Raw genomic sequence first — 45,434 nt, 5'->3', positions numbered from 1 at the left:
TGGGGAGATGGGGAGATGGGGAGATGGGGGGATGGGGAGATGGGGAAAAGGTTAAAGGTTAAAGGGAAAAGGAATAAATTTATCTTTCCCCTTTTCCCCTTACCCTTTTCCCCTTACCCTTTTCTCTTTCCCCTTTTCCCCTTACCCTTTCCCCTTACCCTTTCCCCTTACCCCTTTCCCCTTTCCCCTTACCCCTTTCCCCTTTTCCCTTTTCCCCTTACCCTTTTCCCTTTCCCCTTTCCCCTTTTCCGAATAATTCATCAACCTTGTGGATGACCTTTACATTTTTGAAGTTACAAATGATTCATCTGTTTGATAGAGGGAGTAAATATGTCCACTTGTGAAGATGGGGGATAACCATTAGAGGTGGACAAAAATGGCTAAGGCTAACCCAGTTGAAATTCAAAAACACTTGAAGGGTGTTGACTATCCTGCTAAAAAGCAAGATTTGATTCAACACGCTAAAAAGCAAGGAGCAGCTAAGGAGATTATCTCTTTGTTAGAGAAAGTGCCAGAAGAGAAAGAGTTTGACAGTCCCACGGCTCTTAATAAAGCTTTAGGTGATATAGATTAGGTTATTGCCCTGGCGGGGAATAATCTCCTGATTTCCCGCCACTTTTACTGATTAACCGAACTGATTCAATTTGAATCGATTTTTCTAACGCTTTGGCCATATCGTATAAAGTTAAAGCCGCAATAGAAACGGCAGTTAAAGCTTCCATCTCTACACCAGTCTCAGCTTTGGTTTTGACTGTGGCTTGAATTTCATAACCCGGTAGTTGGGGATCGGGTATGACCTCAATGGCAATTTTCTGCAATGGTAACGGATGACACAAGGGAATTAAAGCAGCTGTTTGCTTAGCTGCCATAATTCCAGCCAACCTCACAGTTCCCAAGACATCCCCTTTGGCAACGTTTCCGGCTTGAATTGCGGCAAAGGTGGTTGCCAACATCCGCACCTTGGCGGCGGCTACTGCTTGGCGCACCGTAGGTGCTTTTTCGGATACATCCACCATCTGCGCTTCTCCTCGATGGTCTAGATGGGTTAAGTTGCCAAAATTAGATGGAAAATTATCTTGCGTCATTTCGGGAAAAGGTGTTAATATAGTTTCTTGTCAAGGGCGTGTAGCTCAGTGGACTAGAGCACGTGGCTACGGACCACGGTGTCGGGGGTTCGAATCCCTCCTCGCCCGTTTTTTAAAGTTAGGAGTTAGCACAAATAAAACTCCTAACTTATAATATTTAAGTTATTTATAGCGTAGGTATCTGGGGTACGACCCAAGGCAAAACGCAAGGAATGAACTAGGTTTTTGCTGGATTTGGTGAAGAAAATCACAAGTGCCAAAGAAGTGATGGCAGCACCATAGCCAAACATATTGCGGTAGCCTACTTGTTCGGCAATGGAACCCAGAAGAGGAGCTGCGATCGCAATTCCCAAATCAAACCCAGTCACGCAGATAGCAAAAATTCGCCCGCGTTCTTGTGGTCGCGATCGGTCTGCCATCATCGTCACAATCATCGATATAACTGTACCACCACCAGCACCTTCAAAAATCGCCGCCAGCAAGAAACTACTTACACTGTGAGCCTGCCACAGGAACATCGACGCTAAAGTATAAGAAATTATACCAAAACTGATAAACAAACCACGACCCAGGCGATCGCTGGCTTTACCAGCAAATACTCTGCTACTAAAACTAGAAATTGCTGCAACTGTAAAAAATAATCCGCCGTTAAAGTTTATCTGAGTTGATTTGATAAATAGAGATACAAAGGTGTGTACTGTACCCGCAGATAAACCAACCAGCAACATAATTAAAGTCGGAACTCTTACCCGTGGGCTATTGAGAATTTGCCAAAAGTTTTGATTACTTTCCTGAGTTTCTTCCTGTGGCTGTATTGGGGGATTAGTCACTTGTACAATTGCCAACAGAGCGAAAAAACCCAACTCAGCAGCAACCAAAAACAACACTCCGTAACCAGTTGTAGCCTCTAAATAACCTCCCAACGCAGGGCCAATTGCTAAACCAATGGGAGTTGCTAGGCTCATGTAACCAATGATTTCGCCACGTTTTTCAGATGGAGCCAAATCTGCGATTAATGCACTGTAACCAGTAGTAAAAGCGGCAATACTAACGCCGTGAAAAATCCGTACAAAAATCAATAGCCCGATAGATTGGGTTGCCAAGTAACCAAAAGGTGCAATGGCAGCTACCATCGTACCAAGCAACAACACAAACTTTCGACCGCGTTCATCAGCTAATCGTCCCAGCATCGGGCGAGTTAGCAATAAACCAAGGGCGAAACTACCCGTCACAATTCCAATTTGTTGTTTAGTTCCGCCCACATGGTCAATATAAAGCGGTAGAGTTGGCAAGAGGGAAGCCAAACTCGACCAAAATAATAAACCTGCCGTAAATAAAATCAGCAGCGAAGTACGAAAAATCATACTTTCAGCCTTAATTTTTCAAAAAATAGTCTATTTCAGCATTTGAGCATCAATATTAAGCATGTTTTTCTACCCATATTGATGCTCAAGAGTGAGAGTCAAAATTCATCTCTATCCTACATCTGAAAGTTCTCTGACAATTGACAGCAGTTTTTATTTGCATGAAGTAACGTTCAAATTTCCATACTTTTGGACAATCCATTTCAGGTTTCCAAACAGCATCTTTAACTCGAAAAGTTTTTGGAATCAGCTTTTCACGTTGGAAGTCCCCAACCCTGTTTCCTCTTTGAATAATTCCACTAAAGCAACTGTACCTACGAAAAAAGTATAAATACCATATTGAAATGGTAGTTTACTTTTTGACCGGGCATAAATAGCTGCTATTATCCCTTCAAATAGATGAGCTATTAAGGCAAATCTGGCTATAGCAAAAATTGGAGTGAGACCATCGGCAATTTCATTACTATCTAATAGCCCAAAAATTCTAGCTAATTCTAATCCTATGGCAGCAGTGATTAAAACGATAGATACAATTTTTATAAACCCAGCGATCTTTTGTCCAATCTGGCTTAGACTCATGCTCAAATTCAGATAATTTATTTTTGGTTGACTCGACTTTGATTGTAACTGAAGTTAATGCTAGCCTACTGAACGCAATTAAAAATTGAAATGGCAAAAATGTATGCCATTATACAACAAAATCAAAAAAACTGTTATAGGCTTGTAAAGCCCTTTACTTTTATACTTTTGGCGTAACTTCACCGCCAAAAAAGCACCAGAGCGATAGGGAATTATCTGTGATCGAGGGCGATTGATATACATCAAACGTAAACCTTGTCAAGTTGAACAAATTCCTGTCAGCAGCATAGGTGGCTTCCTACGCCCTGGTTATTTAGTAATTTTGATAGTTGAGATTAAGCCTGTGCCAAAAGTCATTGATATGGCGGGATGAGGGAGATGACGAGGCAGGGGAGAATAATAAGTAGGCCGATGTAAATAATTATTGTTGGGATAAGGCAGTTCTTGCTGGGAGCAGGGAGCAGGGGGAGAAAGAGTTTGAGCCTTATTTACTTTTCTTTACATAGTTTGGTTTTATTTCACCGACTTACTTAACTTCCCAGTCAACAGTCAATACTCTAATGACTACCATCACATGCAGGTGTTAGCGGGGACGTAGTAGCCAATACCATCCAGAACCTTTGCGGGTTAGCCAAGAGTCATGCAACTGAGTGCGATCGCTATTAAGATATGGATGAGAGACTGGGACATCAGAAAAATCTGAGTCATCTGGAATATGAATTTGGAGATTGTGGCAACTTGCTTCTAATTCAATAGTGACGGTGTAATTGCGATCGCCATAATTAGATTGTAGAAGCTGCTCTCTAATTATCTGCCGCTTCCTCTCTATTTCGTGCCTATCTGTGGGAGAACAGCGCACTCTTACCAATAAATTTTCATTGGGATTATCTAAAAGATACGGAAGAATTTGAGAATCACGTATTGTGGGAGAAGATTTCACTGGTGGTGTAGTTTCTGCCGTTGCTACAAATTGTATCGACAAAAACATTGCTGTAGTCACAGCAATAATTCTCCCTCTTTTAGGAATTTGAAAAATCATTGCAACAGATGTATTATCAAATATTTGATTCACTAACTTTTTCACAGTCCAAAACCTAATACAAATTAAAAATTCCGAAGAAGTACACGAGTAGGGGCGCATAGCCATGCGCCCCAACAATTATCTGTATTTCACGAGTGGCTGTTATTAACAGTTTCCTACCCCGGAGAGTCTGTAAATCTGCAATCTCTTATTTATCATCTAGTAATTGATTGACTTGTTGTCCCCGGCGACCAGTTTTGATTTCATAGCGGCGGGTGAGGTTATCTTGATAGTTCATGTCTCTGGCAGCAGCGGAGTTAACAAAAGCATCGCAATTTCTACCTTGCACTACTGTTGACGAACTACTGGTATTTTCCTCTGTACGGTTACTATTTTGATCGCGGGCATCGCTATTATTTTTAGTACCTTGGCTTGCACCATTACCGCTAACACCAATACCTAAGAAGCTAAAACCACCGCCACCGCCATCATTATGACTGCTAGAGGAACTGGTACGAGTGCTGCTAGAATTTGCCAAGGCAAGTTTGCTGGAACTGCTGCGAGTATTGCTACCTAAGCCAACATCACTGCACAAAGCGCGGGGGTCTTTTGCAAGAGTTCTTGGGTCAACCCAAGATTGATGGTCACCTAATCCTTGAATTTCACTATTACCAACTGCATTACTAGATGAACCAGGGGCAGGAGTGCTAGGAATTACATTACCTACACCTGCGCCGGAGTTAACAGTAACAGGTTTAAAGATACTAGTAGACTGGATATCAAAAGGGCCAGCAAAAGCTGGTAGTGTACTGGTTAGAAGTGCAGTAGCTGTTAGTAAAGAACCAGTTAAGTGACGGAATTTCATGGTCATGCTCCTAAGGTTTCTGTGTTAATTGTGTATCTTGGGTTTTCAACCCTTCACTTACCTAATAGGTTGACCTTGATTTGTTTATGCACCCTTAGGGACTTCTAAATAAAAAATAATCAAATTGCTACAGCATATTTCAGGTAAATGAAGTACAGCTGTAGGGGCGCATAGCTATCGTTGGTGTCAATTTACCGTGAAACCCTTGTAAAAACGCGATTTTGAATTTACTAACTTCCCATCATGCTTCGCGTTACCCCACCCCGGCTTTGCTGGCGCAAAACCTCCCCTCCCCTTGCCAAGGGGAGGGGTTGGGGGCTTTCAAGGGTAGGTATTTAAAAAAGCCATAGATAAGCAAGTAAAATTCTTATCAGATAGGGGACAGCAGAGTTATTCTCTCTGTGTCCCTTGTCTACCCCATTCCCTATTTTTTAAAATTTTTTATGATACTTTCTATAGAAATAAATTTCCCTGAATTAGTGTTACAACGCTGGCAAACAGCCAAAGATATTGTCAACCAAAGAGTTAACACTTTGAATAATTCAGTAGAACAAATTAGCGAGTCTTTAAAAGCAAAAGCTACTACAACTACTAATACAGCAATTGATACAGTGACGACAAGTTTAGAACAAACTTGGCAAACTGCTGAACACTTGAAAAATAGTACATCCGGAGCAATTGAAACAGCGATTAATTCTTCTTTAAATCATTGGTTGATACAACATCCTGCAATTTTTCGCTTAATTCAAATACTCAGTTGGGCAGCTAGCCATCCGATTATTAGTGTTGTAATTTTGATTTTTAGTTTGGCTATACTTTGGAGTATTATCAAAGCAATTGTCCGTGTGATTGAAACAGCTAGTTGGTCAATACTACAATTTCCAGTCAAGTTACTTGAGAGTTTAATTAAAGTTAGCTTTTTCTATTTAGTTAAAGTTGGTAGTTTTGCTATTCAACAAATAAAACCTCCTAAAACAACCGATAATCAGCCAGTTTTATTATCTGAGAATTTATCAACAAATAAACAAGTAAGATTGGCAGAAATTACAAGTCGTTTAGAGGCTATTCAAAAGGAACAACACGAACTTTTACAAGAAGCAGCAGATTTGATTGGTGAAAATTCAGAATTCAAGAGTTGGCAATCTTTGAATTTGGAGTAAGACTTACTATTGCTTTAAGCTTAAAATTCATCTTAGGTTAGGGCTAACGGTCTGTCTCATTAGTTCAGATAGATTCTTAGTAAGCACTAAGATGGTTAAAAATCAAGGACTAAAGTCCTTACTACGAACAATTTTTTCCTACAAAATTAATGGGACAGACCACTAAATATAAGATTTGTGTAGCTTTGTTGGGTTCTCACACGGTAAGCCAAAACTACAAATATTCCTAACTCTTATAATTCTGAATTCTGAATTCTGACTCCTGAATTCTTTCTTAATTAAACCGCTAAAAAACGTTGAATCACATCTTGACTGAGTTCGTCGGTGGAACCAGAGGCGACTATACCGCCTTTTTGCATGGCATAGTAGTAATCAGCTTGACGGACAAAGTGTAAATGTTGCTCTACTAATAATACAGAAATGCCTGTGGTTTGGACGATGCGACGAACTGCGGCTTCGATTTCCAGGATGATGGAGGGTTGAATGCCTTCGGTGGGTTCGTCTAAGACGAGTAGTTGAGGTTCTCCCATTAAAGCACGAGCGATCGCCAATTGTTGCTGTTGTCCCCCACTCAAATCACCACCCATGCGCGAAAGCATGGTTTTTAATACCGGAAACAAGCTAAAAATTTCTTCGGGAATTTCGGCTTTTTTCACTGGTTTGCGTCTAGCTTCTAACCCCAACAACAGATTTTCTTTCACTGTTAAACGGGGAATAATTTCTCGTCCTTGGGGAACATAACCAATTCCTAATTTTGCTCTTTGGTCTGGAGATTTGGAGTTGATTAATTGTTCGGCAAAATTAATTGTACCAATACGGGGTTTGAGTAATCCCATGATGGTTTTGAGTAGGGTGGTTTTTCCTACGCCGTTACGTCCGATGAGGCAAACCATTTGCCCGGATGGTACGGTTAAATCTACGTTGCGGAGGATATGGCTTTCGCCGTAGTAAACGTTAAGGTTAGAGACTTTTAGCATCAAAGAATTTTTAGCTGTTTAGTTATATTAAGTTGAATGCTGGCGATCGCTCTGTTAAGACATTGATTAATTACGGTTCATTAGGAGTCAGCTTAATATCCTATGATACCTGATTGCGAATGCAACTTAGTAGAGTGTTCATGTCGCCGCAGTTTTTGGTATAAAAATTACACAACTGGCTCCCCTCGAATCCCGATTTTTGGATTCTGTAATGTGGTAATTTCTAAATCAGATATTTATTCTCTTGGTGTTTTAAGTGTTAGTTTGACAATATTTTATTTGCAACTTTGCTAGCGTCCCCAAGCTGGACTATTATTTGGCGGGAAGTTAGCACTTGCTGTTTTATTTTCCCAATTTTCAACATCTTCTCTATCCCAGCTGAGGATATCGTTAGCATGACCTATGCATTCAGCGAAATTTAAAATTCCATAAGAAAGAGAGACAATAATCAGTTGTGTTAATTGCTCGTAGCCTTTGTTAGGTAGATAAGCCATTCCTACCATAGCCCTAAAAAATCCTGCATACAAAACTCCAGATTTTACTGATATTAACCCTTGGTGTTGAAAGTTTTGTTTTTGAGCTTTACCTTCATTTTGCATCGCCAGTTCGCCAATTTTCTTGATAGAAGTGATAACGCTCTCAGTAGTTGTTGATGTGGCAATAGGTTCAATCATCTGTACTACCATATCAACTGCTTGCTGAAGACTCAACGAAGAGATTTGTGCTGTTTTCACTCCCTGGTTGGTAAATAGCCAAAAAGGCATAGTCATAAACTGAAAGCTATAGTCAGACCAGACTGAATCATCGAAAGATGTACTAGCTGGATTAAACCCAGAAATTTGTTGTGCTTTTCGATCTATAGTCGCCATTACAGAAGCCCAACTGCCTAAAGGGGATAATTGACCCAAGCCAGGTAGAGCGCTACCATCTGACCCAAACTGATTTCCTACGCCTCGATCCCAACTTGCATCAGCATTTATTACTAGCTTTGTACGCAAACCTGACTTAAGCGACGGTGGAGGCGTTAACCAACGAGCTAGTTCCATAGCTTTAGTCCCTGCCGCCTTTTTTTGTATGTATTCCACCATTAAACTGTCTCCATATTTGAATTAGCTTTTGATAAACTTTATTCCATCTAAGTAGGTGGGGATAATTAAATAGGACTTACGTAAAAACTCTCTGAAACTCTTATTTGGCTACGTCGCGCCAGTTGCTAACAAGTCTCTAAACCGTAAAGGCGCACTGGCTTCTCTGTGGTAGTCTGCGGTAAGTCGCTACCGCTTCGCTAATGCGTCTACGATTTTCGGTTACCTGTGCGTAATATCATGTCCGCTTGATTACTTATTAAATCCGAAAAACCCCAAAGAGCCTGCGGGGAGGGGATTAAGGGGTGGGGTGCAATGGCTGTGGGAATCATAACTAATTATGCAGACATGATATAAGTCCTGTTAAAGTAAAAAACGTTTTAGCTAAAACTTTTATCTATCAAAGATTTGAGCGTTTCCTTTCTGTACTTTACTTTTGACCGCCTACTTAGGCATACAAGAATGTAGCTTTTTCTACTCAATTAAAGCTAATGCTCTGCTCAATTTTATTTAGATTTAGATTTTTGTTGCTTTTTTTCGATTGCTTGAGCAACTATAGTGTACAAATCTCCCATAGTCTTTACTTGCTCCAGCGCGGTAAAGCCTAAATCAATAAAGAACTCTAGCTCTATTTTTCCCAAAACTTGAAATACTTTCAAAGAATCAAAACCAGGCAGCGATTTAATAAGCGTGTCATCGTTGAATTCTAAAACTTGACTATCTTTATCGTCAAAATCAAAATGGGCGTAAATTATTGACAGAAGCTTTTCTCGTTGGTTATCATTCAGTTCCCAGTTACTATTGCTGGTGTATTTGAGTTCCATATCTATTGCTAATTATTGCAGTTGATAGAGAAGCGATACTGCATCTGTTGGTATACCTTTACCGTGATACAGCACTACCCGCTATTGTGAGGTACATTTTTAGTGCTGAAAGCGTCCAAAAAGATGGAGTATACAGGGAAAAAACTGTACTTCATAACAGCAGGAACCGCCGTACCCTCCATTAAGGTAGTATTGTCACTAGATTTAGTATCGCTTGATGTTGAAATCCACTATGTATCTAAACAGAATTTAAGACAATTTATTCTGTTTAGGCTACCTTGATTTATTGAATTGACCCCATGCAGGGCTATCATTCGGTGGGAAGGGAGCGCTAGATGTCTTTTTCTCCCATTCATCAACATCCTGTCCATCCCAGGCTAAAATTGTATTGGCACTTCGCTTACATTTATCAAAATCTAGAATTCCGTAAAATCTAGAAACGCTTAGCTTTTGAGTCAATTGCTCGTAACCTTTACCGGATTTGTAAACCATTTCCACGCTTGTTCTGATGTAACTGGCATACAGAGCGCTAGATTTTATAGATATTACCCCTTGTTGCTGAGAGTTTTGTTTTTGCGTTGCGCCTTTGTTTTGCATCGCCAGTTCGCCAATTTTCCTGATTGAGGTGATGATATTATCAACTACACCAGCAGTTGCAATGGACACAACTAAATCAATAACTGCATCGACACCTTTTGTAAGATCGAGCGATGAAACCTGTGCTTCTCTGCTATCTGCTGCTGTTCCCAACCAAAAAGGTATGGTTGAGAATTTATAAGCATAGTCAGCCCATTCCTGAGAATCAAAATTAGTATCAGATGGATTGAAATTAGAAAGTTGCTGTGCTTTTCGATCGATAGTTGCTACTACAGAAGCCCAACTACCAAAAGAAGCTAATGGGCCTAAATCTGGAACCATACTACCATCGGTTCCAAAATGGTTTCCTACTCCTTGATCTTCGCTTGTATCTGCTAATTTTTCTCTCTGCGGTAGCTGATTTAAAGGAATAGGGGGTAAAGGAGCTAACCACCGCTCTAGTTCCAATGCCTCAGCCCACTCTAGCTGTTTCTGAGCATAATCTGTCATATCAATTCCTCAATTTTTATATTCAAAGATGAAGCTATTACTAATGACAGTAATTTTTTATTACTGTCATCTATACCTTTGCCAGCTCGAAAAATATCGCAATTTTTTTGCGGGTTGGGTTTAATTTTTTTAACCTAACCTACAAAAAAAATGCGAATGCCTTGTTTCATTAGCAAAATCATATTAGATTTAAACAGATTTCAAAGTCAAGTATTTTTTTTATCAGTAAATCTTATAATCGCTGGGGAATTACTTAGTCTTACACCATCGGTCTTTGCATTGTTTTTGCATGATATTCGGTTGTTTTTTTGGTTGCTTTTCGCCGCAACCACAATCAGTAGAACGAAAATTTTTCCGATCGTTCTAGCGCTCTTTAATGTCTCTGACGAAAGAAAAATGCTCTGATTTGCTGAGAGTCTTAAAACTCCTTGAAGACTATCAACAATACAGACACTGCTATGTCGGAAATATTGAGAAATAATCAAATATATTTGTGACAAAACCAAGATTTGGCAGACATTAAACTTAACATTATTCAGCAACAAAATCATGTTAAATATGAGTAAAAAACTACTAAAAAAGCCTTAAATCCTAGCTGATGACCCTTTAAGATTGCTTTATAGCGATCGCCAATGGAAATTGGTGTGCGGATTTTAGTAAAATTATTGAAGCTAACTAACTATTGGATTTTAGACAAAAAATAGTAGTTTGCGTAAATTATACGCGAACCAAAGGAATTATTAATCTTGTTTATATTTCTCCGTCTCTTCTATCAAATCTGCTGACTCAATCGTTCAATAATTCTGTGTAAGAAGTAATGTAAATAACTAGAATTTGTATAGCTACAATTAAACATCTGTCTTGCTTTGATAAAACTTTGTTCAACTTTTGCCTTGTACTTTTTACTGTAGACTGGAAAGAGCTAATGAACTTTACAAACTTTAAAGACCTTATGGATAATATCAAAATCACTGAATTACAGTCAGATAATCAAATTGAGGAATTGTCGAACGAAGAATTACAGCAAATTGTGGGTGGTTTGCCTGAGGTACCATTACTACGTCAAAGATTACTAGAACTTAATATTGACGTGGAGGCAATAGAGCAATTTGTGAGAGATTTATTTGGCTGGAATTAGTTTTTGGTTTGTACCTTTTGCTGTAGACTATATATCACAGTGGTTTATGGTCTAGAGTGCAAATCAACAAGCACGAATGCGCTAAAATTCTTAAACAACAAGAGAAAATGTTTCAAATTGAAGGCTTGGAAGAACTTTCCGAAAACGAACTACAGGAAGTTGTTGGTGGTACGTTGCAAGACGACTTGAATGATTTTCTAGCTTTGATTCCAAATGCGGACATTGAAGCTCTATTTCTAGATTATTTGGCGGCCGATGTCAGCGTTTCCCTGACTTCTCACGGGAAGTCATCAAACCAGCGAAGAGCGTAGATTTTTCCACAATGTGATTGTCAATCATTTTAGATTATTGACAATCACATTGTGGAAAAGAGGGATTGGAACACCCTAAAGCATCTTTTTCAATATGCTGTGGGAAGTCAGGAGCGATACCAGAGCATAGTATAATATCAGGTTTGATTGAATAGTTATAATTATGACTGACGCGGGGACGGAGAGACACGGAGACAAGGGAGAGTTTTGAATTATAAGTGATTATTCAAACTTGATATAAATTAATACAAATTGGTACAAATCCTCCAATGGCTTGCTCATTTATGCAGATATTAACGCCAATCTGAATATTACAAGAAAAGTAATCCCAGCAGTTTTTAGCTTAGGCATTCTATATGACTGGCGAATAACTAGTGGTCTATCGCATTAATTGTGATGAGTTTGTAGTAAGCACTTCAGTGCTTAAAAATCAAGGACTAAAGTCCTAACTACAAACTTATTTACCCCTCGTAACTAATGCGATGAACCACTAGTGGTATGTTCCATTAAATATAATGAGTGATATCAGGTTCGCATAATTAGTTATGATTCCCATAGCCATTGCACCCCACCCCTTAATCCCCTGGGAGATAAAGCGTAGGCTTGGCTCTGGTGGTCAACAAGAAAGTGGCTGGTCTAAATACCCCACTAAATTGATTGCTGAATTCTGAATTCTGAATTCTGAATTCTGAATTCTCTTTTAATCTTCCTGTTTTCCTAAATACACTTCAATGACGCGGGGGTCATTTTGTACTTCCTCAAAATTGCCTTCACACAGCACTGAACCTTGATGTAATACTGTTACTTTTCGGGCAATTTGACGCACGAATTCCATATCGTGTTCAATGACTAAAATTGAATGACTTTGTGCCAAGGCTAAAAGTAACTCGCCAATATTATAGGTTTCCTCGTCAGTTAAACCAGCAACCGGTTCATCAACCAGTAATAAATCCGGAGACTGTGCTACTAACATTCCAATTTCTAAACGTTGCTTTTCTCCATGAGAAAGTAAAGCTGCTGGAATGTCTGCTTTAACAGTTAAACCAATTGTTTCTAATAAGCCTTTAATATTGTTCTTTTCTATGGCGCTGGAACTACCAAATAAAGTAGAAAAGACATTTTTATTCTGGTTGCTAGTAATTTCTAAATTTTCACGTGGTGTTAAATTGAGGTAAACTCTTGGTGTTTGAAATTTGCGCCCAATTCCTAGTCTAGCAATTTGATGTTCTGATAAAGAACGCAGGTTTTTACCTTTGAATAAAACTCGTCCAATATTTGGTTTAACTTTCCCGGTAATGACATCTAAAAATGTTGTCTTTCCAGCACCATTGGGGCCAATTACTACTCGTAGTTCGCCCACATCCATGCTAAAGTTTAGCTGATTTATAGCTTTAAAACCATCAAAGCTAACAGTTACATTTTCAGTTTCCAATATTTTGGCGTTCATGTTGTACTTCGGCGTCTTCTTCTAAAGCAGGATATGTAGCAATTTCTTGGGGGCGTTGGAAAAGAGAAATATTCTGACTCCGCAACCATCCTACTATACCGTCAGGAAGCACGGTGACGACAATTAAAAATAGTGCGCCTTGAAAAAATAGCCAGATTTCAGCAAATTGTTCGCTTAAAAAAGTCCGGGCATAATTGACTAATAAAGTTCCCACAACTGCACCAATTAAAGTAGCGCGTCCTCCCACAGCTACCCAAATCACCATTTCAATGGAAAAAGCAATATCCATCGCCCTTGGTGAAACAGAACCACTTTGAACAGTGTAAAATGCTCCTGCTATGCCTGCGATCGCTCCGGAAACACCAAACACCAAAACCTTAAAATCTGTGGGGTCATAGCCAGAAAATCTCACCCGACTTTCATCATCGCGAATTGCGATTAATAATCTGCCAAACCGTCCGCTTGTCAACCAGCGACAAATTCCATAGGTAATAGCAAGAAACACTACCGTTAAGGTGTAAAACAGAAATTGCGTTTTGCGATCGCTGACCGTTGCACCGAATAAAGTTGTAAAATCTATCAGCCCATTTGTACCATTAAATAACTTTTGTTGCCCATTAAAAAAGTTAAAAAATACAATGGTTCCCGCTTGCGTCAAAATAGAAAAATAAACACCCTTGAGGCGATTTCTAAATACTAAATATCCCAACAATCCTGCCAATAACCCTGGAATTAATACCACAGCAGCTATTGTCAAAGGAAAAGAATAAAAAGGTTGCCAAAAAGCTGGAAGTTCTGTAACTCCATAAAGTCCCATGAAATCGGGTAACTCCCCTGGTGGAACTTGCAGCTTCAGGTACATGGCGATGGCATATCCACCCAAGCCAAAGAATATACCATGTCCCAAACTCAACAGCCCAGTATAACCCCAAATCAAATCAATACCCAAAGCCACGATGGCCAGGGATAAAAACCTGCCCAATAAATTTAGCCGAAATTCCGACAGCATCATTGGCATAATAATGATTAGGGAAAGTGCGATCGCCACCACCACCCCCACTTCAATCAACAATCCTCTCCTCTTCCTCATTCTCCGCGCCTCCGCACCTCTGCGTGAAATTTAAACATCAACAGTACGTCCCTTCTGCGGAAAAATCCCCCCTGGCTTCCACTGTAAAAACACAATAATCAACGCAAATACCATCACCTTCGCCATACTAGTCGTCGCAAAAAAGGTAAAGAAATCTGCCAAAGGCTTCACAGAACTCAACAACAAAGCCAAAGTTCCAGAACCGATTAAAAAATTAGCCGTACCAATTGCCAAAGCTGCCACAATACTACCAGCTAAATTTCCCACACCTCCAACGACAACAACCATAAAAGTGTCAATAATATAGTTTTGTCCGGTGTTCGGCCCCACAGAACCAAGTAAACTAATGGCACATCCAGCCACACCAGCTAAACCAGAACCCAAGGCAAAAGTCACCGCATCAACTTTTTGAGTCGGGATACCCAAACAAGCACTCATACTGCGGTTTTGTGTCACAGACCGAATTCTTAAACCCCAGCTAGAACGTTGCAAAAATATATAAACACCAGCCACACAAATGATTGTTAAAGCAATAATAAATAACCTGGCAAAAGGCAATTGCACCCCACCCAAAGACATCCCCGCTTGTAACCAAGTAGGTGCAGTTACATCCACATTTTGAGCGCCGAACCAAGGTTGAGTTACCGCTAGCTGATAAGTTTGGCTTAATAAATTCCCTGTTATGATTGTTATCCCCGCAGATAACAACAATAAAACTGCGATCGCCCAATTACGAACTCTTTCTAAATTCGTGCGAGAATTGAGAACCCATAACCCGCCAAAAAACAACAAACAAAATATAGCGATGGCAATTATTAAAACCCAATTTACACTGCGAACAAATTGTTGAAAAATTAAACTCACCCCCCAAGTAGCCAACAAAGTTTCTAGGGGGCGGCCATAGAGATAGCGAATTACACCTTTTTCTAAAACTAATCCCACAAAAGCTGTGAAAATGAAAGCAACAATTAAAGCCAAAAATATATAACCCTCAAACCACACTCCGCCCAATTGCTTACAGCCATTTTGCACAACAAATGTTGTATACGCACCAAACATCATCAATTCGCCGTGTGCCATATTGATGACACCCATCAATCCAAACACAATGGCTAATCCCAACGCTGCAATTAATAATACAGCACCAATACTAATGCCATTAAAAATAGCTTCTAAAAAACCTGCTAACACTTGTTTATTAATCCGTTTTGATTTTTGTATAAATGGGGCATTGGGCATTAGGAGTTGGGAATTGGGCATTGGGCATGGGAAGAGGACAAGGTAGACAAGGTAGACAAGGTAGCAATCTTTCTCCCCGAAGTTCTGATGGTCGGAAACCTCCGATCAGACTTCTCTCCTTGTCTCCCCCCTCTCCCCCATCTCCCCATCTCCCCATCTCCCCATACCCCATACCCTAAACCTTCTGATATTTCCCGCCCTTCGCTGGGTCAGTCCAATCACAAGCAAATCCCTTAGTTTCTTTGACAAATTGATTCCAAGGAACTGGTTCAACTGGCGCAGGCGTAGCATAGACAATATCAAACAAACCATCTTGTCTGACTTCGCCAATTCGCACAATTTTAGAAATGTGATGATTGGCATCCATTGTCACTTTACCTTCTGGTGCATCTAGAGTTTGACCCACTGCCGCAGCACGCACTTTTTCTAAATCAGTAGTACCAGCTTTTTCTACTGCTTGTTTCCACAAATAAACTGCGATGTATGCAGCTTCCATTGGGTCATTTGTCACCCGATTTTCACCGTACTCTTTTTTGAAAGCGGCAACAAATTTTTTGTTAGCAGGTGTGTCTACTGTTTGGAAGTAGTTCCAAGCAGCGTAGTGACCTTTGAGATACTCGACGCCAATGGCTTTGACTTCTTCTTCTGCAATACTTACAGACATGGAAGGATATTTTTCTGGTGTTAATCCAGCACCTTTTAATTGTTTGAAGAAAGCAACGTTGCTATCTCCATTTAAGGTGTTATAAATTACGCCACCGTTGGGTAAATTTTGCTTGATTTTAGTAATAATTGGTGTAACTTCTGTGTTACCCAGAGGTAAGTAATCTTCGCCGACTATTTTTCCACCTAAAGCTTCTAGTTGGGCTTTAATAATTGTGTTAGCCGTGCGAGGAAAAACATAGTCAGAACCAACTAAAAAGAATTCTTTGCCCTTATTTTTCAACAGCCAATCAACTGATGGTTCGATTTGTTGGTTTGGCGCTGCACCAGTATAAAAAATGTTTTTAGAACATTCTTGACCTTCATATTGTACCGGATACCAGAGCATGTGATTTTTGCTCTCGAATACTGGCTTGACGTTCTTGCGGCTAGCAGAAGTCCAACAACCAAAAACTACGGCTACTTTATCTTGGTCGATGAGTTTGGTTGCCTTTTCCCTGAAGGTATCCCAGTTAGAAGCACCATCTTCACTAATGGCTTCAATTTGTTTGCCTAAAACACCACCAGCAGCGTTAATTTCTTTGATTGCTAATTTTTCAGCATCAACAACGCTTTTTTCACTGATAGCCATTGTGCCGCTCAGAGAATGCAATATACCTACTTTGATGGTTTCACCACTAGTAGCCGCCGCTGGAGTAGCAGCAGGAGGAGACGCTGGGTTTTCTGTGGCACTTGGGGTATTATTGGCGCAAGCTTTCAAAAAAATACTGGTTGTAAAAGTTGCAGAGCCGTAGATTAAAAACTTGCGTCGGTTAAGTTGTCTTTTCATCTGTTTATAAATTTTCCTGTTGATGAATCAGCCAACTCATAAAAAGCTGACATATCAATTATTAAATTGTGATATTAGTGCCATAGGTTACTATAAAAAAGTGACTGAGTATACAAAATTTTGGTTTTGGTTATCAAAAATTAAATTTTTTAAGTAACTTGGTGGAAAAATTTATAATTATGTAACGAAAAGTTAACTAAAAGAATCCCAAATAATTTGTGACAGATTATATGTTAGGGTAATTGACTGTTAACCTTGACTGTCAACAAACAGTCAACAGTCAAGCAAAAACGCCCAGCCAAGGTTTGAGTAAGTTAAAGAAAACGTCATACGTAGATGTCAATAAATGTAGTGGCGTGTCAAGGCTAAAATAGTGCATTAGAAAACTCTTGTGGGGTGGGCATCCTGCCCGCCCGGACGGGTGAGGACACCCATCCCACAATAAAATCTATTGCAACATTTAAGACTTGTCACGCCACTACCATTGTTTTATGTTTAATTAAGTTGACCTACTTATTACAGGATTAATTAACAAGTCAACAGAGTAATTTTATTTTGATTATGCAAATAGCAAAACGCAATGATTGGAAAGCAGAACCTATGCCTTCTGTTTTTACAAATATAATGCTAGAAAAAGTTTATTCACAACAACAATTTGAGCGTATTGCTGCTGGAATAATTCCTCAACAAATGGAAGATAAGTGGTTTGTTTTCTATGAGGCTCCTTGGTTATATTTGCATCGGAGTTGGACTGGTTTATGCATTTTCCAGGTGCGTTTTGAGGTAGTCGGAGAAAACGTCAAAATTGCCGAAGTGCAAGTAAATAGAGATCCAACGCAATACTCTAACATGGATTATACAAATGATACTTCTATGTTAGAAATATTGCTGGATTCTCTACTTCAAAAGAGACTCAGATATTAACTAAATTTTCTATACTATCAGCATCATTCGGTAACGCAGCTGTTAAAACTTCGCTGCCTTCTGTAGTCACTAACACATCATCTTCAATGCGGATGCCACGGACATCAGCAAAATCAGATAAGCGCTGCCAATTGACGACATTTTGATATTTGGAACGCACGTTGGCATCATTTAAAATTGCTGGTACTTGGTAAAAACCAGGTTCAATTGTCACTAGCATTCCGGGACGCAAAGGACGATTTAAACGCAAGTAACTGAAGCCAAAGCGATCGCTCCTGGTTCTTCCTGCTTCATATCCCGCTAAATCCCCTAAATCTTCCATATCATGGACATCTAAACCCAATAAATGACCGATACCGTGGGGGAAAAACAGCGCGTGGGCATCGATATCTACTAAATCCTGGGGATTTCCTTTCAGAATTCCCAAATCCACTAAACCCTCAGCGATCGCTGTGGCCGCTAGTAAATGAATATCTGCATACTCCACACCAGGATGTATTTTGGCAATGCAAGCATCATGAGCTGCCAAGACAACATTATAAATATCTCTTTGGGTGGATGAAAATTTCCCAGAAACAGGCCAAGTACGAGTTACATCACTAGCCCAGCCGATTTGTGTTTCAGCGCCGACATCAGCCAGCAGTAAATCCCCTGGTTGCAAATTATGGTGATAGTGTTCGTTGTGTAAAACTTCGCCATGAACTGTGACAATGCTGTTGTAGGAGGTGGTCATGTTGTTGGCAATGATTACACCTTCCATTGCGGCACGAACTTCTGCTTCGAGTTTGGCTTGGGGTGTTGCAGCCATACCAACTTTGTGTGCCTTCACTGTCACAGCCGCAGCTTTTCGTAACTCCACCAATGCAGCTTCATCGTGGGTAAGACGCAAAAACACCATCGCCTCAGCCAACTCCAAATCAATTCCTTGGAGAGGACTTTGGGGCAAAATCCATCTATTCAACAGCTGTGATTGCTGCGTCCAAGTAGCAGCATCTTGTACGGCGATGGTTGCAGCATCTTCTACCCCCGACTCTAATTCTGTTAAAGGTCGAGCGACATCTGCTCCAATCTTTTCGGCGATTTCCTCCCGTGTGGGCATTTCCCCATGCCAAAGAGCGCTGCTTGGTGAAGGATCTTCCATGAATAATTCTAACTTGCCCGCTTGTAAGCGAATTGCCGCCTTTGATAACGGCAGTCCAGCAAAGTAAAGAAAATGACTACTAGCGCGAAACGGAAAAGAATTTGCTGGAAAATTGCGTGGGCTGTTGCCACCCGACCACAGAATTACGGGAAAATTAATCAGGTTCGCTAGTTTTTCCCTGCGGTGGCGTAGACTTTCCACCAGGGAACTAGAAGTTTGTGGAATCAGCATAAATAAAAACTCAAAAAAAGGATAAGAGTTATTTAATCTCGATCGTCCTTGTCTTTCTCATTCTTGTCATTATCGTCATCGCTATCATCCAGTTTATCGTCGTCAGACTTGTCATTTGAGTTTGGCTGATTAGGTTGCACAACTGGTTTTTGTTCCTGAATTGGAGGAAGTGGCTTTGGTGCTTGAGCAATACAGCTAACTAATCCGCCACAAATTAACACTAAGTTGACACTGGCAAAAATGCCCCGGAAGATTTTTAGCCTGATGTTTCCCTTTGATGCTTTCATGAATACATCCTTTGCAGATAATCCTAGTTACTATCAATTTGGGATGGAGAGGTCAAAATTGATGATGACGTAAGCAATGGCATTTTTCTCCCGGAAAATTAGTAATTATGCTTTTTTAGCGCGTATTAGCTTATCCTAAATCTTGTTTTAGGAATTTAAACAACATAAACTCATATAGCAATCTTATTTGAGTTGTGAACAATATCTGTGTTGACTGTTGACTGTCAACGGTTAACAGTCCACAACCCCAACACGTAATATTTCACAAATTATTTGCGATTGCTATAGGACTTTAGGGTAATCTCATGGGACAAATTATTACTCAGGTTGACGCTTTTACCAATACACCGTTTGCTGGGAATCCTGCGGCTGTCTGTGTTTTGCCTTCTCCCCAAGATGATGTTTGGCTGCAAAACGTTGCCCAGGAAATGAATTTATCTGAGACGGCTTTTTTAGTTAAACAAGATGATGGTTTTAATTTGCGTTGGTTTACGCCAACGGTGGAAGTACCGCTTTGTGGTCATGCAACTTTAGCTAGTGCCCATGTGCTTTGGTCAGAGGGATATTTATCAGCAAAGGAAGTTGCGCGTTTTTATACCAAAAGTGGACTACTGATTGCTAAGTTACAAGATGATTGGATTGAGTTAGATTTTCCCATAAATCATTCAAAATCAACCATTGTTCCTCCAGAACTTAGTGAAGCTTTGGGTGTACCGTATAAAACTGTGTTAGAAAATTCACTGGGCTATTTAGTAGAATTAGAATCTGAAAAATTGGTGCGACAAATACAGCCTAATTTCCAGCTACTAAAAAAGTTACCTGTTGCTGATGTTATTGTTACCAGTATTGCTGAGGCTGATTCCCAATATGACTTTGTTTCCCGCTTCTTTGCACCGGGAGTTGGTGTTAATGAAGACCCAGTAACAGGGGCGGCTCATTGTTGTCTTGCTTCCTTTTGGCGCGATCGCTTGCACAAGGATCGATTTTTAGCTTATCAGGCATCAAGCCGGGGTGGCGTAGTCAAAGTGTATTACGATGGAAGCGATCGCGTTTTACTTAGCGGACAGGCGGTAACTGTTTTGCGAGGCGAATTAATTACCACTTAAATCGCATCCTTTTTTAGATCGGGTTCGGTTGAATAGTTATAATTTGAGACTGACGTATTGCACACCAACAAAAAATCTGAAAACCGGCTGTCACAATATGTAAATCAGCCTATGTTTTAATTTTAAAAATGTCCGCTAAACAAAAAAATCATAGAAGTCCTGTCACATCTAGTGACTGGCCGATTGAGCAATTACCTGGACTCACTCAGCAAGAACAATCCCAACTGCGAAATTGTGGAATAGATACCACAGTAGCGCTAGTCAAGGAAGGAAAGACTCTACAGGCAAGATTGGCGTTAGCAAATAAACTTCAAATCCATATTCAGTATGTGAATAAATGGATGGCTTTGGCTGACTTGGCACGCATTCCCAGCGTTGGAACCCAATACTGCGGTTTATTACTCCATGCGGGTATTGGTTCTGTGGCGCAGTTAGTTCAAACTCCTACTCACAGATTACACAAACAGATTTTGCGCTTACAAGTAGCAACAATGCAGCGACGAGATTTGTGTCCAGCGATTGAGTTAGTGGAAAGGTGGAGTCAGGAAGCGAGGATGGTGGGGGGTGGGGAGTAGGGAGTGGGGAGGTGGGGAGGTGGGGAGGTGGGGAGTGTGGGGAGACAAGGAAGAGGGGGGAGACAAGGGAGTGTGGGGAGACAAGGGAGTGTGGGGAGACAAGGGAGTGAGATGGGGAGATGGGGAGATGGGGGAGATGGGGGAGACAAGGGAGACAAGGAGAGAAGTCTGAGCGGAGGTTTCCGACCATCAGAACTTCGGGGAGAAAGATTGCTACCTTGTCCCCCTTGTCCTCCTTGTCTTCCTTGTCCTCTTCCCATGCCCAATGCCCGATGCCCAATGCCCAATGCCCAATTTTTAATCTTTCGCCAAAACTCCATTGAGGAATATGTCAGCTAGTCCTTCTGCCATTTGTTGCATTTCTTGGGGGGAGGCGTCTGGTTCCATGAGGGTGTTGTTGGAAAAACCTGCGATCGCAAACATTCCTAAGAAAACTTTGGCCACTAGGTTGGCGTCCATTTGGCGATAAATGCCTTTATCCATTGCTGTTTGAAAGAAGGCTTCGGCAACGTCGGTCATTTTATTGATGACTTCTAGTTGAATGCGATCGCGTAGGTCAGGATGAAATTGCACTTCCATGAAACAAACGCGCATTAAATCGGCATTTTTTTGGAAATTCCACATCCTACGGCGCATCACTTGAGCTACTGCTTTATAGCTACCCATTTCACTTAATTCTGTGAGCAGATCCGTGAGAATCTCCACCCATCCACTTGTAGCTACTTCTACCAAAATTGCCTTTTTATTGGGAAAATGGCGAAATAGAGTGCCTTCAGCTACACTTGCTGCTTGGGCTAAATCACGGGTAGTAGTGCCATCAAATCCCTGAGAGGCAAACAACCGTTGTGCTGCCTGTAAAATCCGGGTGCGTGTCTGAGCCTCTGAAGGCGGGGGAGAATTAAAAACTCGCATAATTGTTATGGTGAAATATCCGGTGCCGGACTTGTAGCATTATTCTCTAATGTCAAGTACAAAACCCGAAAAACCTTAATACAACATTAACGCTCTATTTGCTAAGTAGCGTATTTCTTCTGTAGTGTAACTTTATCTTAATTTTGGCTTATGAACAAACTCTGCCAGTGGATTTTCAATTTGAGATTTTGGATTTGGGATTGCTTCAACGGTTTGCAGCGAGGAGTCCCCAATCTCCAATTATCAGTGACATCCTACCGAGTGTTTGCCGCTTTGTTGGCTTCGATGGTTTTTTGCTGGGGACTACACCCAGGAGTTGCTCTGGCTCAAACTCAAACAATATCTCCTCCAACTGCAAGTTCGATTCAACCTTATCTCGATCGAGTCATCAAGGAGTTAACGGAGTTTCGCCTGGACAATGGTTTGAAGTTTATTGTTCTGGAACGACATAAAGCACCTGTGGTTTCTTTTCTGACTTATGCTGATGTCGGTGGTGTGGATGAGCCGGATGGTAAAACAGGTGTAGCGCACTTTCTAGAACATTTGGCCTTTAAAGGAACGACGCGCATCGGTACAGAAGATTACAAAACAGAAAAACCACTATTAGAACGCCTAGACAAGTTGGATGCCCAAATTCAAGCAGCGAAGGCTAATGGCAAAAAGGATGAAGTGGCGCGCTTGGAAGCTGAGTTTAAACAAGTGGAATCCCAAGCCGGGAAGCTAGTCAAGCAAAACGAACTGGGGCGAATTGTGGAACAAGCGGGGGGTGTGGGTTTAAATGCCACTACTTCCAGTGAAGCCACGCGTTACTTTTACAGTTTTCCTGCCAATAAGTTGGAACTTTGGATGTCGCTGGAGTCGGAGAGATTTCTTGACCCTGTAATTCGTCGTGAATTTTATAAAGAAAGAGATGTGATTTTAGAGGAACGACGGATGCGGGTGGAAAATTCACCCATTGGGGCGATGTTGGAGAAATTCATCGACACCGCCTACAAAGTTCATCCCTACAGGCGTCCGGTGATTGGTTATGACAAAGATATTCGTAACTTAACACCAGAAGATGTACAAAAGTTTTATGACGCTTATTATGTACCAAATAATTTAGCGATCGCCATTGTGGGAGATGTCAATCCTGCTGAAGTGAAAAAACTCGCACAAACTTATTTTGGACGCTATCAAGCCAAAGCTAAAGCTACTGCCAAAATTCCTGCGGAACCACAACAAAAACAAACACGGGAAGTTACTTTACAACTACCTGCTCAACCTTTGTATTTTGAAGGTTATCACCGTCCTTCAGTTACTCATCCAGATAATGCAGTCTACGAAATCATTGGCAGTTTATTAAGTGATGGTCGCACTTCACGACTGTATAAATCTTTGGTAGATAAACAGCGTTTGGCGCTCAATGCCCAAGGTTTTAGCGGTTTTCCTGGAGATAAATACGCAAATTTGATGTTATTTTATGCCGTCACGGCTCCCGGACGTACTGTTGATGAATTGGCGATCGCTTTAGACCAGGAAATCCAAAAATTAAAAACTGAACCTGTATCTGCGGTTGAGCTAGAGCGAGTAAAAACCCAAGCAAGGGCTGATTTATTGCGTAGTTTGACTTCTAATAGCGGTATGGCTCAGCAATTGTTGGAATATGAAGTAAAAACTGGCTCTTGGCGGAATTTGTTTAAGGAGTTAGATGAAATTGCAGCGGTAACTCCTGGCGATATTCAGCGAGTGGCAAAGGCGACGTTTACACCGGAAAATCGCACCATTGGTAAGCTGTTGTCGAAACAAGAATGAGGCAATTTTAGATTTTGGATTTTGGATTTTGGATTCCTAAAAGTTTGTTGAAGCCAGAAATCAGAGAGTTTTAGATTTTGGATTCTTGAAAGCTCACTGAAGCTAGGGTTAGAGGAATTCAAACGTAATGACAAAAAAGTGAAATCATGTACCAAGCAATCCCAGAGGTAGTAAACAAGAAATATGGAGAATTCAATATGGTAAAAAAGTCTTTTGCTGACATCAAGCCAAAATATCGCTTCAGAACAATCCAAAATCTAAAATCTAAAACTTGTACTGAGCGAAGTCGAAGTATCCAAAATCTCAAATGGGTTGTTTCGGCGTTGGTTGTGACTTTTGCCTTTTTACTTTTTACTGTTAATTTTTCGGTTGCAGCCACGGCACAGGCGAAACATTACACTGAGTTGCAATTGCCACCGCTACCAGAAATTAAGTTACCAAAGTATGAGCGGTTTGTATTGCAAAACGGCTTGGTTGTGTATTTGATGGAGGATCGTGAGTTACCTTTGGTGAAGGGTACGGTGTTAGTGAGGACTGGGAATCGTTTGGAACCCTTGGAAAAAGTCGGGTTGGCTGGTTTTACAGGGGCGGTAATGCGGACTGGAGGAACTACCAAGCATTCTGCTGATGAATTAAATGAAATATTGGAACAACGGGCGGCTTCGGTGGAAACTGCTATTGGTGAAACTGCTGGTAGTGCGAGTTTTGATGCCCTGAGTGAAAATTTAGAAACAGTGTTTGGGTTGTTTGCTGAAGTGTTAAGATCGCCAGTATTTGCTCAAGAAAAGCTAGATTTGGCGAAAACCCAAGCCAGGGGCGCGATTGCACGGCGCAATGACGATCCTAATGGCATTGCGAATCGAGAATTTCGCAAGTTGCTTTATGGCAAAGATAGCGCCTACGGTCGCACCACAGAATATGCAACTATAGATCGAGTTTCTCGTGAGGATTTGCTGAAATTTTATCAGCAATATTTCCACCCGAATAATATGATTTTGGGCATAGTGGGGGACTTTGACACAAAAAAAATGCGATCGCTAGTTCAAGCCAAGTTTGGGGACTGGAAACCCAACCCCAAAATTACTAAACCCCAACTACCAGAGGTTTCCCCAGCTAATAGTGGCGGTGTGTTTTTTGTCAATCAGCCGCAGCTAACACAAAGCAGCGTGTTAATTGGACATTTAGGCGGAGAGTTTAACAATCCAGATTATCCAGCCCTGAGTGTGTTGAATGAAGTGTTAAATGGATTTGGCGGACGGTTATTTAACGAATTGCGATCGCGCCAAGGTTTAGCTTATTCTGTATACGGCTTCTGGAGTCCCCGTTACGATTATCCGGGGATGTTTGTTGCTGGCGGACAAACGCGATCGGATGCTACAGTGCAGTTTGTCAAAGCTTTAGAAGCTGAAATTAAGCGTATCCAAACCGAAAAAGTGACACCAAAGGAACTAGCTTTTGCTAAAGAATCAACACTCAATTCCTTTGTTTTCAACTTTCAAGACCCCAGTCAAACCTTATCGCGCCTGATGCAATACGAATATTACGGCTATCCGGCTGATTTCCTATTTCGCTATCAAAAAGCCGTGGCCGCCACCACAGTTGATGACGTACAACGGGCAGCACAAAAATACCTCAAACCAGAAAACATCGTCACTTTAGTAGTGGGTAATCAAACAGCTATTCAACCACCCTTGACACAATTAGCTGCACAGGTAACACCAATAGATGTGACGATTCCCGACTTACAACCACAGGCCAAGAATTAAAGCATTGCTGAATAAGCTCATACGCGCTAAAAAAGCATAACCAATAGAAGTGGTTGTTGACTGTTAACTGTCAACGGTCAACAGTCAACAACCTAAACCAGATTGAAGAAGAATACAGAATACAGAATTCAGAATTCAGAATCAAGACGCTCTCTACGAGACGCTACGCGTAGCTTGCTTCCCCGTAGGGGTACGTGGACACGGCTTAGCTGCGCTATCAGTGGGGGATTCCGACCCGCCATTGATTGTTCGCGTAGCGTCTCCCCTTGGGAGAAGACCACCAAATTGAAAATTTGGTGGGGGTCTTAAACCCACTTATTCAGACGCTCCTACGTCGCTCTAAGCGAAGCCATGCCGCAGGCTTTACGCTGCGCTATCCGCCAGTCGTATAAAATACCCAACTGAATTCTGACGACTGACGCCTTTATTCTGTTTTGATAATTTATTTTTTGAAGTTACCTGATTGCTTGATAACAACACATAAAAAAGAGACAGACAAATCAAACAAATTTATAGCAATTTGTGAGTAATTAAGACATAATTTCCTGATTTTTGTCTATAAAAATTCCCTAAATTTATTGACTTTCTGGAATACCAAAGCAAAATAATATAATGAATAGTTTTGATATTTGATTTCAAAATTATTCACAATCGGGTTATTTAGCATTAAGTATTTCTGGAGTTGAGTCAATGGTCAGAATCAAGGTTTACGAACTGCACCCTAGTGCAGACAAAGAACTTATCAATGAAATCACTGCTAGAGAAATGAAGACAGTAGAAGGTGGTGTAGGATCTAACCCAACAAATAGGCAGTTCTCTAATACACTTGACCCAATTAATCAATCCACTACAGCTGAGCCTGAATCATCACGCATAAACTCGCTGCAAGAAGTAAATTCCCTCTTAGATAACTTTAGGTTAGAACTAGATAAAATATTTAGGAGGTTGGTATAAGAGGTAATGTGCGAATTTATCTATGAGCAGAGTTTTGTTATTTAAGTTTTCTCTCATATGCGTGCGTTCTAATGCTAACTAATATTAGAACGCACTTTTTTATGAAAAATTTTAAGTGAGAAAATACGTAGATTCAAAATCAAATTTACAAGTAAAATTTTATTCAGTCTTGGCGATTAGAAATCACGGCTACGCAGACAAAACCCGCCTACGCGGGTTATTCAATGAAGTCCACGTAGGTGGACTTTGTTTGTGTAGTAGCGAATTCTATTCGCCCAATGGGTTCTAAATTTCTCGTGAATGATTCAGGATTGCTATAGCAAGGAACTGGTGACTAAAGTCTTTTGATGTCTGAGTTTTCTTGTCTGTGAATGTTCTAGTACCATTTCACGAAATACCTGATACAGATAGATGGGTAGGGGCGTACAGCTGTACATCTCTATGGCTTTAAAACCTGTTCATAAAGCGATAAATCGCTCACTACAAACAAAACTTTATTTTGTAGAATTCATATTTAATTTTTGAAAAAAAACTAGGTACAATTCTACTCTCTTTTCCTTATTAAGAGTTCCATTCTTATGGCGCTTGCGCTGCGCGAACGCCCACCACACAAGTATGTCCAGTTATCAAATCCGATTTTCTTCTCTATGAGACGGTTCGCGAATGCTTCTTTGGCGGTAACCTGCGGAAAGTCGGTATGCGTCAACGTTGAAAAAATAAAGTGCATCTTTACCGAGAATTAGTATTACTCCAATGCAATTGAATAATTCTAATTCTTCCCTACGCTACGTTTTTGTCGCAATGACAAAATAGTACTTGCATAATTCCTGAAAGACTCAAGTCATTGACATCTGTCTTTCTAAACACTTTGAAAACCTTGACTTTGCTAATTTCATCAATAAAAATTGCAGTAACAGGTAAGGAAAGCCGAGCTAAATTATCTGTTGAATTAATCTGGTTTAAAGCAAGTTTTCTAAGAGGAAAAATGGCAAATATCACTCTTTCTGAACTCTATGTTTCTGGTTCTGATTTGTTTGTAGGAACCGAAAGCTTTCTCAATGATTTAAACGATGCTGATTCCATCTCTGGTGGTAACTATTATAATTTCAGCGACATTTCAACTTTAACAAAGTTAGCTGAAGCATATGTTGATACCTATGCTATCGGTCATGTGACCTTTGTCGCTAAGTCCTACAGCAACGGTACATACTACTAATTGCTGAGCAGTTACTCACAAGCCTCAATGGCTCTTTGGGGATAAAAATAACAAGTCGTCTCTATTTCATATCCGGGGTTTCTTGATTATGAATAATCCTCAAGAGCCAAACAAATATATTTCTACTGCTGAATTACAACAAAGATTTGAGGAATAAGTCATGGCAAATATTACTCTTTCTGAACTCTACGTTTCTGGTTCTGAATTATTTGTAGGAACCGAAAGTTTTCTTAATGATTTAAGCGACGCTGATGCTATCTCTGGTGGTAATTATGGTGGTTTTAGCGACATTTCAACCTTGACAAAATTAGCTGAAGCATACGTTGATACCTATGCTATCGGTCATATCACCTTTGTCGCTAAGTCCTACAGCAACGGTACTTACTACTAATTGCTGAGTAGTTAGTTAACAAAGCTCAATGGCTCTTTGGGATAAAACATAGAAAGCGATTTCTATTTATACCCAAGAGCCAACTAAATGAATTGAACAACAATACAAGGATTTGAGGAATAAGTCATGGCAAATATCACTCTTTCTGAACTCTACGTTTCTGGTTCTGATTTATTTGCAGGAACAGAAAGCTTTCTCAATGATTTAAGCGACGCTGATGCTATCTCTGGTGGTAATTATGCTGGTTTTAGCGACATTTCAACCTTGACAAAATTAGCTGAAGCTTATGTTGATACTTATGCTATCGGTCATGTCACCTTTGTCGCTAAATCTTACAGCAACGGTACTTACTACTAATGCTTGAGTAGTTAAGTAGAAAGCTTAATAGCTCTTTGGGTATAAAAATAGAAATTAATTGATATTTATACCCAAAGGCCAATCACATGAATTGAATGAAAACCTAATGATTACAAGTGCTTGAGGAATAAGTCATGGCAAATATTACTCTTTCTGAACTCTATGTTTCTGGTTCTGAATTGTTTGCAGGAACCGAAAGCTTTCTCAATGATTTAAGCGACGCTGATTCCATCTCTGGTGGTGACCAATGGTCTGGATTTAGCGACATTTCAACTTTAACAAAGTTAGCTGAAGCATATGTTGATACCTATGCTATCGGTCATATTGCTTTTATAGCTAAATCATATAGCAGTAGTGCTGTTGGTTGATAATCAAGTTGTAGTTAATAAATATAGCAATCCTACTTGATTTAAATAATTCATAGTATTTTTAGACCAATGATTTAGGATTGCTATCTTCGACAGAAGGCAAGGGATATTAAAAAGTCAAAAGTTATTTCATGCATGAATTTTGAATTGATTTGTCTCCCTTGTCTTCCTTTACTATATCAATATTTTTTGCAAAAGCTCTACTCTCTTCAGCAAAAAAAATTAAACAAAGTCTTGTTTTTTTTAGCTTCTGGATGGAGTGATAGCAAATTTGAAAATTTCAAGGAAATATCTGAAAAATATGCCATTTTTATTAAGTTCTCAAAATGTTTTTGATTACCTAATTTCTCTGGGATTATGTACTCATGAAAAAAAAGGATTGAGTAAAATTGAGCTAAAGCCTGCGAAAAATTTTAACTTGTTAATTACCTTACCAGAAGGTCAGCAACTTTTAGTTAAACAAGAACGTCACAATCGAGAAGGAAAAGCTGTTGGTGAGTTTGTTGACGAATGGAGAATTCATAATTTTTTTCGGACTTTTCCAGAAATTAGTCACATTCGCTCCTATTGTTCGGAAGTACTGCATTTTGATGCGGAAAATTCCATTATTATTTTTAATTATCTGAGTAATTATCGCGATTTGGCAGACTTTTACATCAAAGAGAATTTTTTCTCCACTGATATTACCAAGGTAATTGGCAGGATTTTGGCATCGATTCATCGTGTAAGTCTTAGTCGTCCAGAATATCGAGAATTCTTTCAAAATCGCGAAAATGCATCTAGTCAACAACCTCCAAACCTACATCAAGGACTAGATAGAATTACACCAGAAATTTTCGGTAGAGTTCCTAATGATGGATTGAAATTTTTCACCCTTTATCAACGTTACGATAGTTTAGGACAAGCGATCGCAGATTTGGCTAGCGCTTTTAATGCCTACTGTTTGACTCATAACGATTTGAAACTGAATAATATTTTGATTTCTCTCAATTGGGAACAAGCAACTTTTCAGGAATCACTTTCAGGTGAAAGTGTGATTCGGCTGATTGACTGGGAACGTTGTGATTGGGGAGATCCAGCAAATGATTTAGGAAATTTGTTAGCCAGTTATCTGCAAATATGGCTATATAGTATTGTCATTGGTAAAGATATTGCGATCGAACAATCCTTACGTCTAGCTACGACTCCTTTGCAACTCCTCCAGCCATCAATGGCGGCGTTAGTGACTACTTATTTAGCTGAATTTCCTCAAGTACTAGAACATCGTCCTGATTTTTTACAACGAGTTATCCAATTTTCTGGTTTAGCTTTGATTAGATCTATTCAGGCGATACTCCAGTATGAAAAGAGATTTGGTAATTCTGGTATCTGTATGCTGCAAGTTGCCAAGAGTTTATTGTGTCGTCCAGAAGCATCTATACCCACAATTTTTGGCGTCCAAGCATCAGACCTTTATCCAACAAACTTATCTCCTGTGTAGGCGTTGGTGGTCTACGTTTTTTGAAAATCCCTAAATTTCCCGTCGTTGCATAATTGCGGGATGATTTGAGAATTTGCATCAAGGCACAATCCCCGTGTCTCCATGTCTCCGTGTCCCCGTGTCCCCATATCTCCGTGTCCCCGTGTCCCCGTGTCCCCGTGTCCCCGAATCATCCCATTATTCAGCAACGCCAATTTCCCTTCTACTCCTCTGTTATTTACACAGTAGCCATTATGCAACTATTAGACTCCCTACAAACTCAACTATCAGAAGTTCCAGAGCCATTGCAGACATTGTTACAAGACATCGTTCATAACGTTCAAATTCAATCTCATTATTGCATTCAGCATCCAGACTACAAACCAATGGAATTACCAGAGTCAGCAATTCCAGGCTTTCAGCAATTACCTTTGGATCTGCAAAACAAATTTTTAAGTCTGCAATTGCGTAGTTTTCTCTACGGTATCTATTACAACGGTTCTTTAAAATCTGCTCTTGCTTTTGATGCAGATACATCAAATTTGGCACTCAACCAAAATCTGGAAAATAATACTCTTTTGGGTGTAGATGTAGCTTTTTATGAGCGCTTACATGAAAGCAATAGGGGTGAAGGCTACTTCAGCAATGATTGGCTTGTAATTCAAGAAGAAGATGACTTTTTAATTGTATATAAAAATGGTTTGAAACTACATATACAGCGACATATTCATTTGCAACCAGCACAGCGAAATGCTACTCTTGGTAACTTAGTTGCAATTAGAATGCCCAAGAATTTAGTACAAAATGCATTCTATATGGCAATTGGTAATGCAGCTTCTCATGCCAATGAAAATATTGTGCGTGTTTATTTCAATTTAACCGCAGAAGGAGCAGTTGCAGTGATGGATAGTTTGACTACCCAACTCAACTTCAGAGATATTCCTTTTTCATTTAAAGCACTCTACAATCCTTCAGATTATGAACGTTGTGATTCAGCAGTACTTTATTTTGACAAAAACAGATATGAGGTTATTCAGCCAGTATTAGAAAGGGTGTATTTAGAAAATAAATCTTATTTTAAAGAAGAAGTACCTTTGTTTACCAAGTTAATAGCACCAGGATTAGCGATCGCTGAAGAACCAGACCAAAAGTTTAGCACTCATGAAAGCTTCGGTACAAATCGCTGTCAAATTATTGCCAATGGTTTGCTTGATAGTTGGCTGGGAGGAAATGATACACCAGAAGAACGCATGACAGCAGTTTTAAAATATTTTTCTTTATACCAAATTCAATTACAACGTCCCTATCTCAATGCAAATTCTGAGGATATATACACTTCATTGCATCTCTAATAGTCTGATTTGATTTGTTAAACAATTTTGGATTTTAGGTTTTCATCTAAAATTTAAAATCCAAAATTTTTATAGGGTTATTTACTGATTATATCATCTTCAATTAATCAGTTTTCCTTAATTTTAGCATCATCTGTAAATTCCTGAGGTAATTATATGAATGAAGATTTTCCTGATTTTGATGAAAATTTACATCGAACAGCTATTTTTAATCATCAAGAATTAGAAGAAATTATCAACGCTATAAAAAATGGAAAGTACTCCTGGGCTTGTCTTTTAATGCTACGTTTTAGTGGCTTCAATCCTCTGGAATATATACCATCTCGTACCTACATTAGATTAATGAAGAATAATTGGGTTTTTGATAAAAGCGAGCATCAAAATTTAGGATTTTTTCAACTGGAATCAACTTGGTTTCAACAAAGTAACGATAAACATAGCTCAAATTAATGATGAGTTATGATAGGTTCGTAGTAAGCACTTTAGTGCTTCACAATCAAGGACTAAAGTCCTTACTACAAACATTTTTTCTACAAAATGTGACAAATTAGTAATGGTTTGTCACATTAATTTTGCTAAGAGAATAGTGTTATGGCAATTCTGTATGAAAATATACATAATCAAGACCCTCCTTGCCAAGCAGGAGGGTAAATATATGCAGCTTCACAAAGAAATGGTGTTAAGCCAAAGGTTGTTTTAACTCTGAGTTATAACTTCTGAACTCTGACTGTTCGATTAGTATTTCTTTAGGGATTTGAGAATTAAGAGCTTTGCTGAAATTTACCGCTATTTCCATAGCGGTGATTTGTGATTTTAACCAATTAGCAAATAATTCTCCTATGATTTGTAGGCGTCGCTGTTCATCCAATTGAGGTTTAATAATTTCCTCAACTGCAATTATATGTACTCCTTTGGGAGTGGTAATTGGTTTGAGAATTTGCGGAGGATTAGCAGCAAAAACCGCTGCTGCTATTTCTGGTCTAAAATCCTTGCGAAGACGTATTCCTTGATAACCTCCAGCACGTCGGATTTCAATATTTTCGATGTATTGGCGGGCGATTTCTTGGAAACTAATTTCGCCTTCTTGCAGAGCATAAAACAATTCTAGTGCTAAGTCTTCGTCATCTAAAATCACTTCATAAGTTACTGCTCCGACGTAATCAAGTTGATGGGCGTAAAAAAATGCCTCGACTTTGTTGGCAAATAAATGATTTGCTAATTTGGCAGATAATAAAGTAGTTTCTACTATCTTTTCAAAGTCATCGAGAGAAATATAATTTTTTTCTAACCATGACCAAGTATCTTCTGCTTTCAAAAGTTGGTTAGCTAAACGCAGCTGATCCGCCGCCTTTTGTAGTTCTTCTAAACCAACTTCAATACCTGCCTGTTTAGCTTCATCTTCAACAATTTTTCGACTGGCGATCGCCTCCAATATACTAGGTATTTGAAAAGACAGTTTAACGTGGTCAATAATATCCTCAGGAGAAACAGTCATTACCTTTGACATAATCTAATTCCTCCAATTATTCACCTAATTTAATAGGGCGTTTTAATTGTAATTGCAACTCTATTAATTATAGCTTTCTTATCTTTTGATGATGATTTTTTAGAAAATTAAAAGTGAACAGGAAACAGGGAATAGGGAACAGATAAAAAAGAATAAAAACTATTGACCGTTAACAGTCAACAGTCAACAGTCAACAGTCAACAGTCAACGTAACCTAAATCCTTAAAGCTCTAAACCACCTTGTTGTAATTTTTTAAATGGATCTAAGATAAAGTCTATTATCCGACGTTGGCGGATAACTACCTCTGCGGTGGCTGTTTGACCTGGTGTTATGGGAATACGTTTGTTGGCGGTTTGAATATAAGACTGAGCTAGGGAGATTTCTAGTTCATAGGTTTCGGTGTTACCTTGTTCGCTCCTTTGAATTTTTGAATCAGGTGAAATCCAGTTAACGTGTCCTTGCACTACTCCATAATCTTGGAAAGGATAAGCATCAAATTTGACTTTAACCGGCATTCCCACCTTCAAAAAACCGCTTTCTTGGCTGGGTATTTGGGCTTTGAGAATTAAGGGAGTATCGTTTGGTGCAACTTGGGCAATTAATTGTCCTGGTTCTACTACTGAGCCTGGTTTTTGAATAGGTAATTCAAAGATTACCCCATCAACAGGCGATCGCACTATTCGTTGTTGTAATTGTAGTTTTAAGGATGTAATCTGGCCGCCAGTTTGCAAAATTTCCGATTGCACGCTAGTAATTTGGGTTTGTAAATCTTTTAATTGTTCCTGATTTTTCAGTATTGCCAGTTTACCTGCTTGTATTAAACTGCGATAGCTATTTTGCTGTTCTTGTAAACGAAGTTTGAAAAGTTGAATATCTGAATAAGCTTGGCTCATGAGAGAACGATAGCGATTGAGTTCTTCTTTTAACCGCAATTGAGCTTGAGTTATATCAGATTTTGCTTGCTCTTGTAAGCGTTGGCTTTCTTCTGCTACTTTTTGAAGTTCCACAAGTTTGGTTTGGGGAATTGCTCCTTCTTGCAAAAGTTGGCGATATCGTTCAACTTCCGTGGAATCTCGCGTTAAACGAGTCTGAGCTAATTTCCGGGCAATTTGAGTAGAGTTAATATTTTGACTAGCTTGTTCTACTAAAGCCAGTTTTTCCACTCGTTCTAAGTTATAAGTACTTTGCTTGGCGTCAAGGTTTTGTTGTGCTTGATTAATTTGGGCGATTTTCTCCAATTCTTGGGACTTATTTTGCTGTTCTTGGATATTAATCGTCAGTATAATTTGATTTTTGAGGAGATCGAGTTGCGATCGCCGATTTAACAAACCCTCTAGTTTTGTCTGCACCTGTTGTAGTTCCGAACGCAGCACATCAGACTCCAGTTGAACTAAAACCTGTCCCGCTTTTACCGTTGCACCTTCCTTGACATTCACAGCCGTCACACTACCACTAACAGGACTGTCCAATTGTTGCGTTGCTCCTTCAGGTTCCATCCGTCCTCTAGCACTTCCTGTCTCATCAACCTTAGAAAGCATCGACCAAGGTATAACAATGGCAGCAAAGCCAACCAGTAAATACAATAAAGAACGCGTCCAAATCTTTGGTAAAGCATCTAACAGTTCCTCAGTACCGTAAAACCAATCATTCGTCTGAGATGTTTCCTGTACTTGAGGATTGACAACACTACTTTTGTCCTCAGTTAGGTAAAATTTAGCGTCCTTTTCTATGGCGAACGCAGATGATGAATTATTAGATGAGTTTGGCATAGGAATTGGGGAATGGGGCATTGGGAATGGGGCATGGGGCATGGGGCATGGGGCATTGGGCATTGGGCATTGGGCATTGGGCATTGGGCGTGAGAATTGGGAACTATTAATCGATAAATGATCGATGGATTTTTGTGAGAAGACCTGATTTTGAGGATTTGGAAGTTTATCAACTTGCAGAAAAGTTAGCTAATGAAATTTGGCATATTGTTAAAATATGGGACAATTTCACTAAAGATACGCTTGGTAAGCAAATTGTTCGGTCTGCTGACAGTATTTGTGCAAATATCGCAGAAGGTAGAGGCAGGTACAACGACCAAGACAATCGACGTTTCGTTAGGATTGCCAGAGGGTCTTTGTATGAAACTATTAGCTGGTTGAGATTAGCTTATGCCAGACAGTTATTGACAAATGAACAGGTAAACAGATTTAAACCAATTCTTGACCAACTGTTACCCAAACTTAATGCTTATCTCAAATCCATAGGAAATAGACAATAAGGAAAGCAACAGCAACTTATACAAATTGTCCAAAATATAGCTACACATAGACACCAAGGGGCACAGAGAGAATTATCTGTAGTCAGGATTTAGAGAAATGATATTAATTTTATGCCCTATGCCCCATGCCCCATGCCCCATACCCTATCAAGCTCTTTGCGCGAATTGTTGCTGATTGAGATAGAAATAATGACCTTTTTTGGCAATTAATTGCTCGTGAGTACCGCTTTCCAGTAGAATTCCCCTGTCTAGAACTAAAATCAAGTCGGCATGACGCACGGTAGAAAGTCGATGAGCAATAATTAAACTTGTGCGTCCTCGAAGAATTTTTTTGAGGTTGTTCTGAATAATCCGTTCCGATTCAGCATCTAGGTGACTGGTTGCTTCATCTAATACTAAGAAAGAGGGATTTCCTAGCAAAGCACGGGCGATGGCTAAGCGTTGCCGTTGTCCGCCAGATAACATACCACCACTTTCGCCAATTTGGGTTTCGTAGCCCATTGGCATTTGCTGAATAAATTCGTCTGCCCCTGCTAAACGTGCGGCTTCAACTATTTCTTCTTGTGAGGCTTCTGGGTGAGCAATGCTGATGTTTTCGCGTATTGTACCGCCGAACAAAAATGTATCTTGGTCAACAACACCAATTTGAGAACGCAGCGATCGCAGGGATATATTAGTTACATCTTGACCGTCAATCAGTACTTTACCATCTGTCGGCGGATATAGTCCCAAAATTAATTTTGAGAGAGTTGTTTTTCCAGAACCACTACGTCCTACTACTGCAACAGTTTGTTCGGGTTTGATTTCAAAACTGAGATTTTCTAAGACATTAATATCGCTTTCTGGATGATATCTAAAAGTAACATTGTCAAAGATGATATGGCCGCGTAAATTATTTAATATCTGTCGTGTTTGATATTGTAAATCTTCTTCTGGTTCTGCTTCCAAAACATCATTAATTCTTTCTGTGGAAATAATTACTTCTTGTAATTGATTCCACAGCACCACGAGTCTTTGAAAAGGTCTAATAATGTTGCCTAACAACATATTAAAAGCCACTAATTGCCCGATAGTCAGTTGGTTTTGGATTACTTGCCACGCACCAAACCAAAGTAATCCAGTGGTCACTAGGGATTCGATGCCAGAACTGAAAATTTGTAGCTGATTACTAATTATCTGTCCGCTAAAAGTCTTTTTAATGACATTATTTAGCAGTTCTTCCCAACGCCAGCGTACTGTTTGCTCGATTGCCATCGAGCGAACTGAGCGAATACCCGTGAGGGATTGAATTAAATAACTATTTTCGTGGGCTGAGGCATTAAAAACTTCGCGGCTGATGCGGCGCAAAAAAGGTGTAGCGATGAGCGCCAACAATACAAAGGGTGGTACAATTGCCAAGCATAATAACGCCATTTGCCAACTGTACCAAAACATCAATCCAACATAGATAAATACTGTTAACAAATCCAAGCAAATAGAAAGAGCTTCTCCAGTTAAAAATCGCTGAATTTTTTGATTTTCTTGGACGCGAGAAACGATATCGCCTACATAACGCGACTCAAAAAAAGCTAAAGGCAAGCGAAAAGTATGTTTAATAAAACCTACTAATAGTGCTAGCCCCAAGCGATTTGCTGTGTGATCTAATAGATATTGCCGCAGTCCAGTAATGGCAACCCGAAAAAAACTAAAAATTAGTAATCCTAAACCAACGGCATTTAAAGTTAAGGTGCTACCTTGGACAATTACTCGGTCTAAGAGTAACTGAGTAAATAAAGGCATCACAAGTCCAAGTAATTGTATTAATACTGAAGCGATAAATACTTCTATCAATACTTGGGAGTGGGGTTTTACTAAATCAAAAAACTGCCAAAATGGTGTAATTGTTTCGTCGGTTTCTCTGAGTAAATCTGTGGGTTGTAATAACAAAGCATAACCAGTCCAACCGGTTTTAAATTCGCTATGAGTCAGGTTACGTTGACCGATGGCGGGGTCGCCAATAATCACACGCTTTTGATTGATTTCATAGACAACAACATAATGTTTGCCTTCCCAGTGAGCGATCGCTGGTAGGGGTTGTTGTGCTAATTTATCTAAGCTAGCTTTTACCGGACGACTCGCAAAGCCCATAGTTTCTGCGGCGACACTCAAACCTCGCATTGACGCGCCACTACGACTGATGTTAGTCAAATCCCGTATGCGGTTGACATTAAAGCGCTTACCCCAATAGCGGCTAATCATTACCAAGCAAGATGCACCACAGTCTGAAGCGCTTTGTTGTTCAAAAAATGGATATCGTTTAGTCAAACGCCCGAAAAAATGCCCAGCCCTGACTTTTGGACTAGGAAAGTATGGTCGTTGTTTATTTGGCTTTTGTTTCGACTCAACTTTAGGAATTGGGTATTGGGGACTGGGTATTGGGGATTGAGAAAAACTTTCCCCACTCCCTACTCCCCACTCCCTACTAGCCACTTCAGCTTGACGTTCTTGAAAATCTATTAATTCTATTAATTGCGGCCAATGTTGTAGTGCTGTTTGCCAATCAACATTACTCAAACTATAAGCAATGGTTGGTTGAGTTACTTGCCAATTTCCATGTTTTGGATTTAAATAAATTTTTCCCGGCGTTAATCTCTGTCCGCTAGAGTTTTGTATTTCACCACAATGAAGTAACCACAAGTGTTTATCTTGGATGAGGTTATTCATTAAAGAACCACTTTCCAAAATGTGACGATGAAATAAAGATAATGCTTTCAATATTTCCTCTACACTTCCATTAAGATTAATTAAGGAATTGTGGGAACATAAAAGAAGTAAATCCCAAGTTTCTGCACGTTTTAAAAGGCGATTCTTGATGCTATCCGAACTCAAAATTACTGCTTCTACAATCTCTCGTTTGAGATAACAAAGCTTTAAATTAACAGAAGCTCTAGCAACGTAAGGATTGAATTGATATTCTGGAAATAAAGTCAATTCGCCAAATGATGCTCCAGACAAGAAAGTAGTAATTAAGTTATTAGAGTTATCCAAAAGCCTCACTTTACCACTGAGAACAATATAAATTCCTGGCTCAGCTGTAGTTGCTTCCCAAAACTGCTTCGCTACTGGTGGTTCAATAATTTCTACTACTTTGAGACATTTTTGCAGTTGTTCATCTGATAGCGAGTCACCTAAAGTTCGAGTTATTTGTTCAGCTAAATATTGCTGAGAAAATGCTGATGACATTTTCTAATCTCCAAAACTGTATTTGGTCATGGGGCATGGGGTATTGGTCATTGGTCATTGGGCATTGGATAACTGACCAATGACTAATGATTCATGACAGATTAGTTATTTGATTGAATTAAATTAAAAGACCAATTTACCTTAGCTTCAGGATTAGATTGCAAATCAGAAATTGTAATACCAGCATCTTTATTTTGGTCAGTTTCTTGTGGCTGATTGTTTTTACGTTTGGTGGAAAGACCCATTTGTTTGAGTAAACGATTGATATGGCGATCGGTAATTTGAATACCAAATTCATTTGCTAAATGTTTGCTCAACCATTGTGCTGTCCAATAACTAAATGCATAGCCATATTCACGGGGACTATTACTGACTAATTCTTTCAAACGTTCGATGTAGCGATCGTTAACAGTCTTGGGTCTACCGATAGGACGCTCATTCCATTTGTGCGCCATACCCGCCTCTGCAATTCCAATCCAATACCGCGCCATTTCCTGCGAACAACCTAAAGCTTCACAAATTTGGCTTTGAGATTTACCCATATCCGCCAGCAACATAATTTCAATCCGCCGACGATATTCTGCTTGTAAATTTGTTTGCAAATTTTTCAGTAGCGCTTTTCGCTGAAAAGGCGTTAAAAACTTGCTTTCGTGCATATCATAGCTTTCAAAAGCATTGTCTTGACCGGAATATTCTGACATAATTTCTACCAGTTGCCGTCAACTATCAAATGTGGGCAAATTTATCTTTTACACTTGTTCTTCAGCTTTAAAGAAAGAATAAAACCTCCAAAAGTCACTATTCCTCCTCAAAGGTTGATGAAATATTGTGCTGGTGTGTAATTAACGCTATCTATTACTCCCTACTTTGATAAAATTAGAGAGATTTTCATTGTTTTTCTCAGATTTAAATGCTTAAAAATTGCCGTAGATGGTCTTCACTTGGAAAGTAACTGCCAAATCTGAGACATATTACCTGAGCTTTGATTATGTCTGTGCAGCAAAATTTTGCTTATGGACTGCATTCCTAAGCAGCTAAAAAAAGATAGCTGAAAAATAGCAAACAGCCTTGACAAAATATACTCCTAGACATAACTTTTATGTGCCTTAATAAAGTAGTCAAAGAATTTTGAATTTGAGATTGATTCAATTCACAAAAGGCACAACTTACACCAAAAATATAAAATTGTGACAGTTAATGGTAAAACACTTAGAACCAGTCAACTCTTCACTGGTTAACGCCTAGAATTTGACAGACTTTCCTGAAGCCCAGTGCAATAATGGTACTGGTTACAACCATTCGCCCCTGGTTGATGGTAATAGGCAAACACTTTCGAGCCTTCGGGTAGCCCTTATTTTAATAATTTTACTAAATTCTGCAATACAGCTTTAGAGGTTAACCTCTTAATAGTTTTGATTACCTACAAGATTTTGGCTCTTGTTTGGTAAATTGACACTTAAAAACATTCCAGGTCAGGTATGAGTACAAATCTATTTCTTACAGTATCCTAGAACCAGCTAATTCTTCATCAACAGATAGTGATAGATTTGAACCTCTCTGAAATAAAAGCTTAATAAAAAAGTGACAGTTATTCAAGCTTTATTTTTATCCACTGCTATTTATTTAAAAATAATCCCACATTTAGTCAAGAGTTTTTACAAAAAAATATGATTTTTTCGTAAAAACTTGATAATAAATTTATGAAATTTTTAAAATTAATATATCTCAAAAATCGATTGCTTCTTTATTAAATTTTTTGAAAAAATAAGCTACAATCTGTTTTTTTTATTCGATAAACCTCCAGGATATTTAACTGATTGTTTGTGAAACAATGATTGCCAAAAATCTCATAGTTGCTTAATTTTTTAGGAAGTTTACATCTGTCCATAGTAAGAAAATTATGTAAATTACTATCTACTATATTTCGTATATCTGTATCTACCTTGAGAATGAAATGTAAATGTAGTGGCGTGGCAAGTCTTAAATGTTGCAATAGATTTTATTGTGGGATGGGTGTCCTCACCCAATACGGTTCGGTTAAAGGGGAAAGGGGAAAGGGAAAAGGTTTCAAATACATCCAAATCCCCTTACCCCTTAACCCCTTCGGGGTTCGCCAGTCGCTCATGGGGGAAACCCCCAAGACCGCGCTGGCTCACCTTTTCCCAGACCACAAGGGAAGTTCATACTGCTTATCCGAACCGTATTGTGTTCTCACCCTTCCAGGGCGGGCTAGAAGCCCACCCCACAAGAATTTTCTAATGCACTATTTTAGCTGTGTCAGTCCACTACTAGGGATTTCGGTCAACACAGCGCCACTTGCTTCATTTGTCAAACCCCTACGTATTCATCAGTGGCCCCTGCTAACGGTCAACAGTCAACAGTCAACTCTTTTATGGAATATTTTTTATTTAAAAGTCCCTAGACGCGAAAATCAGGGTTACAGCCAATATACTCAGCAGTACTCAGGCTGTAAACAAAATAATCTTCTTCGCTATCAGGAAATGGCTAAGGAGAACTTGTAGTAAAGAGTAGAAACTAAATCAGGAACCGAAACCTCTGGGATTCCAGAGGTTTTTTCTTTTGCGATCGCTTATATGTATGCGAGCAAGCTTATACATAAATAAACTTTTATGAAGATTTTTTAAACAAGCGATCGCCACTAACAAGCTTAACAAGCTGCGGCCTATTTCACCGATGAAGCCACAAAATTAGTCACAGTTCCCTAGTCAACTAGAGTAAGGTAAATTTAGGTTTGAGCTACTGGGAGTGGAGATGATGTTGTTAGAACTCAAGCGCATCCATGTTCCACCGGGACAAAGAGTGCTACTGCAAGATGTAACCTGGCAGGAATTGGAAACAATTCTAGAGGAATTAGGCGAACACCGTGCAGCCCGAATTGCTTATGACAACGGAATATTAGAGATTATGGCACCACTGCCAGAACATGAATTTGATAAAGAAATTATTAGCGATTTAGTCAAAGCGCTTCTAGAAGAACTAAATACTGAGTTCATCAGCCTTGGTTCTACGACATTCAAAAACCAAGCAATGGCTCAAGGTATAGAACCAGACCAGTGTTTTTATATCAAAAATGAATCAAAAATTCGCAAAAAAAAGCGGTTAGATTTAACAGTAGACCCGCCTCCAGATTTAGCTTTAGAAATTGATATTACTTCTCGGACTCACCCTAATATTTATCAAGCATTAAAAGTGCCGGAACTTTGGCGTTTTGAAGGAGGAAAGCTCAAAATTAATATTTTGCAAGATGGTCATTATGTAGAATCTGGGCAAAGCTTAAACTTTCCTTCATTCCCACTAACCGAAACAATTCCCCAATATCTTGAACAAAGCGCCACAACAGGCAGAAATGCAACACTTAAAGCTTTTCGTGCTTGGGTAAAAAAGCAGATATAGTAGTAAGCTAATGGAAACTTAAGTTGCATACTAAAAAAGTAAAGCTGCTTAAAAGCAACTATGCCACATCAACTAAGAACTTTTTTACGCCAGAACAGATCGCCCAGTTATATACCGTTTCACCTTAAGATTGATACAGATGGCAATTAGGCAAAGCAGAGTAAGTGAGAAAACTAATTTAGATCAAAAATTTTGTGTAATGGTATTACACCAAGCAGAGTTATGTGAAGCTTTTAGAAGCTTAGCGCATTTATTCATACATATCTTTAATCCAAGTGTATTGCCATTACCATTCAAAATATAAAAAATAGGGTAGCACAACAGTTGCTACCCCACCAATGACCTGTATTCTCTTCTACAAAAATCTCAGGCTATCAATTGACATTAATTAGTAATGATTCAAGTTAATACCGGCTTCTTTTGCCATTGCTTCTATCCCTTTGGTTTCTAGGGATTTGATTGCTTTAGTAGAAAGCTTTAATTTCACCCAGCGATTTCCGCTCGGCCACCAAACACGCTTTACTTGTAGATTAGCGTGCTGAAGGCGTTTGTTACGGCGGTGGGAGTGGGAAACAGAATAAGCGTTATTTGCCTTCTTACCAGTTAGTTCACAGCGACGAGACATAGCAACTATCTCCAGATTGTTATTTTAATACAGCCTTTCCATTTTAGGGCTAAGGCAACAGAAGTGGAGAGGGGGATGGGGAGAAGAGGGGATGGGGAGATGGGGGGGATGGGAGATGGGGAGAAAATCTTCCCAATGCCCAATGCCCAATGCCCAATGCCCAATGCCCCATGCCCCATGCCCAATCCCCTATGCGCCATTATTTGCTGGCTTGTTCTGTCAGCTTAGTCAATACTTCATTCGATCGCTCAACAAAAGATTTCATACCATCAGCGTCAAAGCCTTTTTGGGTCATTAGGGCTAAATCATAGACATGTTGGCAAATCATTTTGACTAACTGATCTGTGGGTGATTCACTATCTTCTTGAATGATACTGCCTTGGCTGAGATGCGCTAGGTTTTGAATCAGTGGATGAGCAGTATTCACTAGCAAAATGTGGTCTTCGGGAAATTCTGCTGTCTGCTGTGTCATCATGGCGTTCATTTCCCGCAGGCGGCGAAGAATTTCTGGTAACAGTACCATCGCCGGTGGTGTTCCTTGGGGATCGTCTGATTTTAAAGCTTCGGTGCGGATGTTGACTTTGGGCTTGTTGAGGGATTTCTCAAATAATTCTTTGATGCTCTCGCTGCGGGTTTTGTTGGTTTTGGGATCGACTATTTCCTGTGCTTTGTCTTTGTCTAGCAGGGTGTTATCTAGGTCGGAGTCTACCCGCGTAAATTTGACATCATTGTATTCCCGCTCTAGGAAATTAATGAAGTGGGTATCGATGAAGGAGTCCATAAATAGGACTTCTAAACCTTGATTTTTGTGTAGTTCTATGTATGTGGCTTGGCTGGCTTCATCGGTGCTGTAGAAAACCCGGTTTTCGTGGCGTTCTTTGTTGCGTTCTAAGTATTCTTTGAGCGTAGTGTAAGGAGACTGGGTAGAGACGTGATTAATGGCGTCTGTACTCTGTGGAGAGTTAGGGGTGGGTGTAACATCTTGCCAAGCATCATCTTCACTAGATTGAACTTGAACTGAAGGAGTTTCGCTATTCTCTAATGCCGACTCCCCATTTGCTATTGCTTTTGTGGTGCGAAAGATGATGATGTCTTCGATTTGTTTTTTGAATTTGTCGTCGTTGAGGACGCCAAATTTCACGAAAGTGCCGAGATCTTTCCAGATGCTAGTGTATTGTTCGCGGTTGTCGCGGAAAAGTTCTTTGAGGCGATCGCCGACTTTTTTGGCAATGTAATCACCAATGCGCTTCACGGTGCGATCGCCTTGCAATGCACTGCGGGATACGTTCAAGGGAATATCGGTACTATCAATTACACCCCGCATCGGCATCAAAAATTGCGGGATAATTTCTTCACAGTTGTCGCTGACAAAAACTTGATTGCAAAACAGCTTGATCTGACCTTTTGTGACATCTACATCCGGTCTCATTTTGGGAAAATACAAAATCCCGTTGATGATAAACGGATAGTCAGTATTCAGATGTACCCATAACAAAGGTTCTTCTTGGAAAGGATACAGATAGCGGTAAAACTCTAAGTAATCTTCCTTAGTCAGGTTGTTCGGAGACTCCCGCCACGGGGCTTTTTGTTTGTTTACTACTTCTCCATCCAGTTTAATTGGTACTGGCATGAAATCACAGTAAGTCTTGACAAGATTCTTAATCCGTGCAGATTCGAGAAATTCTTCCTCTTCTCCTTGCAAGGTGAGAGTAATGGTAGTACCGCGAGTTGTGCGGGATGACTCATCTAGAGTGAACGCAGGAGAACCATCACAACTCCAGTGAACCGCCTGCGCTCCTTCTTGGTAGGAGAGAGTATCAATTTCTACCTTTTGCGCCACCATGAACGAAGAATAAAAGCCAAGACCGAAATGACCGATGATGGGCTGGTCAGATTTGCCTTGATACTTATGAATAAATTCTTCAGCACTTGAAAAGGCGACTTGATTGATATATTTCTTAACTTCATCGGCGGTCATGCCGATACCGTTATCAGAAATAGAGAGAGTCTTGTTATCTTTGTCAATGGCAATGACGATTTCTGGTTCGCCTATGTCTCCCGTGTAATCTCCGGCGCGGGATACCATTTTCAGCTTTTGGATGGCGTCTACAGCGTTAGATACCAGTTCCCGCAAAAAGATTTGGTGATCTGAGTAGAGGGACTTCTTAATGATCGGGAAAATATTTTCAGTATGAATACTGATAGTGCCTTGTTCTAACATGATTAGTAATCTTTGATGTTAGTATCTGAAATGATGATATCGCCCTCTGCTTTCAGGGATAAACCCGGAGAATACATGAGAGCATGATACCAATTAGGATTTTAAAAGCATAACTTAAGCGATCGCTGCTTGCTTGAGCGTTGTTTGCCCCCATTTGATGATTCGGATTTCCCTACTCCCCAGTAGAAGAGTGTTGACTGGTGACTGATGACTGTTGACTGATGACTGTTGACTGTTGACTGTTGACTGTTAACACTCAGAGTTATTATTCTCCCTCATCCTCCCCATCTCCCCATCTCCSCATCTCCCCATCTCCCATGCCCCATACTAAACCTCTGCTAACACCAGTTCACTCACTGTTGCACTGATTGAATTTACATCAGACTCATTACAGTAAATTTCGCAGGAGTTATTGGGGCTTTCAAAGAGTTTAACTTTGTAAAGCTCAGATCCTAATTCTTGAATGGGCGATCGCAGTATATTACTAATGTACAGCGCGACTGACTTGAAATCAATTTTCAGAGTGCTTTATTTAGGACTAGCAGTCGGGGTAGCTGCGGGGGTAGCTGCGGGGGTAGC

47 protein-coding genes, 1 tRNA gene and 1 pseudogene are annotated in these 45,434 nt (G+C 39.8%); 24 read left to right on the top strand and 25 right to left on the bottom strand.

All coding sequences use genetic code 11. The features are described from left to right. Nucleotides 1-376 precede the first annotated feature (376 nt). Entirely contained in the window at nucleotides 377-574 is a 198-nt protein-coding gene (locus VF06_RS35990; RefSeq protein ID WP_099072014.1) for a DUF2795 domain-containing protein, read from the top strand. 1 nt (nucleotide 575) lies between these two features. Here the strand turns inward: VF06_RS35990 and moaC are convergent, their stop codons facing one another. Further along, nucleotides 576-1,085, bottom strand: coding sequence for a cyclic pyranopterin monophosphate synthase MoaC (gene moaC / locus VF06_RS35985; protein WP_099072015.1), 510 nt, complete (start codon nucleotides 1,083-1,085; stop codon nucleotides 576-578). A gap of 34 nt (nucleotides 1,086-1,119) precedes the next feature. Here moaC and VF06_RS35980 point away from each other — a divergent pair. Then, a tRNA-Arg gene (locus VF06_RS35980) sits at nucleotides 1,120-1,193 on the top strand. Between the two features lie 35 nt (nucleotides 1,194-1,228). On the opposite strand, the gene VF06_RS35975 is transcribed toward VF06_RS35980, so the two are convergent. Beyond that, a complete protein-coding gene (locus VF06_RS35975) occupies nucleotides 1,229-2,449 on the bottom strand; it encodes an MFS transporter (protein ID WP_099072016.1) in 1,221 nt (406 codons plus the stop codon). A gap of 246 nt (nucleotides 2,450-2,695) precedes the next feature. Continuing rightward, nucleotides 2,696-3,028: a hypothetical protein gene (locus VF06_RS35970; RefSeq protein ID WP_099072017.1), complete on the bottom strand. Its 333-nt coding sequence runs from the start codon at nucleotides 3,026-3,028 to the stop codon at nucleotides 2,696-2,698. 232 nt (nucleotides 3,029-3,260) lie between these two features. On the opposite strand from VF06_RS35970, the gene VF06_RS41730 reads away from it, so the two are divergent. Then, nucleotides 3,261-3,401 carry a hypothetical protein gene (locus tag VF06_RS41730; protein WP_180267596.1) on the top strand — a complete coding sequence of 47 codons (141 nt, stop codon included), beginning with the start codon at nucleotides 3,261-3,263 and terminating at the stop codon, nucleotides 3,399-3,401. A 210-nt stretch (nucleotides 3,402-3,611) separates the two neighbouring features. Here the strand turns inward: VF06_RS41730 and VF06_RS35965 are convergent, their stop codons facing one another. Both VF06_RS35965 and VF06_RS35960 read right to left on the bottom strand, forming a co-directional pair. After that, nucleotides 3,612-4,100 (bottom strand): hypothetical protein, encoded by a 489-nt coding sequence (locus VF06_RS35965; protein ID WP_244918188.1) that lies wholly within the window; start codon nucleotides 4,098-4,100, stop codon nucleotides 3,612-3,614. Nucleotides 4,101-4,257: 157 nt separating this feature from the next. Further along, nucleotides 4,258-4,914, bottom strand: coding sequence for a hypothetical protein (locus VF06_RS35960; protein WP_099072018.1), 657 nt, complete (start codon nucleotides 4,912-4,914; stop codon nucleotides 4,258-4,260). 443 nt (nucleotides 4,915-5,357) lie between these two features. Between VF06_RS35960 and VF06_RS35955 the strand changes: the two genes are divergently transcribed. Further along, the gene (locus tag VF06_RS35955) at nucleotides 5,358-6,074 is read left to right on the top strand and encodes a hypothetical protein (RefSeq protein WP_099072033.1); all 717 of its coding nucleotides are present in this window, start codon (nucleotides 5,358-5,360) and stop codon (nucleotides 6,072-6,074) included. 278 nt (nucleotides 6,075-6,352) lie between these two features. On the opposite strand, the gene urtE is transcribed toward VF06_RS35955, so the two are convergent. The 4 genes from urtE to VF06_RS35935 form a co-directional block, all read right to left on the bottom strand. Further along, nucleotides 6,353-7,051, bottom strand: coding sequence for an urea ABC transporter ATP-binding subunit UrtE (gene urtE, locus VF06_RS35950; protein ID WP_099072019.1), 699 nt, complete (start codon nucleotides 7,049-7,051; stop codon nucleotides 6,353-6,355). 290 nt (nucleotides 7,052-7,341) lie between these two features. Next, entirely contained in the window at nucleotides 7,342-8,139 is a 798-nt protein-coding gene (locus VF06_RS35945; RefSeq protein WP_099072020.1) for a hypothetical protein, read from the bottom strand. A gap of 503 nt (nucleotides 8,140-8,642) precedes the next feature. Then, a complete protein-coding gene (locus VF06_RS35940; RefSeq protein ID WP_099072021.1) occupies nucleotides 8,643-8,960 on the bottom strand; it encodes an acyl carrier protein in 318 nt (105 codons plus the stop codon). 273 nt (nucleotides 8,961-9,233) lie between these two features. Further along, nucleotides 9,234-10,046, bottom strand: a complete 813-nt coding sequence (locus VF06_RS35935; RefSeq protein WP_099072022.1) for a hypothetical protein — start codon at nucleotides 10,044-10,046, stop codon at nucleotides 9,234-9,236. Between the two features lie 952 nt (nucleotides 10,047-10,998). Here VF06_RS35935 and VF06_RS35930 point away from each other — a divergent pair. Continuing rightward, a complete protein-coding gene (locus VF06_RS35930; protein WP_180267595.1) occupies nucleotides 10,999-11,184 on the top strand; it encodes a bacteriocin in 186 nt (61 codons plus the stop codon). Between the two features lie 107 nt (nucleotides 11,185-11,291). Continuing rightward, nucleotides 11,292-11,495, top strand: coding sequence for a bacteriocin (locus VF06_RS35925; RefSeq protein ID WP_143861749.1), 204 nt, complete (start codon nucleotides 11,292-11,294; stop codon nucleotides 11,493-11,495). 700 nt (nucleotides 11,496-12,195) lie between these two features. On the opposite strand, the gene urtD is transcribed toward VF06_RS35925, so the two are convergent. The 5 genes from urtD to urtA are packed head-to-tail and all read right to left on the bottom strand — an operon-like array spanning nucleotide 12,196 to nucleotide 16,763. Next, on the bottom strand, nucleotides 12,196-12,942 hold the full coding sequence (gene urtD / locus VF06_RS35920) for an urea ABC transporter ATP-binding protein UrtD (protein WP_099072025.1): 747 nt from the start codon (nucleotides 12,940-12,942) through the stop codon (nucleotides 12,196-12,198). Continuing rightward, on the bottom strand, nucleotides 12,917-14,032 hold the full coding sequence (urtC, locus tag VF06_RS35915) for an urea ABC transporter permease subunit UrtC (RefSeq protein WP_099072026.1): 1,116 nt from the start codon (nucleotides 14,030-14,032) through the stop codon (nucleotides 12,917-12,919). Before urtC ends, urtD begins: the two co-directional genes overlap by 26 nt. Nucleotides 14,033-14,062: 30 nt before the next feature. Next, nucleotides 14,063-15,223 carry an ABC transporter permease subunit gene (locus VF06_RS35910; protein ID WP_099072034.1) on the bottom strand — a complete coding sequence of 387 codons (1,161 nt, stop codon included), beginning with the start codon at nucleotides 15,221-15,223 and terminating at the stop codon, nucleotides 14,063-14,065. A gap of 47 nt (nucleotides 15,224-15,270) precedes the next feature. Further along, nucleotides 15,271-15,420, bottom strand: a complete 150-nt coding sequence (locus tag VF06_RS41725) for a hypothetical protein (protein ID WP_180267594.1) — start codon at nucleotides 15,418-15,420, stop codon at nucleotides 15,271-15,273. Nucleotides 15,421-15,446: 26 nt separating this feature from the next. Beyond that, complete coding sequence (urtA, locus tag VF06_RS35905) at nucleotides 15,447-16,763, bottom strand: urea ABC transporter substrate-binding protein (protein ID WP_099072027.1); 1,317 nt, start codon at nucleotides 16,761-16,763, stop codon at nucleotides 15,447-15,449. A 561-nt stretch (nucleotides 16,764-17,324) separates the two neighbouring features. Between urtA and VF06_RS35900 the strand changes: the two genes are divergently transcribed. Further along, nucleotides 17,325-17,687 carry a hypothetical protein gene (locus tag VF06_RS35900; RefSeq protein ID WP_099072028.1) on the top strand — a complete coding sequence of 121 codons (363 nt, stop codon included), beginning with the start codon at nucleotides 17,325-17,327 and terminating at the stop codon, nucleotides 17,685-17,687. Here the strand turns inward: VF06_RS35900 and VF06_RS35895 are convergent. Next, nucleotides 17,677-19,059: an aminopeptidase P family protein gene (locus VF06_RS35895; RefSeq protein ID WP_099072029.1), complete on the bottom strand. Its 1,383-nt coding sequence runs from the start codon at nucleotides 19,057-19,059 to the stop codon at nucleotides 17,677-17,679. The genes VF06_RS35900 and VF06_RS35895 overlap by 11 nt on opposite strands. A gap of 32 nt (nucleotides 19,060-19,091) precedes the next feature. Beyond that, nucleotides 19,092-19,346, bottom strand: coding sequence for a hypothetical protein (locus VF06_RS35890; protein ID WP_099072030.1), 255 nt, complete (start codon nucleotides 19,344-19,346; stop codon nucleotides 19,092-19,094). 305 nt (nucleotides 19,347-19,651) lie between these two features. Here VF06_RS35890 and VF06_RS35885 point away from each other — a divergent pair, with 305 nt between their 5' ends. From VF06_RS35885 to VF06_RS39930, 4 genes are all read left to right on the top strand, one after another. After that, on the top strand, nucleotides 19,652-20,452 hold the full coding sequence (locus tag VF06_RS35885; RefSeq protein WP_099073153.1) for a PhzF family phenazine biosynthesis protein: 801 nt from the start codon (nucleotides 19,652-19,654) through the stop codon (nucleotides 20,450-20,452). 128 nt (nucleotides 20,453-20,580) lie between these two features. Next, nucleotides 20,581-21,027, top strand: coding sequence for a DUF4332 domain-containing protein (locus tag VF06_RS35880; protein WP_099073154.1), 447 nt, complete (start codon nucleotides 20,581-20,583; stop codon nucleotides 21,025-21,027). A 19-nt stretch (nucleotides 21,028-21,046) separates the two neighbouring features. Then, the gene (locus VF06_RS35875) at nucleotides 21,047-21,199 is read left to right on the top strand and encodes a hypothetical protein (protein WP_257208157.1); all 153 of its coding nucleotides are present in this window, start codon (nucleotides 21,047-21,049) and stop codon (nucleotides 21,197-21,199) included. Next, the gene (locus tag VF06_RS39930) at nucleotides 21,147-21,350 is read left to right on the top strand and encodes a hypothetical protein (protein WP_143874540.1); all 204 of its coding nucleotides are present in this window, start codon (nucleotides 21,147-21,149) and stop codon (nucleotides 21,348-21,350) included. The genes VF06_RS35875 and VF06_RS39930 overlap by 53 nt, the downstream gene beginning before the upstream one ends. Here the strand turns inward: VF06_RS39930 and VF06_RS35870 are convergent. Next, nucleotides 21,325-21,939 carry a TetR/AcrR family transcriptional regulator gene (locus tag VF06_RS35870; RefSeq protein ID WP_099071820.1) on the bottom strand — a complete coding sequence of 205 codons (615 nt, stop codon included), beginning with the start codon at nucleotides 21,937-21,939 and terminating at the stop codon, nucleotides 21,325-21,327. The genes VF06_RS39930 and VF06_RS35870 overlap by 26 nt on opposite strands. 285 nt (nucleotides 21,940-22,224) lie before the next feature. Here VF06_RS35870 and VF06_RS35865 point away from each other — a divergent pair, with 285 nt between their 5' ends. From VF06_RS35865 to VF06_RS35820, 8 genes are all read left to right on the top strand, one after another. After that, nucleotides 22,225-23,733 (top strand): M16 family metallopeptidase, encoded by a 1,509-nt coding sequence (locus VF06_RS35865; RefSeq protein WP_244918189.1) that lies wholly within the window; start codon nucleotides 22,225-22,227, stop codon nucleotides 23,731-23,733. Nucleotides 23,734-23,930: 197 nt separating this feature from the next. Further along, a complete protein-coding gene (locus VF06_RS35860; RefSeq protein ID WP_099071822.1) occupies nucleotides 23,931-25,499 on the top strand; it encodes a M16 family metallopeptidase in 1,569 nt (522 codons plus the stop codon). Between the two features lie 690 nt (nucleotides 25,500-26,189). Further along, nucleotides 26,190-26,453 (top strand): hypothetical protein, encoded by a 264-nt coding sequence (locus VF06_RS35855; protein WP_099071818.1) that lies wholly within the window; start codon nucleotides 26,190-26,192, stop codon nucleotides 26,451-26,453. Between the two features lie 985 nt (nucleotides 26,454-27,438). Continuing rightward, nucleotides 27,439-27,669: a hypothetical protein gene (locus VF06_RS35845; RefSeq protein WP_099071816.1), complete on the top strand. Its 231-nt coding sequence runs from the start codon at nucleotides 27,439-27,441 to the stop codon at nucleotides 27,667-27,669. A 160-nt stretch (nucleotides 27,670-27,829) separates the two neighbouring features. Beyond that, a complete protein-coding gene (locus tag VF06_RS35840; RefSeq protein WP_099071815.1) occupies nucleotides 27,830-28,060 on the top strand; it encodes a hypothetical protein in 231 nt (76 codons plus the stop codon). Between the two features lie 126 nt (nucleotides 28,061-28,186). Then, nucleotides 28,187-28,417, top strand: coding sequence for a hypothetical protein (locus VF06_RS35835; RefSeq protein ID WP_099071814.1), 231 nt, complete (start codon nucleotides 28,187-28,189; stop codon nucleotides 28,415-28,417). Between the two features lie 134 nt (nucleotides 28,418-28,551). Beyond that, entirely contained in the window at nucleotides 28,552-28,785 is a 234-nt protein-coding gene (locus tag VF06_RS35830) for a hypothetical protein (RefSeq protein WP_099071813.1), read from the top strand. A 301-nt stretch (nucleotides 28,786-29,086) separates the two neighbouring features. Beyond that, the gene (locus tag VF06_RS35820; protein WP_099071811.1) at nucleotides 29,087-30,265 is read left to right on the top strand and encodes a phosphotransferase; all 1,179 of its coding nucleotides are present in this window, start codon (nucleotides 29,087-29,089) and stop codon (nucleotides 30,263-30,265) included. Between the two features lie 11 nt (nucleotides 30,266-30,276). On the opposite strand, the gene VF06_RS39925 is transcribed toward VF06_RS35820, so the two are convergent. Next, entirely contained in the window at nucleotides 30,277-30,504 is a 228-nt protein-coding gene (locus VF06_RS39925) for a hypothetical protein (RefSeq protein ID WP_143861875.1), read from the bottom strand. On the opposite strand from VF06_RS39925, the gene VF06_RS35815 reads away from it, so the two are divergent. Both VF06_RS35815 and VF06_RS35810 read left to right on the top strand, forming a co-directional pair. After that, nucleotides 30,499-31,596: a T3SS effector HopA1 family protein gene (locus VF06_RS35815; RefSeq protein ID WP_099071810.1), complete on the top strand. Its 1,098-nt coding sequence runs from the start codon at nucleotides 30,499-30,501 to the stop codon at nucleotides 31,594-31,596. The genes VF06_RS39925 and VF06_RS35815 overlap by 6 nt on opposite strands. A 156-nt stretch (nucleotides 31,597-31,752) precedes the next feature. Further along, nucleotides 31,753-32,046 (top strand): HetP family heterocyst commitment protein, encoded by a 294-nt coding sequence (locus VF06_RS35810; RefSeq protein WP_099071809.1) that lies wholly within the window; start codon nucleotides 31,753-31,755, stop codon nucleotides 32,044-32,046. 229 nt (nucleotides 32,047-32,275) lie between these two features. Here the strand turns inward: VF06_RS35810 and VF06_RS35805 are convergent, their stop codons facing one another. Together VF06_RS35805 and VF06_RS35800 are read right to left on the bottom strand one after the other, a co-directional pair. Further along, nucleotides 32,276-33,103 carry a peptidylprolyl isomerase gene (locus tag VF06_RS35805; RefSeq protein WP_099071808.1) on the bottom strand — a complete coding sequence of 276 codons (828 nt, stop codon included), beginning with the start codon at nucleotides 33,101-33,103 and terminating at the stop codon, nucleotides 32,276-32,278. Between the two features lie 222 nt (nucleotides 33,104-33,325). Then, nucleotides 33,326-34,873: a beta-barrel domain-containing protein gene (locus VF06_RS35800; RefSeq protein ID WP_099071821.1), complete on the bottom strand. Its 1,548-nt coding sequence runs from the start codon at nucleotides 34,871-34,873 to the stop codon at nucleotides 33,326-33,328. A gap of 134 nt (nucleotides 34,874-35,007) precedes the next feature. Between VF06_RS35800 and VF06_RS35790 the strand changes: the two genes are divergently transcribed. Beyond that, nucleotides 35,008-35,373, top strand: a complete 366-nt coding sequence (locus VF06_RS35790; RefSeq protein ID WP_099071807.1) for a four helix bundle protein — start codon at nucleotides 35,008-35,010, stop codon at nucleotides 35,371-35,373. Nucleotides 35,374-35,520: 147 nt separating this feature from the next. Here the strand turns inward: VF06_RS35790 and VF06_RS35785 are convergent, their stop codons facing one another. Together VF06_RS35785 and VF06_RS35780 are read right to left on the bottom strand one after the other, a co-directional pair. Next, nucleotides 35,521-38,595, bottom strand: a complete 3,075-nt coding sequence (locus VF06_RS35785; RefSeq protein WP_099071806.1) for a peptidase domain-containing ABC transporter — start codon at nucleotides 38,593-38,595, stop codon at nucleotides 35,521-35,523. Nucleotides 38,596-38,696: 101 nt separating this feature from the next. Beyond that, nucleotides 38,697-39,296 (bottom strand): helix-turn-helix domain-containing protein, encoded by a 600-nt coding sequence (locus tag VF06_RS35780; RefSeq protein WP_099071805.1) that lies wholly within the window; start codon nucleotides 39,294-39,296, stop codon nucleotides 38,697-38,699. A 2,074-nt stretch (nucleotides 39,297-41,370) separates the two neighbouring features. Here VF06_RS35780 and VF06_RS35770 point away from each other — a divergent pair. Next, nucleotides 41,371-42,009 carry a Uma2 family endonuclease gene (locus VF06_RS35770; protein ID WP_099071803.1) on the top strand — a complete coding sequence of 213 codons (639 nt, stop codon included), beginning with the start codon at nucleotides 41,371-41,373 and terminating at the stop codon, nucleotides 42,007-42,009. A 388-nt stretch (nucleotides 42,010-42,397) separates the two neighbouring features. Here the strand turns inward: VF06_RS35770 and rpmB are convergent, their stop codons facing one another. Continuing rightward, nucleotides 42,398-42,634 carry a 50S ribosomal protein L28 gene (rpmB, locus tag VF06_RS35765; protein ID WP_099071802.1) on the bottom strand — a complete coding sequence of 79 codons (237 nt, stop codon included), beginning with the start codon at nucleotides 42,632-42,634 and terminating at the stop codon, nucleotides 42,398-42,400. 75 nt (nucleotides 42,635-42,709) lie between these two features. On the opposite strand from rpmB, the gene VF06_RS39920 reads away from it, so the two are divergent. Further along, on the top strand, nucleotides 42,710-42,862 hold the full coding sequence (locus tag VF06_RS39920) for a histidine kinase (protein WP_143861874.1): 153 nt from the start codon (nucleotides 42,710-42,712) through the stop codon (nucleotides 42,860-42,862). Here the strand turns inward: VF06_RS39920 and htpG are convergent. Continuing rightward, nucleotides 42,834-44,855 (bottom strand): molecular chaperone HtpG, encoded by a 2,022-nt coding sequence (gene htpG, locus VF06_RS35760; RefSeq protein WP_099071801.1) that lies wholly within the window; start codon nucleotides 44,853-44,855, stop codon nucleotides 42,834-42,836. The two genes, VF06_RS39920 and htpG, sit on opposite strands and share 29 nt — an antisense overlap. Nucleotides 44,856-45,182: 327 nt before the next feature. Beyond that, nucleotides 45,183-45,362, bottom strand: a pseudogene (locus tag VF06_RS43205) (6-pyruvoyl tetrahydropterin synthase); the annotation flags it as partial. Nucleotides 45,363-45,434 lie beyond the last annotated feature (72 nt).

It is taken from the genome of Nostoc linckia z4 (genome assembly GCF_002608075.1).
Lineage (GTDB): Bacteria > Cyanobacteriota > Cyanobacteriia > Cyanobacteriales > Nostocaceae > Nostoc > Nostoc linckia.
The sequence above is the reverse complement of the archived record's forward strand: the minus strand, read 5'-3'. Positions and strand labels throughout refer to the sequence as shown.

What these genes read in the sequence shown, in the direction of transcription:
- VF06_RS35990 (WP_099072014.1), top strand. Translation starts at nt 377, where the DNA reads ATGGCTAAGGCTAACCCAGTTGAAATTCAAAAACACTTGAAGGGTGTT.
- moaC (WP_099072015.1), bottom strand. Translation starts at nt 1,085, where the DNA reads ATGACGCAAGATAATTTTCCATCTAATTTTGGCAACTTAACCCATCTA.
- VF06_RS35975 (WP_099072016.1), bottom strand. Translation starts at nt 2,449, where the DNA reads ATGATTTTTCGTACTTCGCTGCTGATTTTATTTACGGCAGGTTTATTA.
- VF06_RS35970 (WP_099072017.1), bottom strand. Translation starts at nt 3,028, where the DNA reads ATGAGTCTAAGCCAGATTGGACAAAAGATCGCTGGGTTTATAAAAATT.
- VF06_RS35960 (WP_099072018.1), bottom strand. Translation starts at nt 4,914, where the DNA reads ATGAAATTCCGTCACTTAACTGGTTCTTTACTAACAGCTACTGCACTT.
- VF06_RS35955 (WP_099072033.1), top strand. Translation starts at nt 5,358, where the DNA reads ATGATACTTTCTATAGAAATAAATTTCCCTGAATTAGTGTTACAACGC.
- urtE (WP_099072019.1), bottom strand. Translation starts at nt 7,051, where the DNA reads ATGCTAAAAGTCTCTAACCTTAACGTTTACTACGGCGAAAGCCATATC.
- VF06_RS35945 (WP_099072020.1), bottom strand. Translation starts at nt 8,139, where the DNA reads ATGGTGGAATACATACAAAAAAAGGCGGCAGGGACTAAAGCTATGGAA.
- VF06_RS35940 (WP_099072021.1), bottom strand. Translation starts at nt 8,960, where the DNA reads ATGGAACTCAAATACACCAGCAATAGTAACTGGGAACTGAATGATAAC.
- VF06_RS35935 (WP_099072022.1), bottom strand. Translation starts at nt 10,046, where the DNA reads ATGACAGATTATGCTCAGAAACAGCTAGAGTGGGCTGAGGCATTGGAA.
- VF06_RS35930 (WP_180267595.1), top strand. Translation starts at nt 10,999, where the DNA reads ATGGATAATATCAAAATCACTGAATTACAGTCAGATAATCAAATTGAG.
- VF06_RS35925 (WP_143861749.1), top strand. Translation starts at nt 11,292, where the DNA reads ATGTTTCAAATTGAAGGCTTGGAAGAACTTTCCGAAAACGAACTACAG.
- urtD (WP_099072025.1), bottom strand. Translation starts at nt 12,942, where the DNA reads ATGAACGCCAAAATATTGGAAACTGAAAATGTAACTGTTAGCTTTGAT.
- urtC (WP_099072026.1), bottom strand. Translation starts at nt 14,032, where the DNA reads ATGAGGAAGAGGAGAGGATTGTTGATTGAAGTGGGGGTGGTGGTGGCG.
- VF06_RS41725 (WP_180267594.1), bottom strand. Translation starts at nt 15,420, where the DNA reads ATGGGGAGATGGGGGAGAGGGGGGAGACAAGGAGAGAAGTCTGATCGG.
- urtA (WP_099072027.1), bottom strand. Translation starts at nt 16,763, where the DNA reads ATGAAAAGACAACTTAACCGACGCAAGTTTTTAATCTACGGCTCTGCA.
- VF06_RS35900 (WP_099072028.1), top strand. Translation starts at nt 17,325, where the DNA reads ATGCAAATAGCAAAACGCAATGATTGGAAAGCAGAACCTATGCCTTCT.
- VF06_RS35895 (WP_099072029.1), bottom strand. Translation starts at nt 19,059, where the DNA reads ATGCTGATTCCACAAACTTCTAGTTCCCTGGTGGAAAGTCTACGCCAC.
- VF06_RS35890 (WP_099072030.1), bottom strand. Translation starts at nt 19,346, where the DNA reads ATGAAAGCATCAAAGGGAAACATCAGGCTAAAAATCTTCCGGGGCATT.
- VF06_RS35885 (WP_099073153.1), top strand. Translation starts at nt 19,652, where the DNA reads ATGGGACAAATTATTACTCAGGTTGACGCTTTTACCAATACACCGTTT.
- VF06_RS35880 (WP_099073154.1), top strand. Translation starts at nt 20,581, where the DNA reads ATGTCCGCTAAACAAAAAAATCATAGAAGTCCTGTCACATCTAGTGAC.
- VF06_RS39930 (WP_143874540.1), top strand. Translation starts at nt 21,147, where the DNA reads ATGGGGAGATGGGGGAGATGGGGGAGACAAGGGAGACAAGGAGAGAAG.
- VF06_RS35870 (WP_099071820.1), bottom strand. Translation starts at nt 21,939, where the DNA reads ATGCGAGTTTTTAATTCTCCCCCGCCTTCAGAGGCTCAGACACGCACC.
- VF06_RS35865 (WP_244918189.1), top strand. Translation starts at nt 22,225, where the DNA reads ATGGTTTTTTGCTGGGGACTACACCCAGGAGTTGCTCTGGCTCAAACT.
- VF06_RS35860 (WP_099071822.1), top strand. Translation starts at nt 23,931, where the DNA reads ATGGTAAAAAAGTCTTTTGCTGACATCAAGCCAAAATATCGCTTCAGA.
- VF06_RS35855 (WP_099071818.1), top strand. Translation starts at nt 26,190, where the DNA reads ATGGTCAGAATCAAGGTTTACGAACTGCACCCTAGTGCAGACAAAGAA.
- VF06_RS35845 (WP_099071816.1), top strand. Translation starts at nt 27,439, where the DNA reads ATGGCAAATATCACTCTTTCTGAACTCTATGTTTCTGGTTCTGATTTG.
- VF06_RS35840 (WP_099071815.1), top strand. Translation starts at nt 27,830, where the DNA reads ATGGCAAATATTACTCTTTCTGAACTCTACGTTTCTGGTTCTGAATTA.
- VF06_RS35835 (WP_099071814.1), top strand. Translation starts at nt 28,187, where the DNA reads ATGGCAAATATCACTCTTTCTGAACTCTACGTTTCTGGTTCTGATTTA.
- VF06_RS35830 (WP_099071813.1), top strand. Translation starts at nt 28,552, where the DNA reads ATGGCAAATATTACTCTTTCTGAACTCTATGTTTCTGGTTCTGAATTG.
- VF06_RS35820 (WP_099071811.1), top strand. Translation starts at nt 29,087, where the DNA reads ATGCCATTTTTATTAAGTTCTCAAAATGTTTTTGATTACCTAATTTCT.
- VF06_RS35815 (WP_099071810.1), top strand. Translation starts at nt 30,499, where the DNA reads ATGCAACTATTAGACTCCCTACAAACTCAACTATCAGAAGTTCCAGAG.
- VF06_RS35810 (WP_099071809.1), top strand. Translation starts at nt 31,753, where the DNA reads ATGAATGAAGATTTTCCTGATTTTGATGAAAATTTACATCGAACAGCT.
- VF06_RS35805 (WP_099071808.1), bottom strand. Translation starts at nt 33,103, where the DNA reads ATGTCAAAGGTAATGACTGTTTCTCCTGAGGATATTATTGACCACGTT.
- VF06_RS35800 (WP_099071821.1), bottom strand. Translation starts at nt 34,873, where the DNA reads ATGCCAAACTCATCTAATAATTCATCATCTGCGTTCGCCATAGAAAAG.
- VF06_RS35785 (WP_099071806.1), bottom strand. Translation starts at nt 38,595, where the DNA reads ATGTCATCAGCATTTTCTCAGCAATATTTAGCTGAACAAATAACTCGA.
- VF06_RS35780 (WP_099071805.1), bottom strand. Translation starts at nt 39,296, where the DNA reads ATGTCAGAATATTCCGGTCAAGACAATGCTTTTGAAAGCTATGATATG.
- VF06_RS35770 (WP_099071803.1), top strand. Translation starts at nt 41,371, where the DNA reads ATGTTGTTAGAACTCAAGCGCATCCATGTTCCACCGGGACAAAGAGTG.
- rpmB (WP_099071802.1), bottom strand. Translation starts at nt 42,634, where the DNA reads ATGTCTCGTCGCTGTGAACTAACTGGTAAGAAGGCAAATAACGCTTAT.
- VF06_RS39920 (WP_143861874.1), top strand. Translation starts at nt 42,710, where the DNA reads ATGGGGAGAAGAGGGGATGGGGAGATGGGGGGGATGGGAGATGGGGAG.
- htpG (WP_099071801.1), bottom strand. Translation starts at nt 44,855, where the DNA reads ATGTTAGAACAAGGCACTATCAGTATTCATACTGAAAATATTTTCCCG.